General features: G+C 70.9%; 61 protein-coding genes and 2 pseudogenes (2 of these 63 only partly in view). 29 read left to right on the top strand and 34 right to left on the bottom strand.

Annotated features, from left to right (window positions below; all coding sequences use genetic code 11):
* The 4 genes in view from purB to DI005_RS31535 are tightly spaced (at most 53 nt apart) and all read right to left on the bottom strand, a layout consistent with a single transcriptional unit that may run on beyond the window.
* Positions 1–444, bottom strand: partial view of an adenylosuccinate lyase gene (purB, locus tag DI005_RS31550; RefSeq protein ID WP_113644534.1) — the 5' portion only. Its footprint begins 984 nt before the window's first position; the window shows 444 of its 1428 coding nt (coding positions 1–444); its start codon is at positions 442–444; its stop codon lies beyond the left edge, outside the window.
* A 53-nt stretch (positions 445–497) separates the two neighbouring features.
* On the bottom strand, positions 498–1088 hold the full coding sequence (locus tag DI005_RS31545; RefSeq protein ID WP_112265440.1) for a TetR/AcrR family transcriptional regulator: 591 nt from the start codon (positions 1086–1088) through the stop codon (positions 498–500).
* Positions 1089–1117: 29 nt separating this feature from the next.
* Positions 1118–1795 (bottom strand): hypothetical protein, encoded by a 678-nt coding sequence (locus tag DI005_RS31540; RefSeq protein ID WP_113644533.1) that lies wholly within the window; start codon positions 1793–1795, stop codon positions 1118–1120.
* Complete coding sequence (locus DI005_RS31535) at positions 1788–2297, bottom strand: SigE family RNA polymerase sigma factor (RefSeq protein WP_112265444.1); 510 nt, start codon at positions 2295–2297, stop codon at positions 1788–1790. Before DI005_RS31535 ends, DI005_RS31540 begins: the two co-directional genes overlap by 8 nt.
* Before the next feature lie 139 nt (positions 2298–2436).
* Between DI005_RS31535 and DI005_RS31530 the strand changes: the two genes are divergently transcribed.
* Both DI005_RS31530 and DI005_RS31525 read left to right on the top strand, forming a co-directional pair.
* Entirely contained in the window at positions 2437–3471 is a 1035-nt protein-coding gene (locus DI005_RS31530; RefSeq protein WP_112265446.1) for a low specificity L-threonine aldolase, read from the top strand.
* Entirely contained in the window at positions 3468–4046 is a 579-nt protein-coding gene (locus DI005_RS31525) for an HAD family phosphatase (RefSeq protein ID WP_113644532.1), read from the top strand. Before DI005_RS31530 ends, DI005_RS31525 begins: the two co-directional genes overlap by 4 nt.
* Positions 4047–4109: 63 nt before the next feature.
* On the opposite strand, the gene DI005_RS31520 is transcribed toward DI005_RS31525, so the two are convergent.
* The 6 genes from DI005_RS31520 to DI005_RS31495 form a co-directional block, all read right to left on the bottom strand.
* Positions 4110–4460: a DoxX family protein gene (locus DI005_RS31520; protein ID WP_112265450.1), complete on the bottom strand. Its 351-nt coding sequence runs from the start codon at positions 4458–4460 to the stop codon at positions 4110–4112.
* 13 nt (positions 4461–4473) lie between these two features.
* Entirely contained in the window at positions 4474–4659 is a 186-nt protein-coding gene (locus DI005_RS31515; RefSeq protein ID WP_110334064.1) for a hypothetical protein, read from the bottom strand.
* A 179-nt stretch (positions 4660–4838) separates the two neighbouring features.
* Complete coding sequence (locus DI005_RS31510) at positions 4839–6002, bottom strand: pyridoxal phosphate-dependent aminotransferase (protein WP_112265452.1); 1164 nt, start codon at positions 6000–6002, stop codon at positions 4839–4841.
* Positions 6003–6025: 23 nt separating this feature from the next.
* Positions 6026–6754 carry a hypothetical protein gene (locus tag DI005_RS31505; RefSeq protein ID WP_228713535.1) on the bottom strand — a complete coding sequence of 243 codons (729 nt, stop codon included), beginning with the start codon at positions 6752–6754 and terminating at the stop codon, positions 6026–6028.
* 49 nt (positions 6755–6803) lie between these two features.
* Positions 6804–7106, bottom strand: coding sequence for a hypothetical protein (locus DI005_RS31500; RefSeq protein WP_113644531.1), 303 nt, complete (start codon positions 7104–7106; stop codon positions 6804–6806).
* A 34-nt stretch (positions 7107–7140) separates the two neighbouring features.
* A complete protein-coding gene (locus DI005_RS31495) occupies positions 7141–8313 on the bottom strand; it encodes a phosphotransferase (protein ID WP_113644530.1) in 1173 nt (390 codons plus the stop codon).
* Positions 8314–8422: 109 nt separating this feature from the next.
* Here DI005_RS31495 and DI005_RS31490 point away from each other — a divergent pair, with 109 nt between their 5' ends.
* On the top strand, positions 8423–8851 hold the full coding sequence (locus DI005_RS31490) for a helix-turn-helix transcriptional regulator (RefSeq protein WP_199543379.1): 429 nt from the start codon (positions 8423–8425) through the stop codon (positions 8849–8851).
* A gap of 6 nt (positions 8852–8857) precedes the next feature.
* On the opposite strand, the gene DI005_RS31485 is transcribed toward DI005_RS31490, so the two are convergent.
* The 7 genes from DI005_RS31485 to purD form a co-directional block, all read right to left on the bottom strand.
* Complete coding sequence (locus DI005_RS31485; RefSeq protein ID WP_113644529.1) at positions 8858–9991, bottom strand: transglycosylase SLT domain-containing protein; 1134 nt, start codon at positions 9989–9991, stop codon at positions 8858–8860.
* A complete protein-coding gene (locus tag DI005_RS31480) occupies positions 9991–10302 on the bottom strand; it encodes a hypothetical protein (RefSeq protein ID WP_112265460.1) in 312 nt (103 codons plus the stop codon). Before DI005_RS31480 ends, DI005_RS31485 begins: the two co-directional genes overlap by 1 nt.
* A gap of 122 nt (positions 10303–10424) precedes the next feature.
* On the bottom strand, positions 10425–11210 hold the full coding sequence (locus DI005_RS31475; protein WP_255565785.1) for an ESX secretion-associated protein EspG: 786 nt from the start codon (positions 11208–11210) through the stop codon (positions 10425–10427).
* On the bottom strand, positions 11207–12967 hold the full coding sequence (locus DI005_RS31470; RefSeq protein WP_113644528.1) for a PPE domain-containing protein: 1761 nt from the start codon (positions 12965–12967) through the stop codon (positions 11207–11209). The genes DI005_RS31475 and DI005_RS31470 overlap by 4 nt, the downstream gene beginning before the upstream one ends.
* A gap of 10 nt (positions 12968–12977) precedes the next feature.
* Positions 12978–13565: a DUF3558 domain-containing protein gene (locus DI005_RS31465; protein ID WP_233520386.1), complete on the bottom strand. Its 588-nt coding sequence runs from the start codon at positions 13563–13565 to the stop codon at positions 12978–12980.
* On the bottom strand, positions 13549–13980 hold the full coding sequence (locus tag DI005_RS31460) for a hypothetical protein (protein ID WP_146770506.1): 432 nt from the start codon (positions 13978–13980) through the stop codon (positions 13549–13551). Before DI005_RS31460 ends, DI005_RS31465 begins: the two co-directional genes overlap by 17 nt.
* A 121-nt stretch (positions 13981–14101) precedes the next feature.
* On the bottom strand, positions 14102–15364 hold the full coding sequence (purD, locus tag DI005_RS31455) for a phosphoribosylamine--glycine ligase (protein ID WP_113644527.1): 1263 nt from the start codon (positions 15362–15364) through the stop codon (positions 14102–14104).
* Between the two features lie 138 nt (positions 15365–15502).
* On the opposite strand from purD, the gene DI005_RS31450 reads away from it, so the two are divergent.
* Positions 15503–16630 (top strand): glycerophosphodiester phosphodiesterase, encoded by a 1128-nt coding sequence (locus DI005_RS31450; protein ID WP_112265468.1) that lies wholly within the window; start codon positions 15503–15505, stop codon positions 16628–16630.
* Positions 16631–16634: 4 nt separating this feature from the next.
* On the opposite strand, the gene DI005_RS31445 is transcribed toward DI005_RS31450, so the two are convergent.
* Together DI005_RS31445 and DI005_RS31440 are read right to left on the bottom strand one after the other, a co-directional pair.
* Entirely contained in the window at positions 16635–17036 is a 402-nt protein-coding gene (locus tag DI005_RS31445) for a MerR family transcriptional regulator (protein WP_112265470.1), read from the bottom strand.
* Between the two features lie 34 nt (positions 17037–17070).
* Positions 17071–17256 (bottom strand): hypothetical protein, encoded by a 186-nt coding sequence (locus DI005_RS31440; protein ID WP_112265472.1) that lies wholly within the window; start codon positions 17254–17256, stop codon positions 17071–17073.
* 74 nt (positions 17257–17330) lie between these two features.
* On the opposite strand from DI005_RS31440, the gene DI005_RS31435 reads away from it, so the two are divergent.
* Complete coding sequence (locus DI005_RS31435; protein ID WP_112266679.1) at positions 17331–18230, top strand: LysR family transcriptional regulator; 900 nt, start codon at positions 17331–17333, stop codon at positions 18228–18230.
* Positions 18231–18255: 25 nt separating this feature from the next.
* Here DI005_RS31435 and DI005_RS31430 read toward each other — a convergent pair whose 3' ends face one another.
* The 3 genes from DI005_RS31430 to DI005_RS31420 all read right to left on the bottom strand — a co-directional run bounded on the left by DI005_RS31430 (position 18256) and on the right by DI005_RS31420 (position 20654).
* Positions 18256–18873 (bottom strand): LysE family translocator, encoded by a 618-nt coding sequence (locus DI005_RS31430; protein ID WP_112265474.1) that lies wholly within the window; start codon positions 18871–18873, stop codon positions 18256–18258.
* Between the two features lie 76 nt (positions 18874–18949).
* The gene (locus tag DI005_RS31425) at positions 18950–19738 is read right to left on the bottom strand and encodes a helix-turn-helix domain-containing protein (RefSeq protein WP_113644526.1); all 789 of its coding nucleotides are present in this window, start codon (positions 19736–19738) and stop codon (positions 18950–18952) included.
* 253 nt (positions 19739–19991) lie between these two features.
* The gene (locus DI005_RS31420) at positions 19992–20654 is read right to left on the bottom strand and encodes a TetR/AcrR family transcriptional regulator (protein WP_113644525.1); all 663 of its coding nucleotides are present in this window, start codon (positions 20652–20654) and stop codon (positions 19992–19994) included.
* A 26-nt stretch (positions 20655–20680) separates the two neighbouring features.
* Here DI005_RS31420 and DI005_RS31415 point away from each other — a divergent pair, with 26 nt between their 5' ends.
* Together DI005_RS31415 and DI005_RS31410 are read left to right on the top strand one after the other, a co-directional pair.
* Complete coding sequence (locus DI005_RS31415; RefSeq protein WP_147263922.1) at positions 20681–21898, top strand: homogentisate 1,2-dioxygenase; 1218 nt, start codon at positions 20681–20683, stop codon at positions 21896–21898.
* Between the two features lie 5 nt (positions 21899–21903).
* Positions 21904–23076 (top strand): alpha/beta hydrolase, encoded by a 1173-nt coding sequence (locus tag DI005_RS31410; RefSeq protein ID WP_113644523.1) that lies wholly within the window; start codon positions 21904–21906, stop codon positions 23074–23076.
* A gap of 233 nt (positions 23077–23309) precedes the next feature.
* Here the strand turns inward: DI005_RS31410 and DI005_RS31405 are convergent.
* Both DI005_RS31405 and DI005_RS31400 read right to left on the bottom strand, forming a co-directional pair.
* Positions 23310–23393 (bottom strand): annotated as a pseudogene (locus tag DI005_RS31405) ((2Fe-2S)-binding protein); the annotation flags it as partial.
* A gap of 98 nt (positions 23394–23491) precedes the next feature.
* Complete coding sequence (locus DI005_RS31400; RefSeq protein WP_113644522.1) at positions 23492–24778, bottom strand: adenylosuccinate synthase; 1287 nt, start codon at positions 24776–24778, stop codon at positions 23492–23494.
* A 78-nt stretch (positions 24779–24856) separates the two neighbouring features.
* Here DI005_RS31400 and DI005_RS31395 point away from each other — a divergent pair, with 78 nt between their 5' ends.
* A complete protein-coding gene (locus tag DI005_RS31395) occupies positions 24857–25507 on the top strand; it encodes a hypothetical protein (RefSeq protein ID WP_369973637.1) in 651 nt (216 codons plus the stop codon).
* Positions 25508–25644: 137 nt separating this feature from the next.
* Positions 25645–26220: an HNH endonuclease family protein gene (locus tag DI005_RS31390; RefSeq protein ID WP_113644604.1), complete on the top strand. Its 576-nt coding sequence runs from the start codon at positions 25645–25647 to the stop codon at positions 26218–26220.
* Positions 26221–26307: 87 nt separating this feature from the next.
* Here the strand turns inward: DI005_RS31390 and DI005_RS31385 are convergent, their stop codons facing one another.
* A complete protein-coding gene (locus DI005_RS31385; RefSeq protein WP_112265486.1) occupies positions 26308–26724 on the bottom strand; it encodes a DUF3151 domain-containing protein in 417 nt (138 codons plus the stop codon).
* A gap of 226 nt (positions 26725–26950) precedes the next feature.
* On the opposite strand from DI005_RS31385, the gene DI005_RS31380 reads away from it, so the two are divergent.
* Positions 26951–28117 carry a hypothetical protein gene (locus DI005_RS31380; RefSeq protein WP_233520385.1) on the top strand — a complete coding sequence of 389 codons (1167 nt, stop codon included), beginning with the start codon at positions 26951–26953 and terminating at the stop codon, positions 28115–28117.
* Here DI005_RS31380 and fbaA read toward each other — a convergent pair.
* On the bottom strand, positions 28097–29125 hold the full coding sequence (gene fbaA, locus DI005_RS31375) for a class II fructose-bisphosphate aldolase (protein WP_113644521.1): 1029 nt from the start codon (positions 29123–29125) through the stop codon (positions 28097–28099). The two genes, DI005_RS31380 and fbaA, sit on opposite strands and share 21 nt — an antisense overlap.
* 179 nt (positions 29126–29304) lie before the next feature.
* Positions 29305–30135 carry an LLM class F420-dependent oxidoreductase gene (locus tag DI005_RS31370; protein ID WP_113644520.1) on the bottom strand — a complete coding sequence of 277 codons (831 nt, stop codon included), beginning with the start codon at positions 30133–30135 and terminating at the stop codon, positions 29305–29307.
* 115 nt (positions 30136–30250) lie between these two features.
* Between DI005_RS31370 and DI005_RS31365 the strand changes: the two genes are divergently transcribed.
* The 4 genes from DI005_RS31365 (at position 30251) to DI005_RS31350 (ending at position 34517) form a co-directional block, all read left to right on the top strand.
* Positions 30251–31141 carry an SDR family oxidoreductase gene (locus DI005_RS31365; RefSeq protein ID WP_113644519.1) on the top strand — a complete coding sequence of 297 codons (891 nt, stop codon included), beginning with the start codon at positions 30251–30253 and terminating at the stop codon, positions 31139–31141.
* A 13-nt stretch (positions 31142–31154) separates the two neighbouring features.
* Complete coding sequence (locus DI005_RS31360) at positions 31155–31619, top strand: pyridoxamine 5'-phosphate oxidase family protein (RefSeq protein WP_112265494.1); 465 nt, start codon at positions 31155–31157, stop codon at positions 31617–31619.
* A 70-nt stretch (positions 31620–31689) separates the two neighbouring features.
* On the top strand, positions 31690–33318 hold the full coding sequence (locus DI005_RS31355) for a sigma-54-dependent Fis family transcriptional regulator (RefSeq protein ID WP_113644518.1): 1629 nt from the start codon (positions 31690–31692) through the stop codon (positions 33316–33318).
* An 86-nt stretch (positions 33319–33404) separates the two neighbouring features.
* A complete protein-coding gene (locus tag DI005_RS31350; RefSeq protein ID WP_112265498.1) occupies positions 33405–34517 on the top strand; it encodes an NDMA-dependent alcohol dehydrogenase in 1113 nt (370 codons plus the stop codon).
* A gap of 66 nt (positions 34518–34583) precedes the next feature.
* Here the strand turns inward: DI005_RS31350 and DI005_RS31345 are convergent, their stop codons facing one another.
* A complete protein-coding gene (locus DI005_RS31345) occupies positions 34584–34865 on the bottom strand; it encodes a YciI family protein (protein ID WP_113644517.1) in 282 nt (93 codons plus the stop codon).
* 167 nt (positions 34866–35032) lie between these two features.
* Between DI005_RS31345 and DI005_RS31340 the strand changes: the two genes are divergently transcribed.
* The 5 genes from DI005_RS31340 to DI005_RS31320 all read left to right on the top strand — a co-directional run bounded on the left by DI005_RS31340 (position 35033) and on the right by DI005_RS31320 (position 38678).
* Positions 35033–35653, top strand: coding sequence for an RNA polymerase sigma factor (locus tag DI005_RS31340; protein ID WP_112265502.1), 621 nt, complete (start codon positions 35033–35035; stop codon positions 35651–35653).
* An 87-nt stretch (positions 35654–35740) separates the two neighbouring features.
* The gene (nagA, locus tag DI005_RS31335) at positions 35741–36877 is read left to right on the top strand and encodes an N-acetylglucosamine-6-phosphate deacetylase (protein ID WP_113644602.1); all 1137 of its coding nucleotides are present in this window, start codon (positions 35741–35743) and stop codon (positions 36875–36877) included.
* A gap of 10 nt (positions 36878–36887) precedes the next feature.
* Positions 36888–37643, top strand: coding sequence for a MerR family transcriptional regulator (locus tag DI005_RS31330; protein WP_113644516.1), 756 nt, complete (start codon positions 36888–36890; stop codon positions 37641–37643).
* The gene (locus DI005_RS31325) at positions 37640–37963 is read left to right on the top strand and encodes a hypothetical protein (RefSeq protein ID WP_112265506.1); all 324 of its coding nucleotides are present in this window, start codon (positions 37640–37642) and stop codon (positions 37961–37963) included. Before DI005_RS31330 ends, DI005_RS31325 begins: the two co-directional genes overlap by 4 nt.
* 55 nt (positions 37964–38018) lie before the next feature.
* On the top strand, positions 38019–38678 hold the full coding sequence (locus DI005_RS31320) for a DedA family protein (RefSeq protein WP_112265508.1): 660 nt from the start codon (positions 38019–38021) through the stop codon (positions 38676–38678).
* Positions 38679–38681: 3 nt separating this feature from the next.
* On the opposite strand, the gene DI005_RS31315 is transcribed toward DI005_RS31320, so the two are convergent.
* Positions 38682–40064, bottom strand: coding sequence for an FAD-binding oxidoreductase (locus tag DI005_RS31315; RefSeq protein ID WP_113644515.1), 1383 nt, complete (start codon positions 40062–40064; stop codon positions 38682–38684).
* A 10-nt stretch (positions 40065–40074) separates the two neighbouring features.
* Positions 40075–40500 (bottom strand): PPOX class F420-dependent oxidoreductase, encoded by a 426-nt coding sequence (locus DI005_RS31310; RefSeq protein ID WP_113644514.1) that lies wholly within the window; start codon positions 40498–40500, stop codon positions 40075–40077.
* 178 nt (positions 40501–40678) lie between these two features.
* Between DI005_RS31310 and DI005_RS31305 the strand changes: the two genes are divergently transcribed.
* The 4 genes and pseudogenes from DI005_RS31305 (at position 40679) to DI005_RS31290 (ending at position 45371) form a co-directional block, all read left to right on the top strand.
* Positions 40679–41194, top strand: a complete 516-nt coding sequence (locus tag DI005_RS31305) for a MarR family winged helix-turn-helix transcriptional regulator (RefSeq protein ID WP_113644513.1) — start codon at positions 40679–40681, stop codon at positions 41192–41194.
* Positions 41191–43794, top strand: coding sequence for an MFS transporter (locus tag DI005_RS31300; protein WP_113644512.1), 2604 nt, complete (start codon positions 41191–41193; stop codon positions 43792–43794). Before DI005_RS31305 ends, DI005_RS31300 begins: the two co-directional genes overlap by 4 nt.
* Positions 43794–44615 (top strand): annotated as a pseudogene (locus DI005_RS31295) (YceI family protein). The gene DI005_RS31300 and the pseudogene DI005_RS31295 overlap by 1 nt, the downstream one beginning before the upstream one ends.
* An 84-nt stretch (positions 44616–44699) precedes the next feature.
* Complete coding sequence (locus tag DI005_RS31290; RefSeq protein WP_199543378.1) at positions 44700–45371, top strand: DedA family protein; 672 nt, start codon at positions 44700–44702, stop codon at positions 45369–45371.
* A gap of 4 nt (positions 45372–45375) precedes the next feature.
* Here DI005_RS31290 and DI005_RS31285 read toward each other — a convergent pair whose 3' ends face one another.
* From DI005_RS31285 to DI005_RS31275, 3 genes are all read right to left on the bottom strand, one after another.
* Positions 45376–45786, bottom strand: coding sequence for a VOC family protein (locus tag DI005_RS31285; protein ID WP_112265520.1), 411 nt, complete (start codon positions 45784–45786; stop codon positions 45376–45378).
* A 373-nt stretch (positions 45787–46159) separates the two neighbouring features.
* On the bottom strand, positions 46160–46795 hold the full coding sequence (locus DI005_RS31280) for a nucleoside/nucleotide kinase family protein (RefSeq protein ID WP_112265522.1): 636 nt from the start codon (positions 46793–46795) through the stop codon (positions 46160–46162).
* Entirely contained in the window at positions 46792–47637 is an 846-nt protein-coding gene (locus DI005_RS31275; protein ID WP_113644511.1) for a PfkB family carbohydrate kinase, read from the bottom strand. Before DI005_RS31275 ends, DI005_RS31280 begins: the two co-directional genes overlap by 4 nt.
* A 117-nt stretch (positions 47638–47754) precedes the next feature.
* Here DI005_RS31275 and DI005_RS31270 point away from each other — a divergent pair, with 117 nt between their 5' ends.
* Together DI005_RS31270 and DI005_RS31265 are read left to right on the top strand one after the other, a co-directional pair.
* A complete protein-coding gene (locus DI005_RS31270) occupies positions 47755–48792 on the top strand; it encodes a LacI family DNA-binding transcriptional regulator (RefSeq protein WP_112265526.1) in 1038 nt (345 codons plus the stop codon).
* A gap of 89 nt (positions 48793–48881) precedes the next feature.
* The gene (locus DI005_RS31265) at positions 48882–49778 is read left to right on the top strand and encodes a LacI family DNA-binding transcriptional regulator (RefSeq protein ID WP_113644510.1); all 897 of its coding nucleotides are present in this window, start codon (positions 48882–48884) and stop codon (positions 49776–49778) included.
* Here the strand turns inward: DI005_RS31265 and DI005_RS31260 are convergent.
* Complete coding sequence (locus DI005_RS31260) at positions 49727–50722, bottom strand: glycoside hydrolase family 76 protein (protein WP_112265530.1); 996 nt, start codon at positions 50720–50722, stop codon at positions 49727–49729. The genes DI005_RS31265 and DI005_RS31260 overlap by 52 nt on opposite strands.
* 56 nt (positions 50723–50778) lie before the next feature.
* Between DI005_RS31260 and DI005_RS31255 the strand changes: the two genes are divergently transcribed.
* The 4 genes from DI005_RS31255 to DI005_RS31240 all read left to right on the top strand — a co-directional run.
* Positions 50779–52929 (top strand): molybdopterin-dependent oxidoreductase, encoded by a 2151-nt coding sequence (locus tag DI005_RS31255; RefSeq protein WP_113644509.1) that lies wholly within the window; start codon positions 50779–50781, stop codon positions 52927–52929.
* Positions 52930–52971: 42 nt separating this feature from the next.
* Positions 52972–53916 carry a helix-turn-helix domain-containing protein gene (locus DI005_RS31250; RefSeq protein WP_112265534.1) on the top strand — a complete coding sequence of 315 codons (945 nt, stop codon included), beginning with the start codon at positions 52972–52974 and terminating at the stop codon, positions 53914–53916.
* 84 nt (positions 53917–54000) lie between these two features.
* Positions 54001–55014 carry a carbon-nitrogen hydrolase family protein gene (locus tag DI005_RS31245; RefSeq protein ID WP_112265536.1) on the top strand — a complete coding sequence of 338 codons (1014 nt, stop codon included), beginning with the start codon at positions 54001–54003 and terminating at the stop codon, positions 55012–55014.
* 136 nt (positions 55015–55150) lie between these two features.
* A protein-coding gene (locus DI005_RS31240) for an MFS transporter (protein WP_113644508.1) crosses the window boundary here: on the top strand, positions 55151–55446 show its 5' portion. The gene runs 946 nt beyond the window's last position; only the first 296 of its 1242 coding nucleotides appear in the window; the start codon lies at positions 55151–55153; its stop codon lies off the right edge, out of view.

The following is a 55446-nucleotide window of genomic DNA, read 5'->3' as shown; positions in this document are numbered from 1 at the left end:
CCCGGCCATGACCAGCGCCGAGTGGTCGGCGGCCAGCCCGGCGAGCCTCGTCAGCACGGCCACCGTGCGAGCCCGGACCAGCTCCAGCGAGCGCCGCAGCTGCAACTGCTCGACGTTCTCGGTGAGGTCGCGCGAGGTCATGCCCTTGTGCACGTGCTCGTGCCCGGCGAGCGCGTTGAACTCCTCGATGCGGGCCTTCACGTCGTGCCTGGTCACCCGCTCGCGCGCGGCGATCGAGGGAAGGTCCACCCGCTCCAGCACCCGCTCGTAGTCGGCGACGACGCCGTCCGGCACCTCGATGCCGAGCTCGGCCTGCGCCTTGAGCACGGCCAGCCACAGCTCGCGCTCCAACCGCACCTTGTTGTCCGGCGACCACAGTGCCACCAGCTCGGGCGAGGCGTAGCGACCGGCGAGAACGTTGGGGATGCTGGGCTTGTCCGTCACGCAGCCAGGCTAACCGGCGGCCCAGGTCACAGGTGCAGCGCCGGGTTGCCTGCTCAGCTCAACGCGTCGCGGAGCATTCTCGCGGCCGCGGCTCGCGGGTCCGGGTTCACCTCGATCAGCGCGTTCACGACCGCGCCGTCGACCAGCGCGACCAACTGTTCCAGCCGCCGCGGGTCGATGGGCACCCCTGACTTCACGAAGATCTCGGTGAGCAGCTCCCGCAGCTCGACCGCGAGCGTGCGCATGAGCGGACGCAGGTAGGGCCTGCGCCCGGTGGCGACGAGCCGCTCGTAGCGCAGCAGCACGGCCTCGTAGTCGGGGTCCTCGCCGAGCAGTTGGTCGAGCACCAGCTCGACGAGGGTGTCCACTCCGCGGTGCTCGATGCTCAGCCGCGCCAGCTGTTCGCGACCCCTGGCCAGCTCGGAGCGGCCGTAGTGCTCCATCGCCGCGGCGATCAGGTCGTCGAGCGAGTCGAAGTAGTAGGTCGTCGACGCGAGCGGCAGCCCGGCGCGGTCGGCGACGGCCCGATGCCGGATGGCCTCGAACCCGCCCTCGGTCAGCAGCTCGGCGGCGGCGCTGACCAGTGCGGCGCGCCGCCGCTCGCCCTTCGGCGTGCTCGCGGTGCTGCTGCTCTCGGACGTCATGGCGAGCTAGTTTGCCATCCCCGACCTGGTCAGAAGTGACGCGCCAACGCGTCGGCGATGCGTCCCAGCTCGGTGCTGAGCGGTGGCGTGCGCGACGCGGAGTCCGGGGTGGCGAGCACGTACACGGTGCCCCCGCTCGCGGTCGGGCGCTGTTCGAACTCGGCGCCTTCCGGCTGCTCGGGCAACTGGAACGCGAGACCCCGCGGCGCGAACACCGCGGTGATCGTCCCGCCCTCGACCGAGTATGTCGCCGAGGGGGGGCCGTCGGGGCAATCCCCGCCCCCAGCGACGGCGTCGGCGCCGGCCGGGAGCTCGCCAGCGAGGGCGGTGGCGAGCTCCCGGTCGACTGTGTCGCACCCGAGGGTGCTCTCCCCTTCCACCGCTCCGCCCTGCTTCGGCACGGTGTTCGGGAAGACCTGTGCCTGGGGAGGACGCCCGGAGGACGCTCCCTGTTGCTCGTCGGCGCCCTCCTGGCCGGGGGCCGACGCGGCCGTCGTGTTCGATTCGCTGCCGTTACCCAGCAATACACCCACCGCGCCCGCGCCGCCTCCCAGCAACACGACCGCGCAGGCCACCCCCGCGATCGTGTTCCGGCGACGCCGGGTGACACGGCGTGACTCGGCGGCGACGTCGGACGCGCTGAACGTGGGCGGCGGAGCCTCGCCTGCCGCCTGCCGGAACAGCTCCTTCAACTCCCGCTCATCCACGCGTCTCCACCTCCTCACCGAGCACGTCCCGCAGGTTCGCGAGCCCCCGCGCGGTCTGGCTCTTCACGTTGCCCTCACTGCACCCGAGCGCCTTCGCGACGCCGCCGACGTCGAGGCCCTCCAGGTAGCGCAGGACCAGCACCGCCCGCTGTCGTGGCGGCACCTTCCGCAGACCGGCGAGCAGGTCCTCCCTCGTCGCGACGCGCTCGGCGAGCGGCTCGCCCGCCGGTGGCGGCTCGGGCAACTCGTCGGACTGCCGCTCGCGACGCCACGGCCTGCGCGACTCGTCGATGGCGGCCCTGACCAGCGTCTTTCGCACGTAAGCGTCGGTCGCCGCCCGGTCGCGGATCTTGCGCCACCGCCGGTGCAGCGCGACGAAGGCCGTCTGCGCCAGGTCGTCCGCGCGGTGCCAGTCGCCACAGAGCATGTACGCGGTCCGGCGCACGGAGTCCCGCTTGGCAGCGAAGTACTCCGCGAACTCCTGCTCGTCGCGGTGGTCCACGCGGATGGCTCTCCGGTCCCGTTGTGTTGTCGATGGCAGAGACGGAAGTGCAGGCGTCCACGGTTGCACGTCCAGCCGGATTTTTCCCTCGGAAGAGACCTTGTTGTGAGATCAACTAACGATGTGATGTGATCGGACTGTGACCTCCGAAGCGACGCCAGCTCTCCTCGACTTCCGTTCGGACACGATCACCCGGCCCGATGAGCAGATGCGCGTGGCGATGGCGAGAGCGGAGGTCGGCGACAACGTCATCGACGTCGATCCCACGGTCCGCGAGCTGGAGCGCCGGGCAGCCGAGACGCTCGGCATGGACGCCGCGCTCTGGACCCCGAGCGGCACGATGGCCAACCTCATCGCTCTGTCGGTGCACCTCGGCCGGGGCGATCGGTTCCTGGCGACCCGCAACGCGCACGTGCTGACCAACGAGCTCGGCTCGGCCGCGTGGCTGGCCGGGGGGATGCCGGACGTGCTGGAGCACGACGCGGGCCCCGGCAGGCCGACGCCGCGGGCGGTCCACGTCGCGGCGGGCACCCGCAGCGGGCCGTACTACGCGCTGCGCACGACGTTGCTGTGCCTCGAGAACACGCACAACGCCGCGGGTGGGGCGATCACGCCGCCCGACGAGCACGCGCTGCTGGTCTCCGCCGCGCGGGACGAGGGCCTGCTCGTGCACCTCGACGGTGCTCGGCTGTGGAACGCGGCGGCCGCGCTCGGCCTGCCGCCCGCGGCACTGACGGTGGGCGTCGACACGGTGTCGGCGTGCTTCAGCAAGGGCCTCGGTGCCCCGGTCGGCTCGGTGGTCGCGGGCAGCGAGGAGTTCGTCGAGCAGGCGCGGCGGATGCGGCAGATGCTCGGCGGCGGCGTTCGCCAGGGCGGCGTGCTTGCGGCGGCGTGCCTGGTCGCGCTGGACCGGGTGGGCGAGCTGACGCGGGACCACGCCAACGCCAAGGCGCTCGCGGACGGGCTGCGTGACCTCGGCTGGGACGTGTCCGAGCCGCAGACCAACATCGTGCTGGCGGCCGTGCCCGACGTGCGGCTCACGCTCGAGTCGCTGCGCTCGCTGGGGATCCTCACGCTGCCGATGGCGGGCAAGGTGCGGTTCGTGCTGCACCGCGACGTGTCCGCCGACGACGTGGCCGAGGCGCTGGACCGGATCAAGGCGAGCGCCAAGTGACGCGCCGCTGGCTGGTGTTCGACTACGGCGAGGTGATCTGCACCAGGACGACGGCGTTGCCGGCCTTGGCCGACCGCATGGGCGTGCCGCTCGCCGAGTTCGAGGCCGCGTACTGGGCTGGGCGCGATGCCTACGACCGGGGCGCGAGCGACCTGGAGTTCTGGCGCACGGTGGGCGACGCGACCGGCGTGGACGTGAACGAGCCGTTGTCGGCCGAGCTGACGGAGCTGGACATCGCGGGCTGGGCGCAGGTCTCGCCGGCGACCCTGGAGCTGCTGCAGTCGCTCGCGGAGGCGGGAACGGCGCTGGCCCTGCTGTCGAACGCGCCGGTGTCGTTCGCGCGGTTCGCCGAGCGCCAGCCGTGGACGCGGCACTTCCGGGAGCTGCTGTTCTCCGGTGACGTGGGGCTGGCGAAGCCGGACGCGGAGATCTTCGAGCTGCTGGTCTCGCGGCTGGACGCCGAGCCGGGAGACTGCCTGTTCCTCGACGACCGGCAGGTCAACGTGGACGGAGCCCGCGCGGCGGGCCTGCGCGCCCAACTCTGGCAGGGCATCCCCGCCGAGCTGCCCGCGTGACTTGACCGCCCCCAAGGCCACCTTTGTTGCGTTGAGCGCAACAAAGGTGGCCTTGGGGGCACGTCAGGCGAGGCCGAGGAGGACGGCGTTGGCGACCGCGAGCAGGCCGAGGCTCGCGCCCGGTGCCGCGACGGCGGGCGGGTCCTTGGCGCGGAGGTGCCGCAGCACCGTGCCGACCATCAGCACGACGAGGCCGATCGACGCCACGAGCGCGGCGGGACGGAACCAGAAGCCGACGATGAGCCCCGCCGCCGCGGCCAGCTCCAGCGCACCGATCGCGCGGTTGACCTGGGTGGACAACCCGAGGTGCCCGGCGTAGGACCGCAGCGGCTCCACCCCGGCGAGCCGGGCGCCGCCCGCGCTGAGGAAGGCCGCCGTCAGCAGGAGTGAGAGCACCCCGATGACGATCGACATGTGCGGGCTTGGCTCAGGGCCGGATCTGCTTCTTCTTGCCGCCGCCCTTGATCGCGCTGTACGCAGCGGTGCCGAGGAACGCGGCGCCGCCGATGAGGACGATCCAGAACGCCGCCTCCACCAGGAAACCCACCACGGAGCCGATCACCATGAACGCGACCCAGACGAGGAGCAGGCCCCCGACGATCTTCCAGAACATGATCTTCCTCCGCTGCGCTCCGATTGGACATCCGGTCCATCCCAGGTTGGCATGCCATCGGCCCGGATGACCCTTCACGAGTCCAACGTTCAGGGAAAACTCCGGGTTCCCCCTTACGCACAGGCCCCACTGCTGCGCGGGGCCCCACTGCAGGGAAGGTGGCCTTCACTGCGGTCGGGTCACAGCCAGGCGCCGAGCCGCCGGACGCCCTCGGCGACCTCGGCCTCGGCTCCGGCGAACGAGAACCGGACGAACCGGCCGCCGTCCACCGGGTCGAAGTCGATGCCGGGCGTGATGGCGACGCCGGTGTCGGCGAGCAGCCGCTGGCACCAGCTGAGGCTGTCGCCCGTGTGCGCCGACACGTCGACGTAGGCGTAGAACGCGCCGTCGACGGGCGCCACGCGCTCGAAGCCGAGCTCGCGCAGGCCCGCCAGCAGCAGGTCGCGGTTGGACCGGTAGTGCGCGACGTGCCCGTCCAGCTCCGCGTACGACTCGGGGGTGAACGCCGCTACCGCCGCCTGCTGGGCGAGCGCGGGCGGGCAGATGTTGAAGTTGCCGGTGAGCACGTCCACCGCGCGGTGCAGCCGCTGCGGCACCAGCATCCAGCCGAGCCGCCAGCCCGTCATCGCGAAGTACTTCGAGAACGAGCCGAGCACCAGCGCCTCGCCGGACGTCTGCCAAGCGCAGCCGAGCTCGGTCTCGTACGAGATGCCGTGGTAGATCTCGTCGCTGATCAGCTGCACGCCACGCGAGGAGCACCAGCCCGCGATAGCGGCGAGCTCGCCGGGCGCGAGAACGGTGCCGGTGGGGTTGCTCGGGCTCGCGACCACGAGTCCCTTGATCGGACCCAGCCCGTCGAGCAGCTCGGTGGTCGGCTGGAACCGCGTGTGCTCGTCGGTGGTGAACTCCACGACCTCGCAGCCCAGCGCCGAGAGCAGGTTGCGGTAGGCGGGGTAGCCGGGCCGGGCCATCGCCACCCGGTCGCCCGCCTCGAACGCCGAGAGGAACGACAGCAGGAACCCACCGGAGGAGCCGGTGGTGACGATGACGTCCTGCGGGCTGACGTCGAGTGAGTACGTGCGCTCGTAGTGCCCGGCGATGGCCTCGCGCAGCTCGGGGATGCCGAGCTGCACCGTATAGCCGAGGTCGCCATCGCGCAGTGCCTTCTCGGCAGCCGCGAGCACGGGCTTCGGCGCGCCCGCCGTGGGCTGGCCAGCGCAGAGTGCGATCACGTCGCCATGGCTGCGCTGCCTTGCCTGTGCCGCGGAGAGCACCTCCATGACGTGGAACGGCGCCACGTCGGCGCGCCGCGAGGGGCCGGGGAAGGGTGCGAACTCGACCATGCCGCCGAGCGTAAGGCGGCGCGCTACCGGCTCTTGCGGTAGGCCAGCGAGATACCGCCGTCCCGGCGGCCGATCGACAGTGCCAGCCCGGCCGCGGCCATCAGCAGCAGCACGCCGACGTTCTCGCCCAGCTCCTCGGCGTGGTAGGTCAGCACGTAGATCGGCCCGCTCTCACCACCCGCGATCAGCAGTCCCTGCAGCAGCTCCATGCCCAGCGCAGAGCCGAGCAGCAGCGCACAGCCCGCCACGACGAACCACCTCGGCCTGCCCCGCAGCCTGCTCGCCAGCAGCAACAGCGCCGCCGCCACGAACAGACCGGCCACCAGACCGGGCAGCAGCCAGTAGAACGGGAAGCCGTCGAACGTGACCAGCTGCCGCCCGATGCGGTCGAGCCGTTCGTGCAGTTGAGTGTGGTCGTCGAGGGAGAGTGCGGCCAGCAGTGCCGCGCCGCACCACCAGCCCCACGACTCGGCCCTCGCGGTTCCGTACGCGAGCGCCGCCGTCACCCCGTACAGGACCGCCGCGACCACCAGCAGGCCCACGCTCCACCACGTCGGAAGGTTCCCCTCCACGAAGACGTCGAGGTAGAGCTGGATCTCGCCGCGATCCCTGGTCAGCGGGTGGTGGATCAACGCGGGCACCGCCATGCTCGCCACGTTGAGCACCACCGAGACGCCGAGCAGCGCCCACCACACCCGATGCAGCCGCACCGGAGCGAGCGCGGCGAGATCCCTGCTGGTCACATCTGTCACGGCGATCATCCTTTTGAGAAGAATGCGCGATTCTAGCCCGATGCCCGACTCAGTTGGGGCTGTCCACGCTGTTCACGCTGCTGCCCGTGTTCGGGCTGTTCACGCTGTCGGCCGTGTTGTCCGCTCGGTCGGCCGGCGAGTCGACGGCGGACGCCGCGGGGGAGTCGGCCGACTCGGGCGAGTCGTCACCGGCCTGCTGCTGCGCGTGGTCGACGAGCTGCACCTGCGCGGGCACCTGCTGGTCGTTGAGCTCCACGTCGGCCGACGCGGTGCCCGCTGCCACCAGTCCGCCGACACCCAGCACCGTCGCGGTAGCCGCCACCACGAACCAGGGACGCCTGTTCTCAGCCATGATCGTTTTCCTTTCCTCGTTTACCTTCGGTTTCTCACGCGGCGAGCAGGTGCCCGCCGGTCAGCCAGCGCTGGGCGAGGTCGAGCCGCTGCGCGACCTCGGTGCGCCAGTTCGGTTCCTGCACCCGATGGGAGCCGGTGGCCAGTGACAGCACCACCGCGGCGACCCGGGCACGCAGGACGTCGGTGTCGAAATGCCTGCCGAACTCGCGGAGGCAGTCCGAGGCGAACGCCTCGACCACCGCGGCACGGTCCGGCCGCACCTGTGCCAGCACCGCGAGGTGCCCGAGCAGGCAGGCGGGGTCGTCGTAGCGGTCACCGGCCCCGGCCGTGTCGATGTCGAGCAGCCCGCTGATCTCGCCGTCGCGCACGAGTAGCTGGCTCTCGTAGAAGTCGCCGTGCACGGCGACAGGCGATTCGCCGGAGGGCGCCACCGCGTCGGCGATCGCGCGCGCGGCGGGACCCGCCTCGGGCAGCACCGCGGCCACCACGTCGGCGTAGTGCCCGGCCTGTTCACCCCAGCCGGGGCGGGCCGGGCGCTCGGCGAGCTCGGCGGGCAGCGAGTGCAGGACCTCGACGATCCGCGAGGGATCAAGGCGCACAGGCTCCCCGCTCAGGAGCAGCTGCCGCAGCGAGCGCCCCGGAAGGCCCGCGAGCACGAGCAGCCCGTCGCCGGTCCAGCCGAGGCTCTGCGGCACGCGGGCGGCCTCCGCGGCACGGTGGAGCCGGTGCAGTTCCTCCACCTTGTGCGGCCGCAGCACCTTCACGAACAGGCTCGTCCGGCCGGTCCGCACCTCCACCACTGCCCGGCGGCACGGGCGGTAGGCCCGCACGCGCAGGCTCACCGGCCCATCACCGAGCCCGAGCCGCTCGACGAGCGAACCCATCCGCTCCGGGTCGCACGCGGCGGGCAGGCCGGGCAGCGCGGGGTCGTGTGGAAAGCGCCAGACCCCGACCTCCCGCTCGCCGTCGGACATGCGCATGGCCGCCGAAGAGTGCCCGGAGTCGGTGGCGCCGAGCGTCTCGGTGCTCTGCGCGCCGTCGGCCCACTCGACGTCCACGTGCGCCGCGACCGTCGTGGCGCCCGAGGGCTGCACGTCGAGGTGAGTGGTGCGCCAGCCGAGCATCCGGCCGCCCGCGACCTCGACGGCCGAGGCCCACAGGAGGTCCAGGTCCGCCTGACCGGGTGTCCACCGTGTTTCGCTCATGGACCCCACGATGCTGGCGCACCGTGAATCCGACCTGAGTGGCGAATTAAGGGATCTTCATGAAAGGACGGGTTGGGCACTCCCGGCGCGACGTGGCACGATTTCGCAGGTGAGCAGTAGTCCGAACGCGGAGCACCAGCTGCGCGACCTCGTGCTCCTCCGCCGCGTGCGCGACCGGATCGACCGTGAGTACGCCCAGCCGCTGGACGTGGAGGCCCTCGCCCGCGGCGTGCACATGTCGGCGGGGCACCTCAGCCGCGCGTTCCGGCGCGCCTACGGCGAATCGCCGTACTCCTACCTGATGACGCGGCGCATCGAACGCGCGATGGCACTGCTGCGCCGGGGCGACCTCAGCGTCACGGAGGTGTGTTTCACGGTCGGTTGCTCGTCGCTGGGCACGTTCAGCACCCGCTTCACCGAGCTGGTCGGGATGCCGCCCAGCATGTACCGCAGCCACGCCAAGGCGACGGCGGGGATTCCGTCCTGCGTGGCGAAGCAGGTGACGAGGCCGATCAGGAACCGGGCGACCGCTACCTAGCGGTCCTCAGTAGCCCTGGTAACCGCCGCCGCTGGCCATTGAGGCGAGGCCGGGGTGCCCTTCGAAGCCACCGTAGCGGTCGAACGTGTACCGGACGCCCGCGATGATGTTGTCCACCGGGTTGTAGATGTCGTCGTGGCCCGGCAGCTTGTACGCCTCGAAAGTCGGGTCGATGCACTGCATGAGGCCCTTGGACGGGGTGCCCTTGGCTGCGTTGGAGTCCCAGTTGTTGATGGCGTGCGGGTCGCCGCCGGACTCCTTCTCGATGATCGTCCAGATCTCGTCGATGTTCTCCTCGGTCACCGGGATGCCGTTGGCCTGCAGGATCTTGATGGCCTCGCGGATCCACTGGTCGACGTTGCCGGGTGGCGGGCCGCTGGTCGGCGGGCCTCCGCTCGGGCCGAGCCCGCCGCCGCCCGAGGCGCCGCCGCCGGAGCTGCCGCCACCCCCGGAACCGCCTCCGCCGGAGCCGTCGCTGATACCGCCGGTGGCCTGAACCTGCGAACCGGACGAACCCGGCGGCGGCACGGAGGCGAACCCTCCGTCCACTTCGGTCTTCATGAGCTCCTGTGCCCTGCTGATCGCCTGGTTGGACTGGGCGAGCAGCTCGTCGATGCGCGTCGCGGCGTCGGAGGCCGTGCGCTTGTTCTGCTCGTCCGTGGTCTGGAGGATCTCCTCCGCCGTCGGCGACGGCGCCGCGTCGCGCTCCCCGTTCTGGAACGCCTGCATCGCGCTGCGCGCAGCCTGGATCCGGCCCTCCGCCTCGTTGTTGCGGTTGTCGATGGCCGTGCGCGCGTCTTCCTTCGTGCTCTGGATCTGCCGCTTGAGGTTGGAGAGCGTCTCCTGCAACGACGTCAGCTCACGCGCCACCTCGTCGAGCTTGTCCTTGACCTTGTTGCCGGCCGCGGCGACCTTGGCGACATAGTCGAAGAACGCGTCGGCGGCGGGACCGTCCCAGACACCGCCGTCCTGCAACGGAGCCGCGGCGCTCGTGAGCCCGGCGGTGTGGTCCCCCGCGTTGCGCGACGCCTCGTCGAACTGCCGGGCGACCTCCTGGATCTCCCCGGGGTTGACCTTGTCGACCCTCGCGGCCCGAGTCTCCACATCGGACCAGTTGGCCGGAGTCCCCGCGCCCGCCATCAGACCTCCCTGACGGTGAGGTTGTCGGCCGCGGTCGCGTCGGCCTCACCCATCGCCGCGACGGCGTCACGCAGGGCGGTGCTCGCGGCCGTCATCAGCCCGGCGGCTGTTTCGAACTCGCTCTGCATGCCGGAGGTGAACGAGCCGAGCGTGCCCGAGACCTTGTCGGGGTTCTCGGGATCCTCGACGTCCCCGAACGGGCTCTCGCCCTCGACACCCTTCATCTTGGCCTTGGCCGAACGGAACTCCTCGGCCAGCCGGTCGAGGCTGCCCGCGGTGATGTTCATCGACTCGGCGTCGTATACAGGCACGGCTGCGTCATCTCCCCTTCACACACCCGATCTGTGTCCGCCGGTTTCGACGCGTCGATCCCCACGGCGGTTCCGCTCAACCCTACGATGCGGCACCGGTTCTCGCGCGACCTTCGACCGGGTCAGACCTCGCCGAGCAGCTCCCAGACCCGGCCGGCGAGCAGCGAATTGTCCGCTGGTGTCACGGTTGCCCAGTTCCGCCCGTCGCGCTCGGGCCGCACCTGGAAGAGGTAGCGCCCGGCGTCGGTGTCGTAGAAGGCGATCACGCGCCTGGCCCTGCTGATCCGGCCGTCCCGGCCGTGCCGCTGCGCGCCGAACTGACCACGCGCGGCCATGCCCATCATCATCCCGGCGAGCTCCTGCGCCTGCCACAGCTCGACGCCACGGTCCTCCAGCGCGGTCACCATCGCCTTCGCGTCTCCGCGGGCGTCGGCGTCGGCGGCCACGAGCACCTCGTGCGGCAGGCTCACCGAGCGGCCCACCCCGGGGCCCAGCTCACCGGCCACCGACACCGCGGCCTCGGGCAGGGTCGCATCGGACGCGGGGATCAGCCACACCTCCTCGCCGTCGACGACCCCCAGCAGCGCCTGGCCGCCGGTGCTGACGGCGAGCCCGGAGATCTGCCGGTCGGCCCACACCCACAGGTCGATGCTCACCTTCGGCTGCACGAAGAGGTTGAGCATGTCCACGACGTCGGGGGACGCCTTGTGCCCCCTGGCGAGCCGTCGCCGCGCGAGCGACTCCCACGCCTGCTCGACCAGCACGGCCCGCTCGGTGTAGGTGACGCCGGGGCTCGGGACGTCCAGCGCGACATGCCGCTGCGGCAAGCGCTCGGCCTCCCAGAGCATGTCGAACTCCAGCGCGGACAACACCACGCTGCCATTGACGCCGCGGTCGGGTGTGCTCACCGGCGCCCGTCCGCGTCGTCGCCGATGACGTCCGGCGAGACCATCCGCTGGTCGGTGAACAGGTCCTGGTCGTCGACGCCGTACCGCCGCACGTGCGAGGCGTCCTCCTCGCCGTCCTGCGGCGCCGCCTTCTCCAGGTAACCGCCACGCTGCTTCTCCGAGCGCGGGCTGAGGCGCTCGGAGTTGCGTCGCGCCCTCTCCTCCTCCTCCTCGGGCAGGTCGCCGATGGCGAGCTGGTGCGGCGAGCGCGTGGCGCCGGGTGCGCTGCGACCGACGCCTCTGCCCTTGCGGTCGTTGTCACCGCTCAGGGCGCCCGCGACACCACCGGCGCCGAGGGCCGCCGCTCCCGCGCCGAGGTCGTTGAGCGACGCGCCGCCACGCGGGGTGCCGGTGAATCCGCCGCTGCTGACCGTTCCGGCCGGGGTACCCGGCTGGGGCGCCGAGCCGAACGACTTGCCCTTCGGGAGAGGCTGCTCGTCGGAACCACCGGCCCCTGGCGTCGCCGGCTTGCCGACCACGCCGCCCGCGGCTGCCGCGGGCGGCGGAACGCTCGCGCCGGGCCCGCCCGTGGCGGGGGTGCCGCCCGGCACCGGGGAGCCGCCCGGCACCGGGGAGCCGCCCGGCACCGGGGAGCCGCCCGGCACGGGAACGCCGGGAACGCCGGGTGCCCCGCCGACCCTGGGCGGGACCGCGCTGCCCGTGCCGGGCGGGACGGCGGTGCCGGGGTTCTTGGTGCCGACGACGCCGGCCGCGGGCGGAACGGTGCCGGTCGATCCGGGCACGCCCGTTGTCTGCCCTCCGGGGGTTGCCGGTGTGCTCGTGCTCGGCGGCAGGGTGCCGCTGCCGCTCTGGTGCTGCTGGGGCTGCCGTGTGCCGCCGACGTAGCCGGTGGCCGAAGGCGTCGGCGCCGGGCTCGTGGCGGCGCTGCTCGCCGTCGTGGACTGGGCGACGGGACGCGGAGCGGGGCTGCCGCTGCCGGTGCTGCGGGCAGGCGGGGCCTGCGCGGCGATGCCGTAGGCGGGTGTGGGCGCGGTGGCGGCGCTCACCCCGCTCACCCCGCTCGCGACCGGGCCCGGAGTGGGAGCCGGGGCGTGCACCTGACCGACCGCACCGGCGGTGGTCGTGACGTCGCCTGGGCCGCCGCCCGCGTCGATCTCCCCGGGCAGCCTCGGCCCGGTGTCGGCGCGCACAGCCTGCGGAGAGTCGAGCGACGGCGTGTACGCGAGGTACTCGCCGCTGTCCCTGGCGTAGGCGTTGAGCGCCTCCAGCGCCTGCTGCCGGGCCTCCCTGGCCTGCGCGACCTTGCGGGCGTTGTCGGTCTCGAAGCCGAGCAGGCTGCCGATCGAGTCGAGCAGGCCGTAGCCGCCGGACTGCCGCAGCGCCGCTGAGTCGGGGAGTTTGTGCAGGGTGCGGTTGAACGCCTCGCCCTGCGCGAAGATCTGCTTCGCCGAGTGGCTGACCCGGTCGCCTGCCTGCGCGGAGAAGTCGGCGTTTCGCGCGACGGCGGCCCCCGCCTGTGTCGCGGCGGCGCTCTGCCACTCGACGCCGAGCTTGCCGAGTTCGGTGCGCAGCGCCTGGTCGGTCTCCGCGAGCGCCTCGCCGACAGCCTCGAGCGCGTCGACGGCGTCGCTGATGCCGCTGATGCCAGGACCGGAGCGGAACCGGTCGATCTCGTCGGCCAGCATGTTGTCGGTGTAGCCGTCGAAGCGGTGGTCGCCGATCTTCTTGACGAGCACCGAGATGTCGAGGTTGTCCATTGCCGGGTCCTTACCTCGTGGCCTGCAACGTCTGGACGGCGAGCGTGGCGGCCTGTGCGGCCAGGTCGCACATCCGCGCCTGGGTGAACTCGCTCGGGTCGGTGGGGTAGAGCTGCGTGCGCAGGGTCTGGCCCTCCGCCACGCCGACGAGCGTCTCGCAGTCACTCGGGCTGGAAGAGTTCGCGTAGTGCGTGAGCGCGGGGAAGCCCTCGATGTCGGTCCGCTCGGTGATCATGCTGCTGTTCTCGCGCTCGCCGTCCACCCACTCCTGTACGTCGGCGTCGGTGATCGCCTCCACGTAGAAGCTGTAGTACGGCGCGGTGAGGTCCACGTCGAGCGAGCACGTGGGCCCGTCGCGGCCCTCGGGATCCGTGCGCGGTTCGCTGTTGACCTTCAGCTGGTCGAGCTGGGCGTCGGTGAACAGGGCGCAGGGATCGACGCCGTCGAGTGGCAGCTCGGCGGGGCGCTGCGCGGAGGACTGGGTCGGCGTGACCGTACCGACCGCACTGGCCTCGCCGTCGCGCACGCTCGCGCAGCCCGCCAGCACGAGCGCGGCCAGCACCCCGCCCAGAACGAGAAGGCTAGGCCGGGTAGACACGCCTGTCCCCGAAGCTCGCCGCCTTCTCCTCGTCGTCGAGCTGATAGGTACCGCTGGCCTTGCGGAGCTGCTCGGCCAGCGAGCGCAGCTGGAGCACATACGAGCGGACCTTGCGCTCGTAGGAGCCCTCGTCGCCCGCGATGACCTCGTTCCACACCTGGACCACGTTGGTGGACACGACGTCCTCGGAGGGCGCGTTGATCCGCAGCGCGGCGAGGTGCTGCGCGAGCTTGCCCTGCAGTGCGGCCGCCTGCTCCTCGATGATCCGCGCGACGTCCAGGATCTTGTCGGGAGCGATCTGGATGTCCCTGGCGCTGGGGACACCCGGCACCGAGGCGTTGAGCTGCTCGCCACCGGTGAACTCGGTGGTGAAGGGCATCAACGACCCCGGCAGCGCCTCGCGGTTCTCTGACATGCGCGCACCCCCTGCTACGGTCCGTAGCCGGACAGTTTCCCACCGCAGGCTACCAATCCGGATGTGACGGCGACCTGAACTTTGACGCACGGCACCGGCAGGTGGTTCCCGCGCGTTCGGATCAGCGGGTGGGCAGCGCGATCTCGCCGCGTACGGCGCGCAGCGCGATGTCGGTGCGGTGGTGGGCGCCGGGCAGGTGGACCCTGCCGACCCGCTCGTACGCCTGCGCCCGCGCGGCCTCCAGGTCGCTGCCGGTGCCGACCACGGCGAGCACGCGGCCGCCGCTGGACACCACGGCCCCGTCGTCGCGGCGGCGGGTGCCTGCGTGCAGCACGCCCTCGGCCTCGCCGCCGGTGATGACGTCACCGGTGCGGGGCTTGCCGGGGTAGCCGTCGGCGGCGAGCACAACCGTGACGGCGGCGCCCTCTGCCCATTCCAGCGGCGGGTGCTCCGCGAGCCTGCCGCTGGCGGTGGCGTGCAGCAGCCCGCTGATCGGGGTGCGCAGCAGCGCGAGCACGGCCTGGGTCTCCGGGTCGCCGAACCGGCAGTTGAACTCGATCACCTGCGGGCCGTCGCTGGTGAGCGCGAGCCCGGCGTAGAGCAGACCGGAGAACGGGGTGCCCCGCGCGGCGAGCTCGTCCACGACGGGCTGGACGATCGAGGCCACGACGTCGTCCACCAGGCCAGGAGGCGCCCACGGCAGCGGCGCGTAGGCGCCCATACCGCCGGTGTTGGGGCCCGCGTCGCCGTCGCCGACGCGCTTGAAGTCCTGCGCGGGCAGCAGCGGCACCACGGTGCGGCCGTCGACCAGGCAGAACAGCGAGGCCTCCGGACCGTCGAGGAACGACTCCAGCACCACCGGGTGGCCGCCGTCGAGCAGCATCAGCGCGTGCTTGCGGGCCTGCTCGACGTCGGGCGTGACCACCACGCCCTTGCCCGCGGCGAGCCCGTCGTCCTTGACCACCCACGTTGGGCCGAAGCGGGCCAGCGCCGCGTCGAGGTTCGCGGGGTTGTCCACCACCTCGGCGCGCGCGGTCGGCACCTTCGCGGCGGCCATGATCTCCTTGGCGAACGCCTTCGAGCCCTCGATGCGGGCGGCCTCGGCCGAGGGGCCGAAGCAGGCAATGCCCGCCTTGCGCACGGCATCGGCCGCACCGGCGACGAGCGGCACCTCGGGGCCGATCACCACGAGGTCGGCCTTCCACTGCCCCGCGAGCGCCGCGATGGCGGACGGGTCGGTCAGGTCCACGCCGAGCGGCTCGGCGAGCGCGGCGATTCCGGCGTTGCCGGGCGCGCAGGCCAGCGCCGTGACCGCCGGGTCGTGCGACGCGGCAAGGACGATGGCATGCTCTCGGGCTCCGGAACCGATAACCAGGACTCGCACGGGTGTTGAGGGTAATCGCGGGGGTCTCCTGCCGTTCACCGGCATGTCTCCTCGGTGCCGCTGAGGTGTCGCCCGTCCGTCGCGCCGGGCGGCGAATGTTGCGACGGAAACCCCGATTTCCCCCAGAAAGGGCTTCAGATGCTTCGACAGCGACTGGCGCTGGTCGCACTGAGCGCGCTCGCCGTGTTCGGCACCACCAGTGTGGCGAGCACCGCACAGGCCGCATCGGACGGCGCAGTGAGGGCGGGCAAGGGGCAGGACGAGCCGGTGGTCGTGGCCCACCGGGGCGCGTCCGGCTACCGGCCGGAACACACGCTCGCCGCGTACGAGCTCGGTGCGCGGATGGGGGCCGACTTCATCGAGCCGGACCTGGTGATCACCAAGGACGGCGTGCTCGTCGCCAGGCACGAGCCGGAGATCGGCGGCACCACCGACGTGGCCGAGCGCCCAGAGTTCGCCGACCGCAAGACCACCAAGGTGCTCGACGGCACGCCCGTGACGGGCTGGTTCGCCGAGGACTTCACGCTCGCCGAGCTCAAGACGCTGCGGGCGAAGGAGCGCATCCCGGACCTGCGGCCGAACAACACGATCTACGACGGCCGCTTCGAGGTGCCGACGCTCCAGGAGGTCATCGACCTCGCCAAGCGCCTGTCGCGAGAGCTGGGCCGCGAGATCGGCGTGTACCCGGAGACCAAGCACCCGACGTACTTCCAGCAGGCCGGGCTCCCGCTGGAGCCGCCGCTGGTGAGGACGCTGGAGCGCAACGGCCTCAACCGCAAGAGCGCCAAGGTGATCGTGCAGTCGTTCGAGGTCGCCAACCTCAAGCAGCTGTCGAAGCAGCTGCGCGTGCCGCTGGTGCAGCTGGTCGACTCCTCGGGTGCGCCGTACGACTTCGTCGCCTCCGGTGACCCGCGCACCTACGACGACCTGCTGACGCCGAAGGGGCTGCGGGAGGTCGCGACCTACGCCGACGGCCTCGGGCCTGCCAAGGACCGGGTGATCCCGAGGGACGAGAACGGGTACCTGCTCGAGCCGACCACGCTCGTCGGCGACGCGCACCGCGCCGGGCTCACCGTGCACCCCTTCACGTTCCGCGCGGAGAACAACTTCCTGCCCGCCGACTTCCGCTCGTCGGACAACCCGGCGGAGTGGGGCGACATCTTCGCCGAGTACAAGGCGTTCCTGGCGACCGGCATCGACGGCCTGTTCGCCGACCACCCGGACATCGCCGTCGAGGCGGCCAGGGCGGTCAGCAGCGGCAGGTGACCCGTCAGCTCGCGGGCGCCGCGGACACCTCCTCCGCGGCGCACGCGGGCGCGGGCGCCGAATACACGTCGATCTTGTGCCGGATGAGCCGCTGGTGCTCGCGCAGCTGCGCCAACTGCTCCTCGACGCGGCGGTCGTGCGCGCGCAGCACCGCGAGCCGCTCTTCCCGGCACGCCTCGCCGCCCCGCAGCAGCCGCACGAAACGGAGCATGTCGGCGATCGGCATGTCGGTGTCGCGCAGGCAGCGCAGCAGGTGGAGCAGCCCGAGGTCGGCGTCGGAGTAGCGGCGACGGCCTCCCGGCGTGCGCTCGATGGCCTCCAGCAGCCCGATCTTCTCGTAGTAGCGCAGCGTGTCGATACTGAAGCCGGTCTTCTCGGTGACCTGTGCCGGAGAGTAGAAGCTCACGCGTTCCAGAGTGACACCTGGAGTGCGCTCGAGGTCAAGACCGCTGGCAGACGCCGACGCCCGGACGTCCCCTGGTGACCACGCCGGCGCCGGTCACGCGCACCTGCAGCGAGCCGCACGCACATCGCGTCCACACGGTCTCACCCTCGGGCGTGCGGTGTCGCGAGACGACCTCGTAGACATCCGTGTCGGGCCAGCCGCAGAAGGGGCAAATGCTCATGAATCCAGCATGGGACCACGCGAGTGTGCAGGTCCAGGTTGGATTCGTGGACGTGATTGTGAAGAATGGGCTTCATGATTGACCTTCGCAGGCTGAGCGTCCTGCGGGCGGTCGCCCACTACGGCACGGTCACCGCCGCCGCACACGCGCTGCACCTGACCCCGTCCGCGGCGTCCCAGCAGATCCGCCAGCTCGGCCGTGAGCTGGGCGTCGCGCTGCTCGAACCGAATGGCCGCAGGGTGCGGCTCACCGGCGCCGCCCTCGGCCTGCTCTCCCACGCCGACGCGATCGAGGCGCGCTGGCGGCAGGCCGAGTCGGAGCTGCACGCCACCGGCGCCGAGCCGTCCGGTGTGCTACGGATGGCCGGTTTCCCCACCGCGATGTGCCGCTTCCTCGGCCCGCTCACGGTCCGGCTCCGCGAGCGGTATCCCGCGCTGACCGTGCGGCTGCGCGAGAGCGAGACCCCGCGCTGCTTCGATCTGCTGTTCAACGGCGACGTCGATCTCGCCGTCGTCGAGGCCATCCCCGGCAACCCGGCCGCCGGCGACCAGCGTTTCGACCAGCGGCCCCTGCTCGACGACCCGTTCGACCTGCTGCTGCCCGGTGATCACCCGCTCGCCGGGCGGCGCTGCGTGGAGCTGTCCGAGGTCGCCGGTGAGCCGTGGATCATCGGGGCCGATGGCGACGCGTGGCGCGCCCACGTGCTCGCGGCGTGTTCCGCGGCCGGGTTCAGCCCGAACATCGCGCACGAGGCATGCGACGCGAGCCTGGTGGCGAGCCTGGTCGACCTGGGACTCGGCGTCGCGCTCTTTCCCCGGCTGGCCCAGTTCCAGCCCGACGTGGATGTCCGCCGTGTCGAAGTGAGTGGCACGGCCCCGTCGCGCCGGTTTCTCACGTGCACGCGCCGCGGCGGCAGGGACGCCCCCGCCGTCGCGGCCGCGCTGGAACTACTTCACGAGGTCACGGCTCGCTGAGCATGGCTGGCCGCTTCTTTCGCGGCTAGCCGACGAGTTCGACGGCGAGGGCGACGATCATGCCGCCGCCGAAGAGAACGAGGAAGCCGCCCGAGAGCCTCGTGAGCCACGGGAGGATGCGGTCCATGCGGGCGAGAGCGCGTCTTGAGCCGAGGACGACGGCGACGAACACATCCCAGGCCAGCACGATGGAGAACATCCAGGTGCCGTAGAGCAGCAGCGTGAACGGTGCGGCGGCCCTGACTGCGGCGGCGAGGCTGACGTAGAACAGCGCGTTCTTCGGGTTCAGCAACCCGGAGGCGATGCCGAGTCCGAAGTTCCTCAGCCACGTCGTGCGCTGGGCGCCCGGGGCTTGATCGAGGTCGATCCGCGCTCGTGAGCTGAGGAACGCGAGACCGACGAAGATCAGGAAACCACCGCCGGCGAGTTGGAGCGCGTCGAGCAGCGCCGGGTGCGAGATGAGTGAGACGCCGGAGAAGGCGGCAGCGATGAAGATCCCGTTCGCGGTGGCGATGCCGAGGCATACTCCGGTGGCGTTGCGCCAGCCGCTGGTCATCGCGGTGCGGGCGATGAGGAAGAAGTCGACGCCGGGGATCAGCAGTGCCAGGAAGTGCGCGATGGCGACGGCGACGAACTGCTCCATTTCTCCCCTCGATGCGTGACGATGAACCCGTCAAGCATCAAGGGGCGGCCCCGCGGGGTCTTGTACGATCTTGCAGTCAGCCCCGGTACGTGCCGGGTGAGGCGGCGACGTGTGCGCGGAAGACACGGTGGAAGTGGCTCTGGTCGGTGAATCCCAGAGCGTGAGCGGTCTCGGCGATGGGCCGACCCCCTCGGAGCATGCGCCGAGCCTGCACGATGCGGGCATTCTGCCGCCAGGCCAGCGGGGAGAGTCCGGTGGCACGTCGCATCGCACGGACGAGCTGGTACTTCGTCATTCCGACCATGTCGGCCAGTTCGCCCAGCGCTGGATTCGACTCGTCGTGGCGAAGCCGACGCATGACCGGGGCGAGCCGGGCGAGCAGCTCGGGGTCGGCGTCACTCGTTGCCAGATGCGCTGGTGACGCGGCCTCGAGCTCGGCGAACAGGGCGGCGAACTGCGCCTCGATCGGTTCGCGGGCCTCGTCGGTGAAGATTGCGTCGTTCAGCACGCTGACCCGCCGGTGCAGGTCGGGGCGGCGCAGCACTCTGATCCCGTCGAACTGGCGACTCGCGCCCTTGCACGGTGCGAGTGAGACCGCCCAGTTCTGGTCCATGTGGACCATCTGGTACAGCCAACGGCCCGCGTCCGGATTGCAGGCATGAACCTGACCGGCCGGGATGACCACGACGTCACCGGGTTCCAGACGGATCGTGCCGTCGAGCGGACCGGTCAGCACCGACGTTCCCGCGTCGATCACGCCGATCGAGAACGAGTCGTGGGTATGCGGCCGATAGCAGGTGTTTTCCTGGCCCGATCGCCGGGCCTCCAGATGAGGCAACGCGGTACTGCGCCAGAACTCCGCCACGCGACCTCCTCCGCTGGCTCGCCAGACCGTGTGCACCTGGTGCCTGTCGCATGCCAGGTTACGCCGAGACGTCGGCCTTCCCCGAGCCGCTCGCCCTCCCAGTACGCCGCGTGCGCGCGGCTCGCCTCGTACTGGGCTGCTCCAGCGAATCGGCGAACACGATCGCGATCGGCTCACCCTCGCGGTGGATCTGTCCGAAATGGACTGCGGGTGCTGATGCGGCGCCTGGTCGCCGCCGGACTCGATGGCACGTTCAGTCCGACTCGGGCGCGGCCAGCATCGCCTTGGCGACGGCGTTCAGCAGTGGCGCCAGCTCCTCGGGTGAGCTGCGTGGCGCGCCGAGCGCGGCGTGCACCGCGGCCCCGTAGATCAGTGTCTCGAACAGGGTGGTGAACGCCGCCGGGGTCACGTTCTCGGCCAGCCGGCCGGTGGCGCGTAGCCGCTCCGCCTGGCGGATGGTCGATTCGTGTGCCTTGCCCGTGGTCGCGGCGAGTTCGGGGGCGCTGTCCGGATGCAGCGCCATCGCGAACGATTCCACCAGCAGTTCGGCGCTCTGCTCAGGTTCGCGGGTCAATGCCCTGGTCAGCAGCTCGCCGAGGTGTTCGGCGGTCGGCACGGTTTCGAGCAGGAACGTCTCGTCGGTGAACAACTGGTGCGCGCTCGCGACGGGTGTGGGCGCGACCAGTCCGGCGATGAAATCGGTCTGCGCCGAGTGGACGGCGGCGGCCATCAGGTCCTGCTTGTCCCGGAAATGGGCGTACAGGGCGCCGGTGGTGAGTCCGGCGCGGCGGGCCACGTCCTGCACACGTAGCCGGGCGGGGCCGATCTCGCGCAGGAGTTCCTTGGCGGCCGTCACGAGCCGCTCCCGGGTGCGCTGGCTGCCGGTCGCCTCACCGGTGTCGGACTCGTCCGTCACGGCACCACCCTAAACCGGGTCGATCCGTGCCTCTTGACCTGCCGTGTAGTGTGATAATAAATTTATTACGGTCTTGGGAGGACGACATGGCGACACCCACGCACGTGCAACGGGGCACCCTGCCGCGGGGCGTGTACCAGAACCTCGACGGGCTCAAGGACGATCTGCTCGGCCGCAACGGTTTCCTCGGCCGACAGACCCATCTCTACCGACACGGCGACCCGTGCGAGTACCGGCCGGCAGCGGACCCGCAGACCCGCAGCGCGCTGCAACGGCAGCTGTCCCCCACAGATGCGACAGACCCGTCGGGCACGCCGATCCGCTTGGCACACAACGAAAGTTGCCAGCTGTGGTTGAGCAGGCGAGCCGCCGCGATGCCGTTCTACCGACGCAATCTCGACGGTGACGAGGCCGTGTTCGTGCATCGCGGCCAGGGCGTGTTCGAAACGGAGTTCGGGCCGATCCCGTTCGAACCCGGCGATGTGGTCGTCATCCCGAAGTCGGTGACCCACCGGCTGGTGCCCGACGGCGCCGACAACGTCTTCCTGATCACCGAGACCACCGAGGAACTCGTGGTGCCCGACTACGGGCTGATCGGCCATTACACGCCGGTGGACCCGTCGATGATCTTCATCCCGGAACCCGAGGTGCTGCCCTCGACGGAGCCGGAGTACGAGGTGCGCCTGAAGCACGGCGGTGACCACGCCTCGATCGGTTACGACCACAACCCCTGCGATGTCGCCGGGTGGCGTGGCGACTATTTCCCGTGGAAGTACAACATCCGGGACTTCAAGACGTTGAACGCCGACGCCGCGCACATCCTGCCTTCGGCCCGGACCCTGCTGGCCACCCCGAGCATGGATGTGCTTCTCGCCGTCTTCGGACCGCATCGCGCCCCGATGGTGCCCGGGGTGGAGAAAACGCCGCCGTCGCACCGCAATGCCGACTACGACGAGGTGTTGTTCAGCCATGACGGCCAGGCGTTCGGCAATCCGATGCCCACCGGGGTGCTGATGCATGTGCCGCAGGGGCTGCACCACGGCGTGCCGGAGGCGGAGAAACAACGGATCCGCGAGGAGTATCCGGCGGAGCTGTTGCTCGATTCGGTGGCGGTGGCCATCGACTGCCGGGCGCGTTTCGTGCTCGACGAGGCGTTCGTCCGGGCGTTCGAGGAGCTGACTTCCGGGGAGTCGGCGTCGGGGGACAACCCGGTCGCGACGCTGCTGAACGGGGAATCGAGGTGACGGCGATGTCCTATCAGCGGCGGGCCGTGCTCATCCACTATTCCGAGGACGCCGGCCACAGCCATGACAGTTATGTGCAACAGGCGGCGGGCGAGTCCGACACCCGGCAGCGGATCATGCTCGCCGCCGTGCACTACCGGCCGTCGGCGCCGTCGGACACGGTGATCGTGTTCATGCATCCGATGCACGGTCTGGCGCACCATCCGCTGGTCGAACACCTCGCCGCCGCCGGCCACCATGTGCTGTGCTGCCCGAGCCGGTACAGCAGCGACAGTTCGTTGATCATGGAGAAGGTCGTCAGCGACCTCGGCGGGTGCGTCCGCCACCTCAAGGATGAGCTGGGCTATCGCAGGGTGGTGCTGGCCGGCTGGTCCGGCGGTGGCGCGCTGATGGCGTTCTACCAGTCACAGGCGGAAAATCCGACTGTTGTGGACACTCCCGCCGGCGATCCCTACAACCTGGTCAGAGCGGGGTTGATTCCGGCGGACGGGATCATGTTCATCGCCGCGCACGCGAGCCGGCACCAGCTGCTGACCGAATCGCTGGACCCCGCCGTCGTCGACGAGCGCGATCCGTCCGTCCGCGATCCGCGTTGGGATCTCTATGCGACGGACGCGCTGACCCGGCCCCCGTACTCGGCCAGTTTTATCGCCAGCTACCGCGCGGCCCAGATCGACCGCAATCGCCGGATCACGACCTGGGTGCGCGCCACCTTGCGGCACCTGCGCGAGAGCGGGCGGCAGGATGAGGAGTACGCGTTCACCGTGCACGGCACCATGGCCGATCCGAGGTGGCTGGATCCGTCGGTGGACCCCAACGAGCGGCGCGCCAATTGGTGCTACCAGGGCGATCCGCGTGTGGTGAACAACGGCCCGACCGGCCTGGCCCGGTTCAGCACCTTGCGCAGCTGGCTGTCCCAGTGGAGTTACGACGAGTCGATGGCCGACGGCCCGGCGCGCGCCGCCGAGATCAGCGTCCCGGTGCTCGTCATCGCGATGGGCGCCGACGACGCCTGCCCACCCAGCCACCCGCGAGCACTCTTCGACGCGGTACCCCACGACGACAAGGAATTCCACGTCATCCCAGGCGTCAACCACTACATCCAGGGCACCCCCGACGGCCTACCGAGGACCCGCGCCCTCTGCCAGAACTGGCTGAAGGCCCACGACCTCGGGTGACCCACCGACACCGCCGTCGTGGGCCCACTGTGAGCGTCGCCCGGTCGTCCGGCCTCGTACGAGGCGCGCTCGCGTACCTCCAGGTAGTACGAGCGGTGATCAACCCCCCAGCCGGCCGTTCGTTGTGCCGCAACGGTTCCTTCCCCGCGCAGGCGGACGAACTCGGTTGGGGGCGCCCGCCGTTCCTGCGTGCGTCTCCTCCGCCCCGCTCACCCGCGTGTAGTCGAACGTCCTCATCGGACCGCCGCCTTCGACACCGCGGCCACGATCCGCGGGTACGCCGCACAGCGGCAGAGCTTGCCGCTCATCCAATTCCGGGTCTCGGCACAGCCCTTCTTCGTCCGCCGTCAGCGCGAGGCGGTCACGCAGCGCGTCGACCAGCTCGCTCCAGGTCAACAAGGCCTTCCGGACGAACCTAGACGAACTCGTGGCGCACGATCGTCTGCTCCCGCCCTGGACCGACGCCGATCGCGGAGATGCGGGCGCCGACGAGCTCCTCGATGCGCTCGACGTACGCGCGCGCGTTCGGGGGCAGCTCCTCGAACGAGCGGCAGTGGCTGATGTCCTCCCACCAGCCCGGCAGCTCCTCGTAGATCGGCACCGCGTGGTGCACGTCGGTCTGGGTCATCGGCATGTCCTCGGTGCGGAAGCCGTCGACCTCGTAGGCCACGCACACCGGCACCCTCTCCAGGCCGGAGAGCACGTCGAGCTTGGTGAGGAAGTAGTCGGTGATGCCGTTGACGCGCACGGCGTAGCGGCCGATCACGGCGTCGAACCAGCCGGTGCGCCGCGAGCGGCCCGTGGTGACACCGAACTCGCCGCCCGCCTTTCGCAGGTTCTCGCCGGCCTCGTCGTGCAGCTCGGTGGGGAACGGGCCGGAGCCCACACGCGTGGTGTATGCCTTCAGGATGCCGAGCACGGTGGTGATGCGACCGGGCCCGATGCCGGAGCCCGCGCTCGCGCCACCCGAGGTCGGGTTGGACGACGTCACGAACGGGTACGTGCCGTGGTCGACGTCGAGCAGCGTGCCCTGCGAGCCCTCAAGCAGCACCGTCTCGCCGCGCTCGAGCGCCTTGTTGAGCTGGAGGCGGGCGTCGGCGATGCGGTGGGCGAACTTCTCGCCCTGGGACAGCACCAGGTCGGTGACCTCGCCCGCGTCGAGCGCCTTGCGGTTGTAGACCTTGACCAGCACCTGGTTCTTGAACTCCAGCGCGGCCTCGACCTTCTGCCGCAGGATCTTCTCGTCGAGCAGGTCCTGCACGCGCACGCCGACGCGCGCGACCTTGTCCTGGTAGCAGGGCCCGATGCCGCGGCCGGTGGTGCCGATCTTCTTGGCGCCGAGGTAGCGCTCGGTGACCTTATCGATCGCCACGTGGTACGGCATGATCAAGTGCGCGTCGGCGGAGATCAGCAGGCGCTCGGTGTCGACGCCGCGCTCCTCAAGACCGGCGAGCTCGTCGAGCAGCACGCCGGGGTCCACGACCACGCCGTTGCCGATCACGTTGGTGACGCCCGGCGTGAGGATGCCGGACGGGATCAGGTGGAGCGCGAAGTCCTGCCCGTCGGGCAGCACGACGGTGTGGCCCGCGTTGTTGCCGCCCTGGTAGCGGACCACCCACTGAACCCGGTCACCGAGTAGGTCGGTGGCCTTGCCCTTGCCTTCGTCGCCCCATTGGGCACCGATGAGCACGATGGCCGGCATGTGACACTCCTGGTATTCGAGGGCAGGACAAGATGGCGCTGGAAATGCCGGTGCATGAGCCTAACCGAGGAGTTTCACGTGCGGGGACTGGTGCTGGTTTGCGGGCGAGCCGGGGAGTGGTTCACCGCGCCGGAGGGGGTCAGGACCGAGGCGCTTCCGGCGCGGCCCGGCAAGGCGGAGGTGGACCCGCTGCTGGCCTCCGAGCTGGTGGTCGTCGGCTCGGACGCCGACCTCGCGGCGGTGGTCCTTCGCTTGCTGCGCAAGGAAAAGCTCGACACCACCACGGTCGGCTACGTGCCCGCCGACGCCGACTCCGCGGTGGCCGCGCAGTGGGGGCTGCCCACCGATCGAAGGCGTGCGCTCGACGTCGCGCTGACCGGATTCGACCGGCCGGTGCCGCTGATCCGCGACGACGCGGGCGGCGTGTTGCTCGGCAAAGGTGTCGTACGTAACCCTCGCGGGGTCGCGTACTGCGACGACACGGTCGCCCTTCGCGGCGAGGCCGGCTCGATCGTCGTGCGCCCGGACCTCGATGGGCCCGGTCTGGTGGCCACGGTCACGCGCGGCAGACTGATCAAGCGCCGGCAGCGGTTCCCCGGGCGGGCGTTCCAGCTCGGCGGCGCGCCCTCGGTGCCGGTGTCGGACGGCGTGCCCTACCCGAGGCCGATGGAGCGGTGGACCTGGTACCGGCATACCCACGACTTACGTCTGGTCATTGTCGCGCGTTAACGCCAAAGTGTTGATCCGGTCACCTCACTGGGTCACAGTCGGAAAGTCTCCAACTACTCAGTGAGGTGGCGAAGGTGTCCGTTCCCCGCACTCTCCGTCGTGGCCTGATCGCGGTGGGTTCCGCCCTCGCGCTGACGATGCCCCTGAGCGGTGTCGCAGTCGCCGAGCCGCCCGGCATCCCCGACGAGGCGACCGCCCGAGCACAGCTCGGCGAGCTGACCGTCGCGGCCGACGGCCCGATGGACGGCTACGACCGCGACCTGTTCCCGCACTGGAGCGACCAGGGCGACTCCTGCAACACGCGTGAGGCCGTGCTCGAGCGCGACGGCACCGGCGTCGAAACCGGCTCCGACTGCTACCCGACGTCAGGCACCTGGGAAAGCCCCTACGACGGGGCGACCTGGAGCGAGCCGTCGGACGTCGACATCGACCACGTGGTGCCCCTCGCCGCGGCGTGGCGCAGCGGCGCCGCCGACTGGACGACGGACCAGCGCGAGCAGTTCGCCAACGACCTCTCGGCGCCGCAGCTGATCGCAGTCACCGACAACGTCAACCAGGAGAAGGGCGACCAGTCCCCGGACGAGTGGAAGCCGCCGTCGCAGGACTACTGGTGCACCTACGCGAGCATGTGGATCACCGTGAAGCACAAGTGGGAGCTGACGGTGGACGATGCGGAGAAGGCGGCCCTCACGGAAATGCTCGACGCCTGCTGACCCTTGCCCCATCTGCAGTGAAGGCCACCATGCCTGCGTTCAACGCAGTGAAGGTGGCCTTCACTGCAGGTGGGTGCACCAGAGGGGTCACTCCGCGAGGCCGGTGGCTTTCGCGGCGGCCGGGTCGGAATCGGCGAGGAACTTCTTGCAGCGGTCGTGCTCGTCGGTCTCGCCGATGCGGCCCGCGGCCTTGGCGAGCACCGCCAGCGCGCGCAGGAAGCCCTGGTTCGGGCGATGGTCCCACGGCACCGGGCCGAAGCCCTTCCAGCCGGCGCGGCGGAGCTGGTCGAGACCACGATGGTAGCCCGTGCGCGCGTAGGCGTACGCGGCGACGATCTCGCCTTCGGCCAGCGCATTCTCGCCCAGCGCGGCCCACGCCTCGCTGAAGTCGGGGTGCTCCGCGGCGACCTCCGCCGGGTCCGTTCCCGCGTCCAGCGCCGCCTGCGCGTCGGGACGCTCCGGGAGCTTCGTGGCGGGCGGTTCGAGGAGGTTGCCGTGTGTCATGGGGCCATTCTGCATCACCCCGCCGTCACAGGAAGACGCTCACCACCAGGCCACTGCCGGCCAGCACGAGCGCCGCGATCAGCACCGCGGCCACGAGTCGTTTCGGCATCATGGCCTCTACTCTGCCGCATGCCGCCGCCACCGGATCGTGTTGCCCCCTAAGGGTGACACCTGGTTTTCGGGCGTTGCACTATCAGCGGTGAAGGCCACCCGGCATGATGCACGGGTGACAAACGCGGCGGCTCTGCCCGACCAGCGCGAATCCGGCATCCCACGGAGCCCGATCGCCAAGACCGTGCTGTTCTTCCGGCGGCACTGGCAGCGGGGCGCTCCCGGGACGCCGACCCCCGAATGGGTCGTCCGGTTCTCGTACGGCATGTGGCTAACGGCGTTCGCGTTCAAGGTCATCGGCGCCTCGTGGGACATGTCGTGGCACTTCAAGTGGCTGCGCGACGACCTGGCTCCGCCGCACCTGATCAACACGGTCGGCACGGTGATCATCTGCGTGCTCGTGGTGCTCCACACCTACACCGGGCTGGCCTGCGACCGGCGTTCGCTGAGGCTCATGCAGGCCGGTCTGGTGATGTTCCTGATCGCCGCGCCGCTCGACGTGATCAACCACCGCGTCAGCGGGCTCGACCTCACCGCGTGGAGCGCCACGCACGGCCTGCTATACCTGGGCACCGGCGTGATGCTCGCCGGCGTGATCGCGGGCTGGCTCCGGGTGTCGCCCCCCGGCAGGACCAGGGCCGTGGTGCTCACCGCGCTGTGGGCGTTCTTCCTGGAGAACACGTTCTTCCCCAACGGCCAGCAGGAGTACGGCATCCTCGAGCTGCGCTCCTGGGAGCGCGGCGAGCCGTACGCGGAGCCGACGCTGCTGGAGTTCGCCGCCGACGACATCGGCCGCTCCGTCGACCGCGAGGCCGTGATCCACTTCGCGCTGCCGATCGACGATTGGGTGTACCCGCTGTGGGGCATCGGCGTGATGGCGCTGATCCTCGCCGCCGCCAGGCACACGGTTGGCAGGGCGTGGACGGCGACGACCGTCGCCGGTGCCTACGTCGCGTACCGCGCGATCAGCTGGCCCCTGCTGCTGGCAGGCGGCTTCCCCACCTCGACAGTGCCGTTCTACCTGCTGTTCGTCGGACTGGCCGTGGACCTGGCGTTCCGGGCCGCGAGCGCACGCTTCGCCGTGGGCGCCGTGCTCGTGACGGCGTTCGGCTACGGGGGGCTGTGGCTGCAGTCGCAGCTGCGGCCGTGGCTGCTGGGCGACGCGCTCACGGAATCGGCGCCGCCCAGTGCCTACTGGACGGCGCCGATCGTGCTGGTGGGTGTGGCCGCGATCTGGTTCGCGACGGCCCGGTCGCGAAGGTCAGAGCTTCTTGCCGGCTGACTTGAGGTTCTCGGCGGCCTCGACCACGCGCTTGGCCATCGAGCCCTCGGCGGCCTTGAGGTAGCTGCGGGGGTCGTACGTCTTCTTGTTGCCGACCTCGCCGTCCACCTTCAGCACGCCGTCGTAGTTCTTGAAGAAGTGGTCGGCGATGGGGCGGGAGAAGGCGTACTGGGTGTCGGTGTCGACGTTCATCTTCACGACGCCGTACGACACCGCCTCGTGGATCTCCTCCAGCAGCGAGCCCGAACCACCGTGGAAGACGAGCTCGAACGGCTTGGAGCCCTCGGGCAGGCCGAGCTTCTCCGCCGCGACCTGCTGACCGCGCTTGAGCACGTCGGGACGCAGCCGCACGGCACCGGGCTTGTAGGCGCCGTGCACGTTGCCGAACGTGGCGGCGAGAAGATAGCGGCCCTTCTCGCCGGACCCCAGCGCGTCGACGGTCTTCACGAAGTCGCCCTCGGCGGTGTAGAGCTTCTCGTTGATCTCGTTGGAGACGCCGTCCTCCTCGCCGCCGACGACCCCGATCTCGACCTCGAGGATGATCTTCGCGGCGGCGGCCTTCTCCAGCAGCTCAGCGGCGATGGTGAGGTTCTCGTCGAGATCGATGGCCGAGCCGTCCCACATGTGGGACTGGAAGAGCGGGTTCTCGCCCCGGTTCACGCGCTCCTGCGAGACCTCGATGAGCGGGCGGACGAAGCCGTCCAGCTTGTCCTTGGGGCAGTGGTCGGTGTGCAGCGCGACGTTGATCGGGTACTTCGCGGCGACGACGTGGGCGAACTCGGCGAGCGCGGTGGCTCCGGTGACCATGTCCTTGACGGCCTGGCCGGACGCGAACTCGGCACCACCGGTGGAGAACTGGATGATCCCGTCGCTCTCCGCCTCCGCGAAGCCGCGGATGGCCGCGTTCAACGTCTCCGACGAGGTCACGTTGATGGCCGGGTACGCGAACTCGTTCGCCTTGGCCCGGTCCAGCATCTCGGCATAGACCTCGGGTGTGGCGATGGGCATCGTTGTCCTCCTCGACGGTGTCCTTTTGCCCCGCATCCTACGAGCCCACCCCCACCCGCGCGGCAGACTGCAGTGAAGGCCACCTTCACTGCGTTGGTCGAACACAGTGGCGCGCAGCGTCTCCGTTTGGGTGGTGGTGGGAGACGGGTGGGCGCAGTGAAGGTGGCCTTCACTGCAGATCAGAAGAGGGCTTCGGCGAGGGCTCGGTAGGTCGGGAGCGGGTCGGCGTCGTCGGGAAGGTTGTGGAGGCAGACGTGGTCGGCGCCTGCCTCCAGATGCGCGTTCAGCCCACGCGCGATCGTCCGCGCGTCGCCGTGCAGGCCGAGCGCGTCGATCAGCCGGTCACTGCCGCCGTCGGCGATCTCGGACTCGTCCCAGCCGAGCCTGCGCAGGTTGTTCACGTAGTTGCGCAGGTTGAGGTACGGCATGTTGATCGGCGGGCGGGCGATCTCGCGGGCCAGTGCCGCGTCGGTCTCGAGCACCACCTTGTGTTCGGGCGCCAGCAGCACGTCGGGGCCGAGGAGCTCGCGCGCCTGCCGCGTGTGGTCCGGCGTGGTGAGGTACGGGTGCGCCCCGGCCGTGCGCTCGGCGGAAAGCTCGAGCACCTTCGGGCCGAGCGCGGCCAGTGCGCGGCCCTCCAGCGGGACACCGGCCTCGTCCAGCTCGTCGAGGTAGGAAACGATCTTGTCGTAGGGCTTCTGGTATTCGGCGGTCGCCTCAGGGTGACCGACGCCGACGCCGAGCAGGAAGCGGTCGGGGTGCTTCGCCGTGATCCGGTGGTAGGAGGCGCCCACGGTCTTGGCGTCGGCGGTCCACATGTTGACGATGCCGGTGGCGACGGCGATCGTGCTGGTCGCGTCGAGCAGGCTCTCGGCGAGCGCGAGGTCGGCGGGCGGCGACCCACCGATCCAGATCGCGCCGTAGCCGAGTTTCTCCACCTCGGCCGCCAGCTCGGGAGTGAGCCCCGCGGCGCCGCGCCAGATTCCGTACTTTCCCAGTTTCACAGCCATGCACCCGTTCAACATCGACTCGGGGCGGTTGTGTTCCCCGCACTCTCTACCGACGAGTAGCCTACTCTGAGTAAGTTGAGGTACGGTGCCTTCAGACCCACCCGAGGAGGCACCAATGGCGTTCCTGTCCGGCAGCGTAAAAGGCAGAGTCGTGCTCATCACCGGGGCCGCGCGCGGAATCGGCGCCGGGCTCGCCGAGCGACTCGCCGCCGACGGCGCGAAGGTGGCGCTCGTCGGGCTCGAGGCCGCCGAGCAGCAGAAGGTAGCCGACCGCATCGGACCCGCCGCCAGGTCGTGGGAAGCCGACGTCACGAGCTGGGACGACCTGGAGCAGGCCACCAAGGGGGTCGTGGACCACTTCGGGGGCATCGACATCGTCATCGCCAACGCGGGCATCGCCAGCGCGGGCTTCGTCCGCTCGGTGGACCCGACCGCGTTCGAGAAGGTGATCGAGGTCGACCTGCTCGGTGTGTGGCGCACCTTCCGCGTCACGATGCCGCACGTGCTCGAGCGCAAGGGTTACCTGCTGGCGATCTCGTCGCTCGCCGCCATCACGCACGCGCCCGGCATGGCCAACTACGCGGCCGCGAAGGCCGGGGTCGAGGCGTTCTGCAACAGTCTGCGCGCGGAAGTCGCGCACCTCGGTGTCAAGGTCGGGGTGGCGCACCCGACGTGGATCAAGACCGACCTCGTGGAGAGCGCCGACTCCCACCCCGTGTTCGGCAAGCTGCGGGCGGGCATGCCCGGGCTGATCGGCAAGACCTACCCGCTCGACGTCGCGCTCGACTGCATCGAGGCCGGCGTGAAGCGACGCGCCAGGACCATCCACGTGCCGAGGTGGGTCGGCGGGCTGAAGTTGATCCGCGCGTTCCTGCCGCCGATCATCGAGCTCGGCTCCCGGAGCAGGGTGCCCGCCGCCGACCGGGCGGCGCTGGAGGACATCGCCGCCCGCGGAGCCCGCGAGGCCGCCGTCACCGGACACGGGGGCAGGGCGGCGACGAAGTAGGAGGCGAGAGCTGATGTCCCGGCGCGAGCAGATCAGGATGACCACGGACGAGGTGGTCGCGTACCTCGCCGCGCAGAAGGTCATCAACGTCGCGACGATGGGCCCGAACGGCAGACCACACCTCGCCCCGCTCTGGTACGTGCCGAGGGGCGAGGCCGTGGCGACCTGGACCTACCGCAAGTCGCAGAAGGTCGCCAACCTGCAGCGGCTGCCGCAGGCGACGGTGCTCGTCGAGTCCGGTGACTCCTACGAGAAGCTGCGCGGCGTCTCCATGGAATGCGACGTGGAGCTGATCGAGGACACCGACGCGGTGGCTGCGATCGGCACGGAGCTGCTGCTGCGCTACAGCGGCGAGCCCACGGCCACCGAGGAGCTGAAGGCCGGCGTCGCGAAGCAGGCACCCAAGCGGATCGGCCTGCTGCTGACGCCGACCAAGGTCGTCAGCTGGGACCACACGAAGCTCGGCGGGGTGTACTGACTCCTTCGGCCCTGGCTCCCGCGCGCTCCGGCTGCGATGATGGCGTGGATCACTCGATGAGGAGTGCGCTGTGGAGCTACGACTGGAAATCGCTCAGTCGTGGCGGCGGGCCGAGCTCTCCGGGTTGAAGCCGAGCAGTCCCGCCGACCGGCTGGAAGTCCGCGACATCGACACCAGCAGCAGACTGCTGCGGGCGGCCACTCCTGTGCTCGACGAGATCGCCCGGCACCTCGACGACACGCGGTTGTGCGTGGTGCTGGCCGACCGCGACTCCCGCATCGTGGCGAGACGATTCGGCAACCGCTCCGTGGAGCGGGTCCTCGACAGCGTCAGCGCCGTGCCCGGCTGCCAGTTCACGGAGGAGACCAGCGGCACCAACTCGATCGCGACCCCGTACGAGGTGCGCAGGGGCGTCGCGGTGCACGGCGACGAGCACTACCTGGAGGCATTCAAGCAGTTCACCTGCTACGGCCACCCGATCGTCCACCCCGCCACCAGGCGCCTCGAGGGCGTGCTCGACATCACCGGCCTCGTCGAGGACACCAACCCGCTGCTCGGCCCTTTCCTCGCACACGCCGCCGCCGACATCGAGCAGCGCCTGCTCGACGGCTCCAACCAGGCCCAGCAGCGGCTGCTCGCCGCGTTCCAGGCCGCCCAGCACCGCTCGTCGGCCGTGCTCGCGCTCGGCGAGGACGTGGTGCTCGCCAACAGCACGGCCGTGGACCTCGTCGACGCGTGCGACCACGCGCTGCTGCGCGAGGTGAGCCGCACGCGGCGCGGTGTGCGCAGGCTGCGGCTGTCCTCGGGCACCGAGGTCGAGGTGCGGATGGAGGCCGTGTCGGTCAACGCCGGGATGCTGTTCGAACTGGCTCCCTTGCGGCCCGCGTACCCCACTCACGTGCGCAGGCGCGCGCTCGGCGGCGTGCTGCCCGCCGACGCGGAGGAACGGCTCCGGCGCAGCTCGCTCGCGCGTCGCCGGGTGCTCGTGGCGGGCGAGCCGGGCACTGGGCGCACCGCGGCGACCGCCGTGCTGGCCGGCGCGGAGCCACTGGTGCGGCTCGACGCCGCCGACGTGCCCGTGCGGGGCGAAGCAGCGTGGTGCGAACGGCTGGAGGAGCTCGCGGCCGGGCATCCCGGTCTGGTCGCGGTGCGGGACGTGCACCTGCTGCCCGCCGTGCTCGCGGCGCGGCTCGCGCGGCTGCTGGACACCTCGCCCGCGTGGTTCGTGCTCACCAGCGGACCGCTCCCGGACCTGCGGGACGAGCACGCCGCTCTGGCCGCGCGGGTGCACCGGCGCGTCGAGCTGCCCCCACTTCGCGAACGGCGAGCCGACATCCCCGCGCTCGCCCGCACACTGCTGGGCGGGGTCCCCGGCGGCACGTCGCTGCGTCTCACGGCGGGAGCCCTCGAACTGCTCGCCGCGCAGCCGTGGCCGGGTAACCTCCGCGAGCTGGAAACCGTGCTGGAGGAGGCCGCCCAGCTCCGTTCCGCCGGCGACATCACCGCGAGGGACCTCGCGCCCAGCTGCCAGGTGAGCGCCGCATCACCCCAGCTCACGGGCTGGGAGCAGGCCGAGCACGACGCGATCACCAAGGCGCTCGCCGCCGTCGGCGGCAACAAGGTGCACGCGGCGAAACAGCTCGGCATCAGCCGCTCCACCCTCTACAACCGGATGCGGGCGCTGCGCATCAGCGGTTAGGTGTGCAGGATTTGCACACTCGCGGGTCTCCGAGCCGTTCGACAATCACGGCACGACGTAGCAACGGCGCACGTGAGGAGACAGCTGTGAAGACGAAGGCAGCGGTACTGTTCGACGCTGGCAAGCCCTTCGAGATCCTCGAACTCGACCTGGACGGCCCCGGCCCCGGCGAGGTGCTGATCAAGTACACGGCCGCCGGTCTGTGCCACTCCGACCTGCACCTGATCGACGGCGACCTCGCGCCCCGGTTTCCGATCATCGGCGGCCACGAGGGCGCGGGCATCATCGAGGAGGTCGGCCCCGGCGTCACCAAGGTCCAGCCCGGCGACCACGTGGTTTGCAGCTTCATCCCGAACTGCGGCACGTGCCGCTACTGCGCGACGGGCCGCTCGAACCTCTGCGACATGGGCGCGACGATCCTCGACGGGCACATGCCGGACGGGACGTTCCGGTTCCACTCCGGCGGCCAGGACTTCGGCGCGATGTGCATGCTCGGCACGTTCTCCGAGCGGGCGACGATCTCGCAGCACTCGGTGGTGAAGGTCGACGAGTGGCTGCCGCTGGAGACGGCGGTGCTGGTGGGCTGCGGTGTGCCGACCGGATGGGCGACCGCGAACTACTCGGGCGGTGTGCGCGCTGGCGACACCACGGTGATCTACGGCATCGGCGGCATCGGCATCAACGCCGTGCAGGGCGCGGCGCACGCGGGCGCCAAGAACGTCGTGGTGGTGGACCCGGTGGAGTTCAAGCGGGAGAGCGCGCTGAAGCTCGGCGCGACCCACGCGTTCGCGACGGCGGGCGAGGCAGCGGAGAAGATCGCCGAGCTGACCTGGGGCCAGATGGCCGACCAGGCGCTGATCACGGTGGGAACCGTGGACGAGCAGGTGGTGACCGACGCGTTCAACGCCGTCGGCAAGGGCGGCACCGTGGTGATCACCGGGCTGGCGAACCCGGAGAAGCTGACCGTGCACGTCTCGGGCGGCGTGCTGACGCTGTTCGAGAAGACGATCAAGGGCACGCTGTTCGGCTCGGCCAACCCGCAGTACGACATCGTCAAGCTGCTGCGCCTCTACGACGCGGGCAAGCTCAAGCTCGACGAGCTCGTGACGACCAAGTACACGCTGGAGCAGGTCAACGAGGGCTACCAGGACCTGCGTGACGGCAAGAACGTCCGCGGCGTCATCGTCCACGCTCAGTAACCCCCCAACGCTCCCCAAGGCCACCTTTGTTGCGCTCAACGCACCAAAGGTGGCCTTGGGGGAAGTTCACTGGGTCGGGAGCCAGGCGCCGATCACCGGTTTGAACTCGCGGACCTTACGCTGCGCGATCGCGCCTTCCAGGTGGTACGGGTCCTGGTCGATCAGCTTCTGCAGCTCCTCGCGGTTCTCGGCCTGGTACATGGCCACGCCGCCCTTGTCGTCGTCCACCGGGCCGGCGATCGCGACGACCCCCTGCTCGGCGAGCGACACCAGGAAGTCACGGTGCCGCGGCCGGACCTCGGCGAACTTCTCCGGCACGTACTCGATTTCGACCAAGAACCAGGCCACTGCTTCCTCCGGATGATCTAGCGTTGTGCGTAGTTCGCGCACCGTATCGGTACCTGACGGTCATCTGAGAACGCTGGGTAATGCCAGTTCGACCCGATACGCTGAGTGCGCGTCAGTTTCGCGCTCCACGGAGCTGGAGAACGCCGTCGAGGGATGGGCAGGTTTCGATGCAGGGCAGCGCCGAGCCCATGCGCCAGCGCAACGCCGCAGCAGCAGGGAGAAACGTCGAGAGCAGTGTCGAGCAGACGCTCGGGCACCTGCGCACGTTGGACGCTCCCGTGCCCAAAGCCCAGCCCTCGGGCCCGCTGACGCTCGAGGACCTCTACCGCCAGCACCGCATGCGGCTGGTGCGGCTCGCCATCCTGCTCGTCGACGAGCCCGCGACCGCCGAGGACGTGGTGCAGGAGGCCTTCACCGGTCTGCACCGCAACTGGGGCAAGCTCCGCGATGCCGCGGCCGCCGTCGGCTACCTGCGCACGGCCGTGGTGAACGGTTCGCGCAGCGTGCTGCGCCGTCGCAAGACCGCTCGCGAGTACGTGCCCCCGCACGCCGTGAACGCGCGCTCTGCCGAGAGCCTCGCGATGCTGTCGACCGAGCACCAGGCCGTGGTCAGCGCACTCTCGAAGCTCCCGCCCCGCCAGCGGGAGGTGCTGGTGCTGCGCTACTACGGCGGGCTGTCTGAAGCGGAGATCTCCGAGGCGGCGGGCATCTCCAAGGGCACCGTCAAGTCCACGGCGAGCCGGGCACTGGAGGCTCTCCAGCGGGCCATGCACGACGGTAGAAACTGAATAACAAGGTAGCCTCGATATTTCGTGAGTTGCCGACATTCTGGTCTGGACCAATATGATGTGGTCGTGAACGGCTCCGACGATTTCGTGCTCACCGGCGGGCGGCTGGCCTGCCCCGACGGCGTACTCGACGACGGCTGGCTCTCCGTCTCCGGAGGGCGCATCGCCGAGCTGGGCACGGGTGCGCCGCCAGAGGGCAGGCAGGTCGACGTCCGCGGAGCCCTCGTCGTCCCCGGCTTCGTCGACACCCACTGCCACGGCGGGGGCGGCGCGTCGTTCTCCACCACCGACCCCGCCGAGGCGGCCAGGGCCATCGCGGCCCACCGCAGGCACGGCACCACGACCATGCTGGCAAGCCTGGTGTCCGACCCGATCGGCGTGCTCACCGACCAGCTCGCGGCGCTCTCGGAGCTGGTCGAGGACGGCGAGCTGGCCGGGGTGCACCTGGAAGGTCCGTTCATCGCGCAGGCCCGCTGCGGCGCACACGATCCGGCCGCGCTCCGGGAACCCGACACGAGCGCGGTGGACTCGCTGCTCGACGCGAGCAGGGGCCACGTCCGCATGGTCACGCTCGCGCCCGAGCTGACCGGCGGCATCAAGGCCGTGCGCCAGCTCACCGAGTCGGGCGTCATCGCGGCGATCGGGCATACCGACGGCACGGAGGAGCAGGTACGACCTGCCGTCGACGCCGGTGCGACGGTGGCCACCCACCTCTTCAACGGCATGCGGCCGCTGCACCACCGGGAGCCGGGTCCGGTCGGCGTGCTCCTCGACGACGAGCGCGTGACCGTGGAGCTGATCTGCGACCTCGTCCACGTGCACCCCACCGTGCTCCGGCTGGCCGCGCGGCACGCGGGCCAGGACCGGACGGTGCTGGTCACCGACGCGATGTCGGCGACGGACGCAGCAGACGGCACCTACACGCTCGGCAGGCTCGCCGTCGACGTGCGCGACGGCGTCGCGACGCTCGCGGGCAACGGTGCGCTCGCCGGCAGCACACTCACGATGGACGCCGCCTTCCGCAACCTCGTCCACGGCGCGGGTCTGAGCGTCACCGACGCGGTGCGTGCTACCGCGAGTAGACCGGCCGAGCTGCTCGGCATCGCGGATCGCACCGGCCGGCTGTGTCGCGGCCTGCAGGCCGACCTGGTACTTCTCGGTGATGATCTTTGCCCAATGGGGGTATTGCGCCGCGGCGAGTGGGTAACTCGCAGCGACCACTAGACTCTCCTGGGTGGTGGAGTACCGCGTCGACGAACTCGCCCGCGTTGCGGGCACGACGGTCGGAAACGTACGGGTCTACCAGGACCGCGAGCTGCTTCCTCCACCCGAGCGACGAGGCCGCGTCGCGCTCTACTCGGACGCGCACCTGGCCCGGCTGCGGGTGATCCTCGGGCTGCTCAAGCGCGGCTACACGTTCGCGCAGATCCGCGAGATGCTCACCACCTGGCAGTCGGGCCGCGACCTGGAGGACCTGCTGGGCCTCGAACAGGTGCTGGCCTCGCCGTGGAGCGACGAGCCGACGGAGCGCGTGGCGCTGGCCGACCTGCTCGCCGAGTTCCGGGACCACGCCGTCGACGACGAGGCGATCGCGAGGCTGGTGCGACTCGGCGTGTTCACCCACGACGGGCCCGCGCACGTGCTCGTGCGCAGTCCCCGGCTCCTGCACGCGGGCAGGGAACTGCTCGCGGCGGGCGTGCCCCTGCCCACGCTGCTCGAGATCGCCGAGCAGGTGCGGTGGCAGACCGACCAGCTCGCGGCGATGTTCCTGCGGATGGTGGACGAACACGTGGTGCCGGGCCGCGACACGGGCTGGACCCCGAGCACCGACGACCTGCCCGCGCTCACCGAGCAGGCGAGGACCCTGCGACCGCTGGCCCAGTCCACGGTCACGGCGTTTCTCGCCAAGTCGATGAGCCGTGCGCTGAGCGACTGGTTCGCCGAACGCTTCGGACCCCTGTCCCAGCAGCACTACCCTGAACAGCGATGACCGACGACCCCGAGCGCCTGCTGGCCGAGGCACTGCGCGCGCAGGCGCGCAACGCGCCGCCCGCCGGGCCGAGCTCGCCCCGGCGGGAGCCGCCTCCCGTCGTCGAGACCCCCGGCGGGTACGGCCTGCTGTCCGGAGCCGGTGAGGGGTCGCTCGAACGCGAACGGGCCGCACTGGACGCGCTCGCGCAGCCCGACCCCGTCCCCGCCCAGCCGAAAGCACGGCAGCCGGAACCGCTGTCGCTGTACTGGATCTTGCTGCTGACGCTGCTGCTCGGTCTGGCCTCGGGGTGCGTGATCGGCCTGCTGACGCTCTTGTGAAAGCAGGCACTAAGGCTCAGGTGAGCCCACAGGGCGACCCTGTACCTTGTCCAGCGTGAATCTCGCGCAGACGCCGGCCCAGATGTCGATCATGCCCGACTGGCTCAACCCGGAGCACCTGCTCTCGGGCATCGGGCCCGTCGTGGTCGCCGTGCTGTGTCTGATCCTCTTCGCGGAGAGCAGCGTCTTCCCGGTGCTGCCGGGTGACTCACTGCTGTTCACGGCCGGTCTCTTCGTCGCGAACGGCAGCCTCGACGTGCCGCTGTGGCTGGTCTGCGTGCTCGCCACGGTCGCCGCGATCATCGGCAACATCTTGGGCTACGGCATCGGCTGGAAGGTCGGGCCGAAGCTGTTCAACCGGCCGGACTCGCGGTTCTTCAAGCAGGAGTACGTCGACAAGACGCACGCTTTCCTGGAGAAGCACGGCCCCAAGGCGATCGTGCTCGCCCGGTTCGTGCCGTTCGTGCGCACGTTCATCACGTGGCTGGCGGGTATCGGCCGCATGGGCCCGAAGAAGTACTTCACCTACACGGTCCTCGGCGGCATCGTGTGGGCCGCCGGGCTCATCGTGCTCGGCGCGATGCTCGGCAACATCGCCTTCATCCGCGACAACGTCGACGCGATCTTCGTGCTGATCGTGCTGGTGTCGGTGCTGCCGATCGTCTTCGAGTACCTGAAGGCGCGCCGCGAGAAGCGGACGCCGACCGAGAACTGACGCTCACTCCAGCGAGAACATCGACCCTGGGTTGAACAGGCCGTCCGGGTCGAGCGCGCGCTTGAGCCGCTGGTGCACCCGCAGGCCGACGGGACCGATCTCGCGTTCGAGCCAGTCCTGCTTGAACTTGCCGACGCCGTGCTCGCCGGTCACAGTGCCGCCGAGCGCGAGGCCGAGGTCGAGGATCGCGTCGAACGCCTTGCGGGCCCGGTCGAACTCGCCGTCGGCCGCCGCGTCGTAGACCACGGTGGGGTGCATGTTCCCGTCGCCGGCGTGCCCGCAGACGGCGATGCGAAGGCCGACGTCGTCGCTGATCCGCTCGCAGCCCTCGATGAGGTCCGCGATGCGCGTGCGGGGAACGCACACGTCGTCGGTCATGTTCGCCCCCAGCGCGGCCAGCGCGTAGTGCACCGAGCGGCGGGCCTGCATCAGCAGGTTGCCCTCGGCGAGGTCCTCGGTGGCGTGGGTCATCTCCGCGCCTGCGTCGGCGCACACCTGCCGCAGCGCCGCCAGTTCCCTGCGGGCCACCTCGCCGCCCGCGTCGGACTGGCACAGCAGCAGGGCACCGGAGCCGGAGCCCGCGCCGAGGTCGGTGTTGAGGTGGTCCTCGACGGCGGCGATCGTGGCGGCGTCCATGATCTCCATGAGCGAGGGCACGAGCCCCTCACGCACGATGCGGCTCACCGCGGCGCCCGCGTCCCTCGTGGAGGAGAACGCGGCGACGAGCGTGCCCGGCGCCTGCGGCAGCGGCCGCAGGGCCAGGGTGGCCTGAGTGATGACGCCGAGGGTGCCCTCGCTGCCGACGAAAAGCTTGGTGAGGTCGTAGCCCGCGACGCCCTTCACCGTGCGGCGCCCGGTGCGCAGCAGCGAGCCGTCGGCGAGCACGACCTCCAGCCCGAGCACGGAGTCGGTGGTGACGCCGTACTTCACGCAGCACAGCCCGCCCGCGTTGGTGGCAAGGTTGCCGCCGATCGTGCACCAGTCGTAGCTGGAGGGGTCGGGAGGGTAGAACAGGCCGTGCTTGGCGACGGCGTCGCGAAGGTGCAGGTTCACCACGCCGGGCTGGACCACGGCGAGCCGGTTGTCGGCGTCGATCTCCAGGATCTCGTCGAGCTTCGTGGTCACCAGCACCACGCAACCCTCGATCGCGTTGGCGCCGCCGCAGATCCCGCTGCCGGCGCCGCGCGGCACGATCGGGACGCCCGCCTCAGCGCAGGCCCGCACTGTCGCCTGCACCCCGGCCACATCGGAGGGCAGCACCACCGCGAGGGGCACCCCCGCGGGCGCCAGCGGCATCTCGTCCCGGGAGTAGGCGGCGGTCACGTCCGGATCGGTGAGCACGGCCTCGGCACCGAGCTCCTCGCGCAACGTCGACAGCAGTGTCATGCCGTCAAAGCTATCGCGCCATCCCGTACAAGCGGTCCACGCGCAACCGCAGAACGAGACGCTCATCGGCCACCATCGCGGCGCGGTACTCGGCCCAGTCGGGGTGCTCTCCCCTGATCGCACGGTAGAGGTCGATCAGCTCCGCCACGGCGTCGTCGTGCTCGTCCTTCGCCACCGGTGACAGCTCGGCGACGCCCTCCGCGACGGCGTAGGACCAGCCGTCGGCGCTCGACACGTGGTAGCTCGCCCTCGGGTCGCGGCGGAGGTTCCTCGTCTTGGCCCTGCCGTCGGTGATGGAGACCCGCAGGAGGCCGCGTTCCGGGTCGTAGTGGTGGTTGACGTTGGACAGCTGGGGCCTGCCGTCGCGCTTGAGCGTGGCGAGCACGCCGAACGGCCGCTCGGCGAGCAGCGCGCGCAGGGAGTCGTCTCGGGTCATGTCCGCGCAACGCGACCGGGTCGCCGGACATTCCGCTCACACACACGGGTGACGAGCCCGGTGGTCTGGCCCACAGGGCCGGCAATGGAGTTGCACGGAACCCCGGAACGGGGACATCCTTGCTTTAGGCAACTAGTTGCACGACACAAACAAGACATCCGTGACGAAAGACCTGCTCATGGCCCCTGCATCCCAGGACACCGCCCGGCCGACCGCGGCCGAGCTGACCGTCGCCGACGAGCTGGGCGCGCAGCTGGTCAGGTTCATGCGGGCGATGACGCGGGCGAAGTCGCAGGTCGCGAAGCGGGGACCGGACGGCATCGAGCGCGCGGCCTACGCGATCCTGTTCACGCTCGTCCACGACGGACCGCAGCGCACGAGCCGGCTCGCCGAGTCGTTGCACTCCGACATCTCCACGATCAGCAGGCAGAGCAGCTCGCTGGTCCAGCACGGCCTCGTCGAGCGCACCGCCGACCCCGAGGACGGCCGCGCCTGCCTGCTGGCGCCCACCGACGAGGGGCTGCGGGTGTTCGAGGAGAACCGCAGGCTCCGCGGCCACTGGCTCGCCAAGCTGCTCGCCGACTGGCCCGAAGAGGACCGGCACACGCTCACGCGGCTCATCGACCGGCTCAACGCAGCCATCGAGAACTTCGATCCACAGCAGTTCAGCACCACCGAGGGGGACAACGCATGACATCCGCCGCCCAGAAGCCAGCGGCGCCCGAACCGGATCCGGACAGCGGACCCAACCTGAGCCACCGCCAGATCGTCGTCATTCTGATCGGGCTGATGACGGGAATGTTCCTGGCCGCACTGGACCAGACCATCGTCGGCACGTCCATCCGCACGATCGCCGACGATCTGAACGGGCTCAGCCTGCAGGCGTGGATCACCACGGCGTACCTGATCACCGCGACGATCGCGACACCGATCTACGGCAAGCTCTCCGACATCTACGGGCGCAAGCCGTTCTACCTCGCGGCGATCTCGATCTTCGTGCTCGGTTCGGTGGCGGCGACGTTCGCGCAGTCGATGTACCAGCTCGCGGCGTTCCGCGCCGTCCAGGGGCTCGGCGCCGGTGGTCTGATGTCGCTGGCGCTGACGATCCTCGGCGACATCGTGCCGCCCCGGCAGCGCGCCCGCTACCAGGGCTTCTTCCTCGCCGTGTTCGGCACGTCGACGGTGCTCGGCCCGGTACTGGGCGGGTTCCTCGCGGGGCTCGACTCGTTCGCGGGGATCACCGGCTGGCGCTGGGTGTTCCTCGTCAACGTGCCGCTGGGCATCATCGCGCTGTTCGTGGTGGCGAAGGTGCTGAACGTGCCGCACCAGCGGCAGCAGCACCGCATCGACTGGTGGGGCGGCCTCGCGCTGGTGATCTGCCTCGTCCCGCTGCTGCTGATCGCCGAGCAGGGCCGCGAGTGGGGCTGGGGCTCCACCCGCGCCGTGATCTGCTACGGCGTCGGCGCCGTCGGACTCGTGCTCTTCCTCTTCGTCGAGCACGTGATGAAGGACGAGGCGCTGATCCCGCTGCGCCTGTTCCGCAACTCGACGTTCACCGTCGCGATCGCGGGCGGCGTGATCGTCGGTGTCGCGATGTTCGGCTCGATCATGCTGATCCCGCAGTACCTGCAGATCGTGCAGGGCTACTCGCCGACGGAGGCGGGTCTGCTGTCACTGCCGCTGATGCTCGGCGTCATGACGGCCTCGGTCACGTCGGGCCAGCTGACCTCGCGCACCGGCCGGTACAAGATCTTCCCGGTCGTCGGCACCGCCCTGATGACAGTGGGCATGCTGCTGTTCGCCCAGGTCGAGTGGGACAGCCCGATCTGGCAGCCCATGGTCTACATGGCCGTGATCGGTCTCGGACTCGGTGGCTGCATGCAGACCCTGATCATCGCCGTGCAGAACGCGGGCCCTCGCCGCGACATGGGCGTGTCCACGGCCTCGGCGACGTTCTTCCGCCAGATCGGCGGCACGCTGGGTGTCGCGGTGTTCCTGTCGGTTCTGTTCAGCACCCTGAACGACAACATCGCCGACGCCTTCCGCTCGGCGGGCGTCGCACCCTCGGCCATGAACGCGGCGGGCAACGACATCATGACCGACTCGTCGTTCCTGCAGCAGATCCCGATCGAGCAGGCGCGGCCGTTCTTCATCGGCTTCACCGACTCGATCAGCCTGGTGTTCTACATCGGCGCGGGCGTGGCCGCGCTCGCGTTCCTCGTGCTGCTGTTCATGAAGGAGATCCCGCTGGCCGACAGCGCGCCGAAGGCCGCGGTGATGGAGGGCGGCGAGGCGCTGATCGACACCGACAACGCTGCCGCCGCCCCGGAAGCCCAGCGCGAGGCGGCGCTCGCCGACGCGGACGAGGCGCTCGACCGCGAACCCGAGCTGGTCGCGGCGGGCAGGCACTCGCGGGCCGACGAGAACGGGCACGCCGAACTGCGCGGCGCCACGGCGCCGATCACGGCCTCGACGGGCTTCCGCGATGCGGTGGAGACACCGGGGCTGCCCGTCACCGGGCACATCCGCAGGCAGGACGGCTCCTCCGTCGCGGGTGCGGCCCTCACCCTGATCGACCAGCGGGGCAGGCAGGTCGCACGGGGCATCGGCCAGTCCGACGGCGGTTACACGATCGGCGCCCCGGACACGGGCACCTACGTGCTGATCGTGTCGGCGGGCGGCCACCAGCCGCAGGCTTCGAGCGTCGTCGTGGGCGGCACCGGCGCCCCGACGCGCGTGGACATCACGCTGACCGGCTCCGGCGAGGTCACCGGCGTGGTGCGGGCCGCGGGCAGCGGGACGCCGCTGGCGAACGCGACCGTGACGCTCGCCGACTCGCGCGGCGAGGTCACCGCCGCGTGCGGCACGCAGGCCGACGGGACCTACGTGTTCACGGGCGTCACCTCGGGCACCTACACGCTCGTCGCGAGCGGGGAACGGCTGCGGCCCGCCGCCGTGACGCTGACCGTGCCCGACAGCGGCGTGCTGCACCACGACATCGAGCTCGCCGGCTCGGTGCTGCTGAGCGGCACGGCGCTCGCCGAGGACGACCGGCCGGTGCGCGACGCGCGGATCACCGTGCTCGACGCCGACGGCAATGTGGCCGCGGTGGCCAGGACCGACGAGTCCGGTCGCTACGTGGTGAGCGACCTGCCCGAGGGCGACTACACCGTGGTCGCGAGCGGGTACCCGCCCGCGACGAGCCAGGTGACCGTCGCGGGTGGGGAAGCCGAGCACGACGTGCGCCTCGGCTACGACCAGGTGATCGACGACCTGGCGGGGAACGACCGCTGATGGCGGGGCTCTCGGGACTCGTCCGCACCGCCGAGGGCTGGGCGGTGGAACACGCCGTGCTGACCGTGACCGACCTCGGCGGGCGGCAGGCCGCGAGGGCCACGGTGGGCGCGCAGGGTGCGGTGGTCACCGAACCGCTCGCCCCCGGCGTCTACACCGCCGTGGTGACGGCGCCAGGATACCTGCCCGTCGCCCGCACCGCCCAGGTCGCGAGTGACGGCTCCGGCTCGATCGGCGACGTCACCCTCGCCCCGGAGGAGGGCGCGATCGAGCTGCCACCGCCGGGGCCCTGGGTGATCGACCCCGTGCACTCCTCGGTGGTGGTGACGGCCCGGCACCTCGGGATCGCGAGCATCAAGGCACGCTTTCCCGACCTCTCGGGCCGGATCGTGGTGGAGCGGCCCGTCGAGCGCTCGTCGGTGCGCGCCCGCATCGAAGCGGCGTCGATCGACACCGGCATCAAGATGCGCGACGACCACCTGCGCTCGGCCGACTTCCTCGACGTGGCCACGTACCCGGCCATCGAATTCGCGGGCACCGGCCTGGCGCAGAAGGGCGCCGACACCTGGCTGTTGCGCGGTGAGCTGGTGCTGCACGGGCAGCGCCGCGAGATCGAACTGGACCTGCGCTACGGCGGGTACGGGCCCGATCCGTGAGGTGGCGTACGCGCTGCATTCCACGCCGAGACGCAGCTGCGCCGCGACGACTTCGCGATCAACTACAACGCGATGGTGCGGGCCGGCGTGGCCGCGATCGGCACCACCGTCAAGGTGGAGCTCGACATCCAGGCGCTCCAGGGAGAGCGGCTTCCGGAGTTCTGAGCCACGCCGCTCGTGACCGGGTGGAAACCGGAACGACACCGTTCGGGTTAGGTCCACACCGGGAAGCCACGTACGCTGCCGGGCGTGGGTATCGTGCACGCCGAAGCCGCCGGCGTCGGGCTGGACTGGCTCGCGACGGCCGGTCCGCTCCTCGTCTGGGTCATCGTGCTCAGCTTCGTGTTCATCGAATGCGCGCTGATCGTCGGGCTGTTCCTGCCCGGCGACTCGCTCCTCTTCGGGGCCGGGGTGGTGCTGGCGCAGCACAGCGCGGAAGGCCACGCGTGGGCGCTGTCCGGGGTGGCCCTGGTCGTCGCCGTGGTCGGCAACCAGGTCGGCTACTACATCGGCAGGCAGACGGGCACGAAGTTCATCGCGCGGCGCGGCGGCAAGGTGCTCAACCAGGCCAACCTCGAACGAGCGCGTGCCTTTCTCAACCGCAGGGGCTTCCTGGCGATCGTGGCGGCCCGCTGGATCCCGTGGGTGCGCACGCTCGCCCCGCTGATCGCGGGTGCGGCGCGCATGGATCCCCGGCGCTTCATGCTGGCGACCACCGCCGGCGCGGTGCTGTGGGTGCCGACGCTGGTGCTGATCGGCTACTACGGCGCCGGGCTGCTCGACGTGGTGCCGTGGCTCAAGACGGCGCTGGTGTGGGGCAGCGTGGCGTTCTTCGTGATCGGCACGGCCTACGGCATGTACCGCTACCGCCAGGAGATGCGCCGCCCGGTGGAGACCGAGACGGAGGCGGCGAGCGCCTGAGCCGTCACTCCGGCTCCGCCCACACCTCGAGCTGGATGCCGTCGGGGTCGCGGAACACCACGACCAGGGAGCCGGGCACGGTGCGCGAGGGCGTCGCGGGAGTGTGGGTGACGCCGTACTCGGCGAGCCGCTCCTCCCACCGCTGCAGCTCGGCGAACGAGCCGACCTTGAACGCGACGTGGTCGAGCCCGGTGTGCCGCTCGTCGAAGGGCGGCCGCTCGACGTGGGCGTGCTGGACGAGCATCACGGAGAAGCCGTCACCGGGCGCGCGCAGCAGCACCTTCCGCAACCCCTTCTCGGGGTCGTCGCGGCGCGAGATCTCCTCGAACTCCAGCACCCGCTCGTACCACGGCACGCTGCGGTCGACGTCGGTGACCGTGAGAGCCAGATGGTGCACACTCGCGAGCTTGGTCATTTCTCACAGTCGTCCTTCCACCCCCGCACGAGGATTCTCGCCGGGCGGCCGCTCTCCCCGCTCGCCGGGTGGCTGGAATGGGATGTCGCCGTGACCCCTCCGTACCCGGCGTGGCCGGGATTCCTCAACAGCCCTGTGGATAACCCGTGGTTGTCCACAGCCAACCTGTGGACAGATTGGCTCGGCCGTCCGCAGTGAAGGCCACCATGCCTGCGCCCAACGCAGTGAAGGCCACCATGCCTGCGCCCACCCGTCTCCCTCCACCACCCAAACGGAGGCGCTGACGCGCCGCTGTGTTCGTTCAACGCAGTGAAGGTGGCCTTCACTGCGTCAGGGTCAGGGTCGGGGTCAGGGCCGGGGTCGGGGCGCGGGGTCAGACCGCGAAGTGGGGTAGCTCCATGTCGCGCACCACGAGGTCGGCACGCACCGCACTCGGGGCGATCAGGTCCGCGTTGCGCTGGTCGGAGCCGAGCGCGCGCTGGCGAGCCTCCACAAGGGACCGTCCGTACTTGCGGTGCCGCGTCACCAGCCGCTCGATGCGCTCGTCCTCGTCCGGCTGCAGGTACCACACGTCGTCGATCAGCGACCGCAGATCCGCCCACGGCTCCGTGTCGAGCAGCAGGTAGTTGCCCTCCGTGATCACCAGCCGCACGGACGGCGGCACCGGCACCGCGCACGCGATCGGCTCCTCGATCTCGCGGCGGAATTCCGGCGCGTAGACCAGCTCCTCGCCCCGCGCGAGCCTGCGGATCAGATGCACGTAGCCGTACGCGTCGAACGTGTCCGGGGCGCCCTTGCGGTCGGTGCGGCCGAGCCGGTTGAGCTCCACCTGCGCGAGGTGGAAGCCGTCCAGGCCCACCACGGTCGCGCGGTCGCCGAGCGCGTTGGCCAGCCGCCACGCGAGGGTCGTCTTGCCGGAGGCGGGGGCTCCCGCTATGCCCAGCACCGTGCGCCCGTCCCTCGCGGCGAGCGTCTGCGCCCTGTCCAGCAACTCCTCGAACGACGTCATCTCTCTCCCATCCTCGCCCTCACCGGGCCAAGCCAGCTTCTCGGTCCACTGTGGCGCACCCGCTCGGCCGCCACCTCGTTGGCGAACCCGATCAGTTCCGGGATCGGCAGCTCCCCGGCCCTTGCCACGAGCGCACCGTGCCATACGTCGCCCGCCCCGAGCGTGTCCTTCGCCTCGACCGACGGCACCGCCACCTCGCCCGACTCGCCGCCGCTTCGCCAGCGCACCGGGTCGGGACCCGCCGTGGTGATCACCGTCGGCACGTCGGCCAGCGCGCCATCCGGCGCGCGGAAGTCCGCCGAGCAGGCGACCACGTCGGCCAGCGGGAAGACGTCCGCGAACACGGGTTTCCAGCTGCCTGCGTCCACCACCACGGGCACGCCCTCCTCCCTGGCCCACCGAGCGGCGGCCAGGGCGAGCGCGGGGTGGTGGCCGTCCACCAGCACGGCGTCGGTCGAGGAGGTCGTGGGCAGTGGAACAGCGGCCAGCTCCTCGGGCAGCGCCGCCGCGTTGTGCGAGACCACGGTGCGCTCGCCGTCACGCTCCCGCACGGCCACCGCGCTCACGGCGGGCGGGTCCGGGTGCGTGGGCAGCGCGTCGAGCACGTCGACCCCGCACGCGGCGAGGTCGGTTCGGGCGAGTTCCGCGAGCGGATGGGCGCCGAGGACGGTCAGCAGCGTGGGCCGTCCGCCGAGTGCCGCGACCGTAACGGCGGCGTTGGTGGCGGGCCCGCCCGCCGCGGTCTCCGCCGAGCGCGACTGGACCTTGTGTCCCGGCTCCGGCAGCTCGTCGACGCGCTGGACGACGTCGACCGTGCACAGGCCCGCGAGGAGCACCCTCACGCTCGCCACCCTCCTCCGCTCCGAGGCACACCGCCGGACGCCTGCAACGTAGACAGACGTTATGCTCGCTCGCAACCGTTTGCGCAAACGCTTGCCGCGAGCCGCGAAGGACGAACCATGCCCCCGCAGCGATCGACCCGGCCCACTCAGCGCGACATCGCGGAGCTGGCCGGGGTCTCGATCACCACCGTCTCGCACGTCGTCAACGGCACCAGGGCCGTGGCCCCGGAGACCAGAGCAGCGGTGCTCGAGGCCATCGAGCAGACCGGCTACACGGGTGATGTCATCGCCCGCTCACTGGTCACCGGCGGCACGCGGTCGATCGGCGTCGCGATCTCGCTGCTCGCCAACCCCTACTTCGCGGTGCTCATGCAGACCATCGAGCGGGAAGCCGCCGCAGCAGGCTACACGGTGCTGCTCTCCGACACGCATGACACGGTCGACACCGAGCAGGCCGTCGTGCGTGCGCTGCGGTCGAGGCGCGTCGAGGGCCTGCTGCTCACCTCCGTGCCCGGCGACGGCTCCGTGATCAGCGAGCTCGTCTCGCTCGGCATCCCCACCGTGCTCGTCGACCGCCTCGCCACAAGGGGTGACGTGGACCAGGTCGGCGCGGAGAACATCCAGTCCACGTCCGCGCTCACCGAGCACCTCGCCTCGCTGGGCCACCGCCGGATCGGCTTCGTCGCGGGCACCCCCGGCCTCGCCACGAGTGAGGAACGGACGCTCGGCTACCGACTCGGCCTCGGCCGGGGCGGGCTCGCGTGGAACCCCGACCTCGTGGTGCCGGGGCACTCCGAACGCGCGGGCGGCGCGGACGCGTTCGCCGCACTGCTCGACCGGCCGGAGCCGCCGAGCGCGGTGGTGGTCGGCAACGACGCGATGATGGCCGGCGTGCTGCACGAAGCGCGGCGGCGGCAGCTGCACGTCGGCAAGGACGTCGCCGTGGTCGGCTTCGACGACACGGAATGGGCCGACCTCGTGGACCCGCCGCTGACCACCATGGCGCAGCCCATCGCCGACATCGGCCGCGAGGCCGTCCGGCTGCTGCTGTCGCGGATCAAGGACCCGGACCGCAGGCCGGAGACGTTGCGCCTCCCACCGGTCCTGCGGCACCGGGAGTCATGCGGTTGCCCCGCGATTCACCCGGACAGTTGATTCTGCGGCGACGCGCTGCGTAACCGGTTGCGCGTTAGCCCACTCGGGCTAGCGTCACCCGATCAGCTCCCTCCTCCTGGAGTAGCGCCATGAGCTCACCGTCGAGCGCACCGCCCCGCAGGCGCGCGCCCCTGTGCTACCGGTTCGGGGTCGCCCTCGCGCCGGACACCGGAGGCCGCGCCGAACTGGCCGCCGCGATCGAGTCGGCGGTCCTGGCCGAGGGTTGCGCGGTGACCTTCGCCGAGACCACCGGCAGCGTCACCTCCGAGGCCGCCGCGGCCCGCACCCTGCGCGCCCAGGGAGTCGACGGTGTGTTGCTGGCCCCGGCGAGCGGGGACGACACCGTGGTGACCGAGCTGGTGCGGATCGGCTTGCCGACCGTGCTCGTCGACCGCCTCGCCCCGCGGGACGATGTCGACCAGGTCGGCACGGAGAACATCGAGTCCACGTCCGAGCTCACCGAGCACCTGGCCGCGCGGGGGTACCGCCGGATCGGGCTCCTCGCGGGACCGCCCGGTGACGGCGACGCCGACGAGCGGTCGCTCGGTTACCGGCTCGGCCTCGGCCGCGCCGGCCTGCGCTGGGACGCCGCGCTCGTCGTGCGCGGGGGCTCGCCATCGGCGGCCGGGGTGCTGCTGGCCGAAAGGCCGTCAGCGGTCGTCGTCGCCGGGGAAGGCATGCTCGGGGCTGTGCAGGCCGAGGCGCGCGACCGCGGGCTGCGCATCGGCGCGGAGCTGGGCCTGGTCTGCCACGGTGACACGGGCCGCGCCCGCGAAGCCGACCCGCCCGTTTCCGCGCTGGCCCCACCGTTCGGCGACATCGCGCACACGGCTGTGCGGCTGCTGCTGTCGCGTATCGCCGACCCTGCGCGGCGGCCGAGGACCGTGCGGCTCACGCCGTCCTTCGCGCACCGGTCCTCCTGTGGCTGCCCTGCTCAGGGATCCAGCACGGCGGCGGCCTCCAGCAGCAGCCAAGCGCCGAGCTGAACCGAGAGATCGCGCGCGGCCCCCCGCGGCGGCAGCTCCACAGGCTCCGTCCACTCCGGACCGAACAGCGGGCCGTGCTCGGCCGGGGCCGCGCCACGCCAGCACGCTGACGCCGAGTCGAGCACCAGCTCGGCGGCCACGTCGGCGGCCGGCCCCTTCGGCAGCCTTTTCGCCGCGGAAGCCAGATAGCGAGCCAGGATCCCCGCGAACAACCCGCCGTCGCCACCGCCCTGGCCGCGGAGCACGCCGCCCGGCGCCAGATGGGCGGCCACCGCGCGCACCGTCCGTTCGGCCGCGTCCACTTCGGACAACTCGAGGCAGGCACCGAGGAAGACGCCCTGGCAGTAGGTGAAGATCTCCTCCACGCACTCGCCGGTGTCGGCGCGTACGCCGTCGTTGACCAGCCCGGTGTCCGGATCGACGAGCCGGTTCTCCAGCCACGAGAACAGTTTCCGCGCCTTGTCCGTCTCTCCCGCCCTCGCGAAGGCGATCGCGGCAGGTCCGTTCGTCGGCGCGTTCTTGAAGGAATCGCCGCTGCGCCAACGGATGCCACCACCGGCGTCGACGGACCAGCCCGCCCACACCGCGTCGAGCAGGATCCGCACGGGCTCGTGCTCACCGATCCGCTGCAAGGCCAGCGCGAGCCAGGCCATGTCGTCGTAGTAGTCCTTGGTCCACCTGCCGCGGTTGCGCAGCCGGATGGAGCGCACCAGCCGCGCGATCGTCACCTCCCGCTCCGGGTCGGGTGCGCGCAGTCGCGCGTCGGCGAGGCAGTCGAGCAGGTGCGCGTTCCACCAGTAGTGCCAGGGCCGGTGCAGGCGGTGCCGGGTGGTCGGCGGCCAGGCGGGCAGGCCGAGCGCGGTACCGGGCAGCCCCCACACGCGCGCGAGATGCCGGGCGCACACGGCGCTTTCGGCCTCGGCGGCGCACTCGCTCCACGGCATGTGCCCATCCTTGCGCCGTCCTCGACATACCGCAGCGCGTGTAGAACCATGAGCAAATGGCAACGGCGCATGTCACTTGTCCGCTCTGCGAGGCGACCTGCGGCCTGGAGGTGACCTTCGACGGCGCGGACGTGACCTCGGTGCGCGGCGACGCCGAGGACGTCTTCTCCTGCGGCTACATCTGCCCGAAGGGCGCCTCGCTGGGCGCCCTGCACAGTGACCCCGACCGGCTGCGGGCGCCGCTGGTGAAGCGGAACGGCTCGTTCACCGAGGTCTCGTGGGCGGAGGCGTTCGCCGAGATCGACGCGCGCCTTCCCGCGGTGGCGGCGGAGCACGGCCGCGACTCCGTGGCCGTCTACGTGGGCAACCCCGCGGCGCACAACCTCGCCGTCGCCCTCTACGGCCGCGCGTTCTTCAAGGCGCTCGGCACCAAGAACTTCTACACGGCCGGCAGCGTCGACCAGCTGCCCAAGCACTACTCCTCCGGCTACCTCTTCGGCGGCGGCTTCACCATCCCCGTTCCCGACCTCGACCGCACCGGGCACCTGCTGATGCTGGGCGCGAACCCGTTGGTGTCCAACGGAAGCCTGATGACCGCAGCGGACGTGCGGGGCAGGTTGCGCGCCGTCCGGGAGCGCGGCGGCAAGGTCGTGGTGGTGGATCCACGCCGCACCCGCACGGCCGAGGCCGCCGACGAGCACCACGCGATCCGGCCCGGCACCGACGCGCTGCTGCTCTTCGCACTGGTCCACACCCTGTTCGCCGAGGACCTGGTGCGCCTCGGCAGGCTCACCGACCACGTCAACGGTGTCGCCGAGGTGCGCACCCTCGCCGAACCGTTCACCCCCGAGGCCGTGGCCCCGGTGACGGGCGTTGCGGCAGCCGAGATCCGCCGGATGGCGAGGGAACTCGCCGCCGCCGAACGCGCCGTGGTCTACGGCCGGACCGGCACCACGACGCAGACGTTCGGCACGCTCACCAGCTGGCTCGTGGACGTGCTGAACGTGCTGACCGGCAACCTCGACGCCGAGGGCGGTGCGATGTTCCCGTTCGCGGCGGCGGGCAAACGGAGCGGCAGCGGCGCGCGGCGCCCGTTCGCGGCGGGCCGCTGGCGGACCCGTGTGCGCGGGCTGCCCGAGGTGTTCGGCGAGGTCCCCGTCGCCGCGCTGGCCGAGGAGATCGAGACTCCGGGAGAGGGTCAGGTCCGCGCTCTCGTGACCATCGCGGGCAACCCGTGCCTGAGCACGCCCAACGCGGGCAGGCTCGCGAACGCGTTGCCACAGCTGGAGTTCATGCTCTCGCTCGACATCTATCTCAACGAGACCACGCGGCACGCCGACGTGATCCTGCCAGGGCCGACACCGCTGGAGCGGGCGCACTACGACATCGCGCTGTACCAGCTCGCCGTGCGCAACGTCGCCAACTGGACCCCCGCCGCACTGCCCTCACCCATGCCGCAGGAGTGGGAGACGTTGCTGCGCCTCACGGGAATCGCGACGGGTCAGGGCCCGGACGCCGACGTCGCCGCGCTCGACGCGTTCGTCGCCGCCGAGGTGGCCCGCCGCTGCGGGCTCGACGTCGCCGTCGCGGGCGAGCGCACGGGACCCGAGCGGATCATGGACCTGATGCTGCGCGCAGGCCCGTACGACCTGACCCTCGCCGATCTCGAAGCGGCGCCGCACGGTGTGGACCTCGGCCCGCTGCGACCCCGGATCCCGGAGGTGCTCAGCACGCCGAGCGGCCGGATCGAGCTGGCTCCGGAGGCGATCACGGCCGACGTGCCGAGGCTCGCCAAGGAGCTGGGGCGGTCGCCGAACGGGCGGCTCGTGCTCATCGGCAGGCGGCAGCTGCGCTCCAACAACTCCTGGATGCACAACCTCGAACCGTTGGTGCGCGGGAAGAACCTGTGCACCGTGCAGGTGCATCCCGACGACGCGGGCAGGCTCGGCCTTCACGACGGCGGCCAGGCGAAGGTCACCGCCCGCACGGGCACGATCGAGGTGGAGGTGGAGGTCACCGACGAGATCCGGCCGGGCGTGGTGAGCATCCCCCACGGCTGGGGTCACGACGTCGACGGCGTGCGCACCACAGTGGCGAAGGCGCACCCGGGCGCGAACTCCAACGTGCTCGCCGACGAGCTGTCGGTCGACGCGCTCTCGGGAACCGCCGTGCTGAACGGCATCCCGGTCGAGGTCGCGCCCGCCTAGCGAGGGGTCGACAGGAGCGGCTGCCGGGGTGACAATCCCGGGATGGACCGGCAGGCCCGGGTGGAGCTGAGCACGGCGGCGGTGCCCGCCGAGGAGGCGTTCGCCTACTGGCGGGAGCTGATCTGCGAGACGTTCGTCCAGCTCAACGCCGCTCCCGTCACCCAGGGTGCGTTCGCGGGGCGCATCGAGCACGTGCCGGTCGGCCGCCTGGAACTGTCCACTGTGGTCGCCGCGGGGCAGGTGGTGCGGCGCACGCGGAGCCTGATCGCCCGCAGTGGTGACGAGTACCTGCTGGCGAGCATTCAGCTGCAGGGTCGCGGGCTGGTCGAGCAGGACGAGCGGCGAGCCGAGCTGCGGGCGGGTGACATGGCGTTCTACGACAGCACGCGGCCCTACACACTGCACTTCGACGAGCGGTTCCGCCAGCTCGTCGTCCAGGTGCCCAAACGGGACCTCGCGGTGCGGGACACCCGCAGGCTGACCGCCCGCACCCTCGGCCGGGGCGGGCCTGGACAGGTCGTCCCAGCGTTCTTCACCTCGCTGGCCGACGCGGCGAAGGCGAACCCGCACACCACGGCCCCGTTGCTGCCGCACGCGCTCGGCTTGCTGTCGGCGGCGGCCTCCTTCGCGGCGCGGGACGAACCGGCACCCGACCCGGTGCAGGCATTGGTGCGGGAACGGGCGTTGGCGTTCATCCGGCGAAACCTCGGTGATCCGGGGCTCGATGTCGACCTCGTCGCCGGGGCCTGCCGGGTCTCCCGGCGCACCCTGTACCGCGTCTTCACCCCTGACGGTGGCATCGCCACCCAGATCCGGCGCATCCGGCTCGACCGGGCCAGGGCGATGCTGCTCGAGCACCCGGACCGGCCGGTCGCGGCCATCGCCGCGCTGTGCGGGTACGACAGCGAGTCCGGCTTCCACCGCGCGTTCCGCGCCGAGTTCGGGATGACGCCCCGCGAGTGCCGGGACGGCACGCGCGGTCAGTGACAGCGGCACGCGCGGTCAGTCCGGCGGAACCGCGAACGCCGCATGATGCCCTCCAACTGATCCCACTCGGTTCGAGGAGACGTCATGGAAAGCGTGGTGCGGGTCGCGGCGGTGCAGGCCGAGCCGGTGTGGCTGGACCTGGCCGGAAGCGTCGAGAAGGCGGTCGCGCTCATCGGTGAGGCCGCGAGGGGCGGAGCGAAGCTGGTGTCGTTCGGCGAGACGTTCGTCCCCGGCTACCCATGGTGGATCTGGCTCGACTCCCCCGCGGCGGGCATGGCGTTCGTGCCGAGGTACGCCGCCAACTCGATGACCCGCGACGGCGCCGAGATGCGGCGGATCCGCCAGGCCGCGGCGGAACACGGCGTGCACGTGGTGCTCGGCTTCAGCGAGCGGGCAGGCGGCAGCCTGTACATGGCGCAGGCGTTCATCGCGGACACCGGGGAGCTGATCTCGGTGCGCCGCAAGCTCAAGCCGACCCACGTCGAGCGCTCGGTATTCGGCGAGGGTGACGGCAGCGACCTGCAGGTGCACGACACCGCGCTCGGAAAGCTCGGCGGGCTGAACTGCTGGGAGCACTTCCAGCCGCTGACCAAGTACGCGATGTACAGCCTTGGCGAGGAGATCCACGTGGCGTCGTGGCCGAGTTTCTCGGTGTACCGCGGCGCGGCGACCGCGCTGGGGCCGGAGGTCAACACGGCGGCCAGCCTGACGTACGCGGTCGAGGGACAGGCGTTCGTCCTCGCGGCGTGTTCGGTGGTCGGCGAGGCGGCGCACGAGGTGTTCTGCGACACCGAGGCCAAGCGGCAGTTGCTGCGGCTCGGTGGTGGCTTCGCCCGGATCTTCGGCCCCGAGGGCACCCCGCTGGCCGAGCCGCTCGCGGAGACCGAGGAGGGCATCCTGTACGCCGACCTCGACCCCGCGCTGATCGCGATCGCGAAGTCCGCGGCGGACCCGGTGGGCCACTACTCCCGCCCGGACGTGTTCCGCCTGTTGGTCAACCGCAACCCCGCGCCGCGCACCGTGGAGGCTCCCTCGGACCCGGCGGTGACGGTCCTGCCTCACCCTGCCGAGGAACTGGCCGACCTCGGCGTGGACTGACCGGCCCAGCTCGGCGTCCACGTTCCCGGCCTGCGCCGCGCTGTGCCGAGGTGGGAGCGCGGGGTGCGGGTTGCCGGGACCTCGGCGCCGGTGTGGTTGTTCGCTTTTCCTTCCGGCATCCGCTTGGCTGACGGGCGTGGCGGGCGGATCACTGGGCAGGCGGTTCGGCTTCCTGTGGGCCGCCTACGCGGTGAGCACGTTCGGCACGAGGTTCGCCTTCGACGCGTTCCCGATGATCGCCGTGCTCGTGCTGGGCGCGGGGCCGTTGGAGGTGTCGCTGCTCGCGGCGGCGGGTCTTGCCGCCGGTGCGGTGTTCGCGGTGCCGCTTGGGCCGGTCGTGGAGTTCCGTCGCAAAAGGTCGGTGCTGGTGGTGACGGACCTGATCCGGTTCGCCGCGCTGTCGAGCGTCGCGGGAGCTTTCGCGTTCGGTGT

It is taken from the genome of Prauserella sp. PE36, from assembly GCF_003311655.1.
GTDB classification, from domain to species: Bacteria; Actinomycetota; Actinomycetes; order Mycobacteriales; family Pseudonocardiaceae; genus Prauserella_A; species Prauserella_A endophytica.
Note: the sequence above shows the minus strand (reverse complement) of the source record. Positions and strands in the feature narration are given on the sequence as shown.

Coding starts and splice junctions, on each gene's coding strand:
- DI005_RS31365 (WP_113644519.1), top strand. CDS start 30,251: ATGGCGTTCCTGTCCGGCAGCGTAAAAGGCAGAGTCGTGCTCATCACC.
- DI005_RS31500 (WP_113644531.1), bottom strand. CDS start 7,106: ATGGCTGAGAACAGGCGTCCCTGGTTCGTGGTGGCGGCTACCGCGACG.
- DI005_RS31440 (WP_112265472.1), bottom strand. CDS start 17,256: ATGAGCATTTGCCCCTTCTGCGGCTGGCCCGACACGGATGTCTACGAG.
- DI005_RS31485 (WP_113644529.1), bottom strand. CDS start 9,991: ATGGCGGGCGCGGGGACTCCGGCCAACTGGTCCGATGTGGAGACTCGG.
- DI005_RS31255 (WP_113644509.1), top strand. CDS start 50,779: ATGGCAACGGCGCATGTCACTTGTCCGCTCTGCGAGGCGACCTGCGGC.
- DI005_RS31520 (WP_112265450.1), bottom strand. CDS start 4,460: ATGTCGATCGTCATCGGGGTGCTCTCACTCCTGCTGACGGCGGCCTTC.
- DI005_RS31510 (WP_112265452.1), bottom strand. CDS start 6,002: ATGGTCGAGTTCGCACCCTTCCCCGGCCCCTCGCGGCGCGCCGACGTG.
- DI005_RS31325 (WP_112265506.1), top strand. CDS start 37,640: ATGACCGACGACCCCGAGCGCCTGCTGGCCGAGGCACTGCGCGCGCAG.
- DI005_RS31270 (WP_112265526.1), top strand. CDS start 47,755: ATGCCCCCGCAGCGATCGACCCGGCCCACTCAGCGCGACATCGCGGAG.
- DI005_RS31310 (WP_113644514.1), bottom strand. CDS start 40,500: ATGACCCGAGACGACTCCCTGCGCGCGCTGCTCGCCGAGCGGCCGTTC.
- DI005_RS31265 (WP_113644510.1), top strand. CDS start 48,882: ATGAGCTCACCGTCGAGCGCACCGCCCCGCAGGCGCGCGCCCCTGTGC.
- DI005_RS31260 (WP_112265530.1), bottom strand. CDS start 50,722: ATGCCGTGGAGCGAGTGCGCCGCCGAGGCCGAAAGCGCCGTGTGCGCC.
- DI005_RS31370 (WP_113644520.1), bottom strand. CDS start 30,135: ATGGCTGTGAAACTGGGAAAGTACGGAATCTGGCGCGGCGCCGCGGGG.
- DI005_RS31315 (WP_113644515.1), bottom strand. CDS start 40,064: ATGACACTGCTGTCGACGTTGCGCGAGGAGCTCGGTGCCGAGGCCGTG.
- DI005_RS31250 (WP_112265534.1), top strand. CDS start 52,972: ATGGACCGGCAGGCCCGGGTGGAGCTGAGCACGGCGGCGGTGCCCGCC.
- DI005_RS31410 (WP_113644523.1), top strand. CDS start 21,904: ATGTCCTATCAGCGGCGGGCCGTGCTCATCCACTATTCCGAGGACGCC.
- DI005_RS31400 (WP_113644522.1), bottom strand. CDS start 24,778: ATGCCGGCCATCGTGCTCATCGGTGCCCAATGGGGCGACGAAGGCAAG.
- DI005_RS31435 (WP_112266679.1), top strand. CDS start 17,331: ATGATTGACCTTCGCAGGCTGAGCGTCCTGCGGGCGGTCGCCCACTAC.
- DI005_RS31515 (WP_110334064.1), bottom strand. CDS start 4,659: ATGTTCTGGAAGATCGTCGGGGGCCTGCTCCTCGTCTGGGTCGCGTTC.
- DI005_RS31545 (WP_112265440.1), bottom strand. CDS start 1,088: ATGACGTCCGAGAGCAGCAGCACCGCGAGCACGCCGAAGGGCGAGCGG.
- DI005_RS31470 (WP_113644528.1), bottom strand. CDS start 12,967: ATGGACAACCTCGACATCTCGGTGCTCGTCAAGAAGATCGGCGACCAC.
- DI005_RS31390 (WP_113644604.1), top strand. CDS start 25,645: ATGCCCCTGAGCGGTGTCGCAGTCGCCGAGCCGCCCGGCATCCCCGAC.
- DI005_RS31340 (WP_112265502.1), top strand. CDS start 35,033: ATGCAGGGCAGCGCCGAGCCCATGCGCCAGCGCAACGCCGCAGCAGCA.
- DI005_RS31385 (WP_112265486.1), bottom strand. CDS start 26,724: ATGACACACGGCAACCTCCTCGAACCGCCCGCCACGAAGCTCCCGGAG.
- DI005_RS31305 (WP_113644513.1), top strand. CDS start 40,679: ATGGCCCCTGCATCCCAGGACACCGCCCGGCCGACCGCGGCCGAGCTG.
- DI005_RS31280 (WP_112265522.1), bottom strand. CDS start 46,795: ATGACGTCGTTCGAGGAGTTGCTGGACAGGGCGCAGACGCTCGCCGCG.
- DI005_RS31430 (WP_112265474.1), bottom strand. CDS start 18,873: ATGGAGCAGTTCGTCGCCGTCGCCATCGCGCACTTCCTGGCACTGCTG.
- DI005_RS31460 (WP_146770506.1), bottom strand. CDS start 13,980: ATGTCAGAGAACCGCGAGGCGCTGCCGGGGTCGTTGATGCCCTTCACC.
- DI005_RS31300 (WP_113644512.1), top strand. CDS start 41,191: ATGACATCCGCCGCCCAGAAGCCAGCGGCGCCCGAACCGGATCCGGAC.
- DI005_RS31450 (WP_112265468.1), top strand. CDS start 15,503: ATGCTTCGACAGCGACTGGCGCTGGTCGCACTGAGCGCGCTCGCCGTG.
- DI005_RS31245 (WP_112265536.1), top strand. CDS start 54,001: ATGGAAAGCGTGGTGCGGGTCGCGGCGGTGCAGGCCGAGCCGGTGTGG.
- fbaA (WP_113644521.1), bottom strand. CDS start 29,125: ATGCCCATCGCCACACCCGAGGTCTATGCCGAGATGCTGGACCGGGCC.
- DI005_RS31285 (WP_112265520.1), bottom strand. CDS start 45,786: ATGACCAAGCTCGCGAGTGTGCACCATCTGGCTCTCACGGTCACCGAC.
- DI005_RS31360 (WP_112265494.1), top strand. CDS start 31,155: ATGTCCCGGCGCGAGCAGATCAGGATGACCACGGACGAGGTGGTCGCG.
- DI005_RS31495 (WP_113644530.1), bottom strand. CDS start 8,313: ATGAGCGAAACACGGTGGACACCCGGTCAGGCGGACCTGGACCTCCTG.